At 70.9% G+C, this 48,828-nt stretch carries 29 protein-coding genes; 14 read left to right on the forward strand and 15 right to left on the reverse strand.

Features of this window, described 5'->3' with window-relative positions; all coding sequences use genetic code 11:
• Window positions 1-1,315 precede the first annotated feature (1,315 nt).
• The gene (locus tag KUM32_RS18135) at window positions 1,316-2,062 is read right to left on the reverse strand and encodes an alpha/beta fold hydrolase (protein WP_217142962.1); all 747 of its coding nucleotides are present in this window, start codon (window positions 2,060-2,062) and stop codon (window positions 1,316-1,318) included.
• Between the two features lie 179 nt (window positions 2,063-2,241).
• Window positions 2,242-3,300: an RICIN domain-containing protein gene (locus KUM32_RS18140; protein ID WP_217142963.1), complete on the reverse strand. Its 1,059-nt coding sequence runs from the start codon at window positions 3,298-3,300 to the stop codon at window positions 2,242-2,244.
• 1,087 nt (window positions 3,301-4,387) lie between these two features.
• On the opposite strand from KUM32_RS18140, the gene KUM32_RS18145 reads away from it, so the two are divergent.
• The 3 genes from KUM32_RS18145 (at window position 4,388) to KUM32_RS18155 (ending at window position 18,562) form a co-directional block, all read left to right on the forward strand.
• Window positions 4,388-8,332, forward strand: coding sequence for a non-ribosomal peptide synthetase (locus tag KUM32_RS18145; RefSeq protein ID WP_217142989.1), 3,945 nt, complete (start codon window positions 4,388-4,390; stop codon window positions 8,330-8,332).
• Complete coding sequence (locus tag KUM32_RS18150; protein ID WP_217142964.1) at window positions 8,329-17,508, forward strand: non-ribosomal peptide synthetase; 9,180 nt, start codon at window positions 8,329-8,331, stop codon at window positions 17,506-17,508. Before KUM32_RS18145 ends, KUM32_RS18150 begins: the two co-directional genes overlap by 4 nt.
• A 175-nt stretch (window positions 17,509-17,683) precedes the next feature.
• Window positions 17,684-18,562 (forward strand): TauD/TfdA family dioxygenase, encoded by an 879-nt coding sequence (locus KUM32_RS18155; protein ID WP_217142965.1) that lies wholly within the window; start codon window positions 17,684-17,686, stop codon window positions 18,560-18,562.
• A gap of 812 nt (window positions 18,563-19,374) precedes the next feature.
• Here the strand turns inward: KUM32_RS18155 and KUM32_RS18160 are convergent.
• From KUM32_RS18160 to KUM32_RS18210, 11 genes are all read right to left on the reverse strand, one after another.
• Window positions 19,375-19,704 (reverse strand): WhiB family transcriptional regulator, encoded by a 330-nt coding sequence (locus tag KUM32_RS18160; protein WP_217142966.1) that lies wholly within the window; start codon window positions 19,702-19,704, stop codon window positions 19,375-19,377.
• Between the two features lie 475 nt (window positions 19,705-20,179).
• A complete protein-coding gene (locus KUM32_RS18165) occupies window positions 20,180-21,181 on the reverse strand; it encodes a YdcF family protein (protein ID WP_254405756.1) in 1,002 nt (333 codons plus the stop codon).
• Window positions 21,182-21,468: 287 nt separating this feature from the next.
• Window positions 21,469-22,203, reverse strand: coding sequence for a response regulator transcription factor (locus KUM32_RS18170; RefSeq protein WP_217142968.1), 735 nt, complete (start codon window positions 22,201-22,203; stop codon window positions 21,469-21,471).
• 11 nt (window positions 22,204-22,214) lie between these two features.
• Window positions 22,215-22,877 carry a carboxymuconolactone decarboxylase family protein gene (locus tag KUM32_RS18175; RefSeq protein ID WP_217142969.1) on the reverse strand — a complete coding sequence of 221 codons (663 nt, stop codon included), beginning with the start codon at window positions 22,875-22,877 and terminating at the stop codon, window positions 22,215-22,217.
• Window positions 22,878-23,053: 176 nt separating this feature from the next.
• Window positions 23,054-23,803, reverse strand: a complete 750-nt coding sequence (locus KUM32_RS18180; RefSeq protein ID WP_217142970.1) for an alpha/beta fold hydrolase — start codon at window positions 23,801-23,803, stop codon at window positions 23,054-23,056.
• 267 nt (window positions 23,804-24,070) lie between these two features.
• Window positions 24,071-24,958, reverse strand: a complete 888-nt coding sequence (locus KUM32_RS18185; RefSeq protein WP_217142971.1) for an SGNH/GDSL hydrolase family protein — start codon at window positions 24,956-24,958, stop codon at window positions 24,071-24,073.
• Between the two features lie 109 nt (window positions 24,959-25,067).
• Window positions 25,068-25,466, reverse strand: a complete 399-nt coding sequence (locus KUM32_RS18190) for a hypothetical protein (RefSeq protein ID WP_217142972.1) — start codon at window positions 25,464-25,466, stop codon at window positions 25,068-25,070.
• A 133-nt stretch (window positions 25,467-25,599) separates the two neighbouring features.
• Window positions 25,600-25,860, reverse strand: coding sequence for a hypothetical protein (locus KUM32_RS18195; RefSeq protein WP_217142973.1), 261 nt, complete (start codon window positions 25,858-25,860; stop codon window positions 25,600-25,602).
• Between the two features lie 185 nt (window positions 25,861-26,045).
• Window positions 26,046-26,651, reverse strand: a complete 606-nt coding sequence (locus KUM32_RS18200; protein WP_217142974.1) for a hypothetical protein — start codon at window positions 26,649-26,651, stop codon at window positions 26,046-26,048.
• Window positions 26,652-26,738: 87 nt separating this feature from the next.
• Entirely contained in the window at window positions 26,739-28,766 is a 2,028-nt protein-coding gene (locus tag KUM32_RS18205) for a S8 family serine peptidase (protein ID WP_217142975.1), read from the reverse strand.
• A gap of 120 nt (window positions 28,767-28,886) precedes the next feature.
• On the reverse strand, window positions 28,887-29,351 hold the full coding sequence (locus KUM32_RS18210; RefSeq protein ID WP_217142976.1) for a ricin-type beta-trefoil lectin domain protein: 465 nt from the start codon (window positions 29,349-29,351) through the stop codon (window positions 28,887-28,889).
• A 555-nt stretch (window positions 29,352-29,906) separates the two neighbouring features.
• Between KUM32_RS18210 and KUM32_RS18215 the strand changes: the two genes are divergently transcribed.
• The gene (locus KUM32_RS18215; protein ID WP_217142977.1) at window positions 29,907-31,205 is read left to right on the forward strand and encodes an RICIN domain-containing protein; all 1,299 of its coding nucleotides are present in this window, start codon (window positions 29,907-29,909) and stop codon (window positions 31,203-31,205) included.
• 125 nt (window positions 31,206-31,330) lie between these two features.
• Here KUM32_RS18215 and KUM32_RS18220 read toward each other — a convergent pair whose 3' ends face one another.
• The gene (locus KUM32_RS18220; protein ID WP_217142978.1) at window positions 31,331-32,536 is read right to left on the reverse strand and encodes a beta-1,3-glucanase family protein; all 1,206 of its coding nucleotides are present in this window, start codon (window positions 32,534-32,536) and stop codon (window positions 31,331-31,333) included.
• A gap of 549 nt (window positions 32,537-33,085) precedes the next feature.
• On the opposite strand from KUM32_RS18220, the gene KUM32_RS18225 reads away from it, so the two are divergent.
• Window positions 33,086-34,279: a S8 family serine peptidase gene (locus tag KUM32_RS18225; protein WP_217142979.1), complete on the forward strand. Its 1,194-nt coding sequence runs from the start codon at window positions 33,086-33,088 to the stop codon at window positions 34,277-34,279.
• Window positions 34,280-34,470: 191 nt separating this feature from the next.
• Here the strand turns inward: KUM32_RS18225 and eccCa are convergent, their stop codons facing one another.
• Window positions 34,471-38,451, reverse strand: a complete 3,981-nt coding sequence (gene eccCa, locus KUM32_RS18230; protein WP_217142990.1) for a type VII secretion protein EccCa — start codon at window positions 38,449-38,451, stop codon at window positions 34,471-34,473.
• 297 nt (window positions 38,452-38,748) lie between these two features.
• Between eccCa and eccD the strand changes: the two genes are divergently transcribed.
• The 9 genes from eccD to KUM32_RS18275 form a co-directional block, all read left to right on the forward strand.
• Window positions 38,749-40,152 carry a type VII secretion integral membrane protein EccD gene (gene eccD, locus KUM32_RS18235; protein WP_217142980.1) on the forward strand — a complete coding sequence of 468 codons (1,404 nt, stop codon included), beginning with the start codon at window positions 38,749-38,751 and terminating at the stop codon, window positions 40,150-40,152.
• An 18-nt stretch (window positions 40,153-40,170) separates the two neighbouring features.
• Window positions 40,171-41,691: a type VII secretion protein EccB gene (gene eccB, locus KUM32_RS18240; RefSeq protein WP_217142981.1), complete on the forward strand. Its 1,521-nt coding sequence runs from the start codon at window positions 40,171-40,173 to the stop codon at window positions 41,689-41,691.
• A gap of 101 nt (window positions 41,692-41,792) precedes the next feature.
• Window positions 41,793-42,134 (forward strand): WXG100 family type VII secretion target, encoded by a 342-nt coding sequence (locus KUM32_RS18245; RefSeq protein WP_217142982.1) that lies wholly within the window; start codon window positions 41,793-41,795, stop codon window positions 42,132-42,134.
• A 101-nt stretch (window positions 42,135-42,235) separates the two neighbouring features.
• Window positions 42,236-42,553, forward strand: a complete 318-nt coding sequence (locus KUM32_RS18250; RefSeq protein WP_217142983.1) for a WXG100 family type VII secretion target — start codon at window positions 42,236-42,238, stop codon at window positions 42,551-42,553.
• Between the two features lie 110 nt (window positions 42,554-42,663).
• Window positions 42,664-43,128, forward strand: a complete 465-nt coding sequence (locus tag KUM32_RS18255) for a type VII secretion system-associated protein (RefSeq protein ID WP_217142984.1) — start codon at window positions 42,664-42,666, stop codon at window positions 43,126-43,128.
• A 42-nt stretch (window positions 43,129-43,170) separates the two neighbouring features.
• Window positions 43,171-46,464, forward strand: a complete 3,294-nt coding sequence (locus KUM32_RS44725; protein ID WP_217142985.1) for an AAWKG family protein — start codon at window positions 43,171-43,173, stop codon at window positions 46,462-46,464.
• Window positions 46,465-46,576: 112 nt separating this feature from the next.
• Window positions 46,577-46,996: a YbaB/EbfC family nucleoid-associated protein gene (locus KUM32_RS18265; RefSeq protein WP_217142986.1), complete on the forward strand. Its 420-nt coding sequence runs from the start codon at window positions 46,577-46,579 to the stop codon at window positions 46,994-46,996.
• Between the two features lie 81 nt (window positions 46,997-47,077).
• A complete protein-coding gene (locus KUM32_RS18270) occupies window positions 47,078-47,425 on the forward strand; it encodes a hypothetical protein (RefSeq protein ID WP_217142987.1) in 348 nt (115 codons plus the stop codon).
• A 221-nt stretch (window positions 47,426-47,646) separates the two neighbouring features.
• Window positions 47,647-48,828 (forward strand): hypothetical protein (locus KUM32_RS18275; RefSeq protein ID WP_217142988.1); only part of this gene is annotated, 1,182 nt, incomplete at its 3' end.

A 48,828-nucleotide genomic window follows, 5' to 3' on the forward strand; every position in this document is an offset into this window, starting at 1 on the left:
TCGCCCCGCCCGGTCTCCGCGACCACCTCATCGATCAGTTGCGGCGGAAACGCCCGCGTCAGCACCCCAATCGCAATCCGGTCCGACAACCGCTCACCCGCAGGCGACTTGACCTGCCCCACCCTCGCCACACCACAACCAACGAGAGCAGGCCAACTAAGTCACCGGCATTGGGGCTAGTCCCCGCTGCGCCGCCGACAGTGGACGGAGCCACCGACGGGACCGTCGACTGCTCCGGCAGCCACAGCTGCCACCCCGGAGGAGGCGCGGGCCAGGACGGGTCCGGCTGCCAGCCCGGTGGAGGCGTCCAACCTGGAGCGGGAGTCGGCCAGCCGGGCGGGGTGTTGAAGCGGTAGGTCATACGGATCTGCTCCCCGATGCGCGACACCCGGGAAAGAGCGCTGGAGTGACAGGATCCCCGGGGCCGCTGATGGTTGTGAGCAGTACGACTTCAGCAAGGGCGGTGTGGTTGTACACATCGCTCGCCATCACACCATCGGGTCGTCTTCCGCCAAACCCGATGCACCAACCGAAAACCGGCCCAACGCCCCCGCCTCCAGGTAGTCACTCAGCGTTCGGTACGGCCCGAAAGGACCACACCGCAGATCCGCGCAACCGTCCGCTGTCCTCTGCCATCGAAGAGGGATCGTCTGCCACTGAAGTCGGACTGGTCAGGCAGTCGTGGCGAGTCGTGGTTCCTAGAGGGGTTACGCAGCGCGTCACAACCGCGTGACTGCGCAGCACATGGGTCCGCCGTCTGATGGCACCGCGCCGAGGTACGACCGCAGGAGGAGCCCGCTACCTCCTGCGGTCGCAAAGCAGCCGTTCACCTGACGTGCTCGATTGCGACTTACTCGCCCGTGCGGGATCAGTAACGCTCTGCAACTCAAGAGCCGACAGGCAGCCAAGCGCCGAATCCTGCCACAACTTCATGATGACCCCGAAGACGTCGCCCTCGACTTGCCAGACCACACCGACATCGCCGAGGACGTGCAGGCCCGCTACGAGAGGGCCGGCCCGCCTCTCTTCCCCGCTGGGGAGGTGGGCCCCAGAGCACGTACGCGGCAAGTCGCGGTGACGCGCCGCCGCCCTGACGACCCGCAGGCCACCGCAATCCCAGCCGAGTCCTCCACGACACCCCACCTGGGCGCTGCGCACCCCTACCACGCTCGAAGCCGACGTGGTCCGCGGGCTCGGTCCATTCACCTGCCAGCCGGCCGCCGCCGAGGAAGTGATCATCAAGCCCGGTCTCGTACAGCTGATCACCGCGCTCCCGGCGGCGGAGCGAGGGTAGTTCACACCACCGCCCCGCCGCTCAGTCCAGGGAGTCCCAGAACGTGGTCAGCTCCCAGGCGCTGTGATCGGGGTCCTCCAGCATCCACCAGTGCCCGAGATAGGGGAGTTCGACGTAACGAGCGCCGAGGATATCGGCCGTCTGCTGCGACATCTCCGGGTCCTCGACGTGGTCCTTCTTCGGGATCAGTACCAGACCAGGGCTCTCCGGAGTTCCGGTCGTCGTCCCCCAGTCGGCATAGACGTTCGGGGCTGCGGAGCGGTAGAGCGACAGAATCGCATCGCACATCCTCCGGTCGATCCGCCCACTCATGGCCAGCGCGTGCTCCTCGGGCACCCTCCAGCCGCGCATCGCCGACGCGGTGCTGTCGGGACGCTCCGGCGGGGTGGTCAGCGCGTGCGCCATGAATGCCTCACCCGCCTCGGGCGTCTGCCAAGTCTGGGCCATGTCGTGCCAGACATAGGACGGGTGGTAGATGCACGCCACGTCCATCACCCAGCTGCGCAGCTGCACCGACCTCGTCGTGGCGACCCGCGCGGTCAGCAGCGCGCCCCAGTCGTGGCCGACGAGATCGATCGGGCCTTCCAGTTCCTTAAGTGCACCGATCAGCCAGTCGGCGTAGAACTCCTTCGTCGGGGCGACTCCCTCCGGCAGCGGGGTGCCGAATCCGGGCAGGGACAGCGCGACGCTGTCGCGGCCGAGCAACGGACGCAGCTCGTCCCAGACCTCGGGGGTCTCGGGGACGCCGTGAACCAGGACGACGGGCATGGGCAGTCTCCGCTTCGCTTCAAACACCGATGCGCGCGCCATATGCCGCACCGACGGACTCATCACTGACTACGTCCTGGGGACCGGGCCGGTTCGACCCGGAATGAGGGACGTGAACGACGGATGCCAGCCCCAGGGAAGAACACGGCGGCCCATGGACGATGGCCTCGTCCGGCCCGTCAGCAGCCGTCGAACAGCGAGGGCGCCCGCCACATGGTGCCCGACGATGACGCCGCCACGCCCGTGTCGCCCGCTGCGCTCACGCGTGTTCCGAACGGCACGCTGAGGATGGTGACGCCGCAGCCGTCCGCCGCCGTCAGACGCCACACCTGACCGCTGTCCGCGGTGGTGCAGTCGGAGAGGTACAGCTTGCTCCCGTCGGTGTCCAGACAGCGGTTGGCACCGATGTGCTTGAGCAAGTACGTGTCGGCGCCCATACCGTGGCGGCTCCAGCGGTCCGGTCCGCACGCACCCTGACCGACGGCCCGGGCGTCCTGTCGGACCAGGCACCTGCTGGTCCCCTCAGCCGCCAGCACATGGCTCGCTCCCTCCCACTGCCCCCTGCCTACGGGAATCATGTACGGGTCGGGGTCGTCGGCCGGCGGCCGACTGTCCGCTTCTGATTCTGCTTCGTCACCGGAGCCGGACGCATCGTCGCCTGCGGTGGGGTGGGAGTCCGCACCGTCGCCGGCTGGGCGCTCCTTGCCGGCGGGGCCGTCGCCCCCAGCAGCGGCGTCGTTCTTCGTTCCGGTCCTGCCGTCCTCGCTCGGACCGTCGCCGGACGCGGATGGTCGTCCGCTCACATCCGGCAGCGCCGACGGCATGTCGCCGAGCAGGTCGGAGGTCGAGTCGTTCCCGCCCGATGACTCGGCCGTCACACGGTCGGAGTCACCTCCCTCTCGGGCCAGCAGTACGGGGACGGCGACGCTGAGAGCAACCGTGAGGGCGGTGGCAGCCAGTACCGGTGTACGGTGTCGGCCCACCCACTGCTTCAGCCCGCCACGCCCGTGCTCGTTCCCGTCCTGACCGAACCGTTCCTCGTCCCGCTCGGGTGTAGGCCGCAGGGAGTCACGCGAGCCGAAGGGCTGGAACATCTGGAGCTCGTCCTCGCGCTCCTCGTCCTGGTGCCCCGCGGGTGCAGGAGCTTGGCGCCCGAACGCACGCAGACGACGGATCACGCCCCCGCGCGGGCGGCGGCCGGCGGGCGGTCCCAGTTCGTCGTCGAGGTCGTCCGCCACCGTGGGCGACCCCACCTCACGGCGTACCAGCCAGTCTTCGCCAACCGGTTCCGGCGCGTGCTCGTCCTCCGTACGGCGCGGCTGTCGGTCACCGGGCTGCCAACCGGGGGGCGTCAATGTGGTCTCCATTCGTATCGTCGTCCGTCGGAGCCGAAGGCCGTCCGCTGCGCGGTGCTGTCCGACCGTGGCTCTCGAGACAGAACTACGACCGCACAGCGTTTCGGTTCAGTGGCATGTCACCGGTGCGGGCTCCAGCGGCCGGGGTCTGTGCGGCGACATCAGCTACTCCGCTCCCGCCGAGACGCCTAACGGGACGTCAGCACCTCGGCCGCCGGCTCCTCCGCCCTGGTCCCTTCCTGGCCGGGCACGTGCCCGAGGACGGGCCAGGTCGACCACCCGGCCCTCTCCAACGCCTGCCGGATGAACCGGTCGAGTGCCATCTCGCGCGGGACGAGGTGTCGGTCGGCGTCTCCGGGCGGGAGAGCATCGCGAAACGGGTGCCCGGGTCCCCACCGTCGGGCCCGCGACCGGAAGGGCGACCTTCCCGTCCGGGCCGCCGGGTGCCCACACCTCCCACTTTTCCTCCGCAGGGAGCTGCGGGTTCGGTCCGGAGGGGGAGCGACCCAAGGACACCTTCGACCAGATGGCCGCCACAGCCCGGTCTCACCACGGAGGCGCCCGCCTCGAACCCGATCAGCTGCACTAGGCCCACATCACCATCCGTTTCGGCCTATCGACATATCCGGTATCTGAGGTCTTTTGGGCCATTCTCCACTCCCCCCACCCTCGGCGGGGTGCTGCACCTGCACCCATCAGGCCCCGGAAGTCAAGTGTTGACATCACTTCGGCACCTGATTGATGATCACCGTTGTCTCACGGATATCCATGAGACTTCCGGCCAGCCAGCACACTGGCTTGGTCATCCGGTCGACTGGCACGTTTCTGGTAATTACATTTCCTCTACCCGAGGCGACTTCCGTCCTGCCTCAGAATTCCTTTCTCGATATCGCTCTCCGTCACGCCAGCACTTTCAGAGCGCTGGAATACTCTGCGGCGCCGTTTCGACAGGAAGGCAAGACCCTTGCCCGTGCAGCACACGCTTCCCACGGTCCGTCCCGCCTCTTTTGCTCAGCAACGCCTGTGGTTCCTGTCGCAATTGCCGGGCGCCAAGGCCGCATACAACGAGAGCATCGCCTACGCCCTGACCGGCCCTCTCGACCGTGGCACACTGACGCGGTCCTTCGACGCGCTGACTGACCGCCACGAAACCCTGCGCACCAGGCTGGTGGCCGAGGCGGGCGGCGTGCAACAGCACATCGATCCGCCGGAAACGGGCTTCGCCCTCACCTACGAAGACCTCACCGACGCCGACGATCCCGCCGCCCGCCTGGCCGCACGCCAGCGGGACGAGTGCACCGATCCGTTCGATCTCGCGTCCGGACCCCTCGGCCGCGGCCGGCTACTCCACCTGGGCGCCGAGCACCACGTCCTCCTCCTGACGTTCCATCACTGCATCTACGACGGCGCCTCGATGAACGTGATGATGCGTGAAGTCGGTCTCGTCTACCGGGCGCTGCTCGACGGCACGCCCGTTCCCTTGCCCGTACTGGCGACGCAGTACACCGATCACGTCGAGGCCCAACAGCGAGCCTTGCTCGACGGGTCGCTCACGGACCAGGAGGAGTACTGGAAGAAGGCGCTGCGTGACGCGCCGCCCGTACTCGAATTGCCCTACGACGGCCTGCGGCCGGCCGAACAGGACTACGACGGGGGCCGCGTCGAGTTCCGCCTGGACGCCGATACGACCGCAGCTCTGCGGCGCCTCGCCCGCGAGCACCGCGCCACCCTGTTCGTAGCGGCCCTGACCGGCTGGGCCATGCTGCTGTCACGACTGTCCGGCCAGACAGACATCGTTGTCGGAACGCCCGTCGCCGGCCGGCGCGGGCCCGGATCCGCCGATGCCATCGGCTTCTTCGTCAACTCGCTGCCGATCCGTATCGATCTTTCCGGAGCTCCCACCGGGACACAAGCTCTCGCCCGCACCCGCACCGCCGTCCGCGAAGCGCTGGCCCACCAGGACGTGCCCCTCGAACGCATCGTCGAACTGGTCAACCCCCCACGCAGCGCATCCCACACCCCTTTGTTCCAGACCATGCTGGCCTGGGCGCCGGACCGCGTCGACCTGCTGCACATACCCGGGGTCGAGGCCCGTCCTCTCCCGATCACCACGGCCCCGGCCAAGTTCGACCTCACCCTGTCCGCCACCGAGTCGCAGGGAATGCTCACCGCGCAATTCGACTACGCGACCGCCCTCATTGGCCAGACAACCGCCCGGCGCTGGGCGGACCACCTGAAGCATCTGCTGACCGACCTCGCCCGGCACCCGGACCGGGACATACGCGACCTGGACATCATGACGCCCGACGAACGAGCCCAGCTCTTCCGTTCGGGCGACGCCACGGCCGCCGTACCGTCCGACGCGACGGCCGCCTCCCTGCGCGCGGCTGACGATCTCGCCTCCCTCTTCGAGCTCCAGGCCCGCCTGCATCCCACCCGCACCGCGGTCGCCGACCGGGACGGCGCTCTTGACTACGCCACCCTCGAGGACCGCGCCAACCGGCTCGCGCACGCCCTGACCGCCCGCGGTGTGCGTCCCGGCGACGCGGTGGGGCTGCACGCACACCGCACCTGCCGACTGGTCACCGGCATTCTGGGCATCCTCAAAGCAGGCGCCGTCTACGTCCCGTTCGACCCGCAGCAGCCACCGGACCGCCTCACTGGCATGGCCCAGGACGCCGCCTGCTCCGTGATCCTGAGTGACCACGGCCCACACGACCGGCCCGCCGACTGGCTCGACCTCCACGCCGTCGAGACCGAGTCGTCCACGGGGCAGCATCCGCCGCCCGACACCGGCCGCGTCGCCGACCGAACCGCCTACGTGATCTTCACCTCCGGGTCCACCGGACGGCCCAAAGGCGTCGCGGTCCAGCACCGCAGTGTCCTCAACCTCTTCGCTGCCTGGCACGAGCGGATGGGCACTGCCCCGGGTGACATCGGCTCCGCCTGGTCCAGCATCGGATTCGACGCCTCCATCCACGAACTGCTGCTGCCCCTGACCACCGGCGGCGCCGTACACATCGTTCCCGAGGAACTGCGCGGCGACCCGGCCGCCCTGCTCACCTGGATGCGCGAGCGCCAGGTCAGTCAGGCCTTCCTCCCACCCGCCTACGTCAAGTGGATCGACGAGGACCCCGCCGCCCGGCTGCGCGACCTGCCTCTGCGCACCCTGCTGACCGGTGTCGAGTCCCTCACCGAGGCCGCCCTGCACCGCATGACACAGCACCTGCCCGGTCTGCGGATCTGTTTCGGGTACGGTCCCACCGAAGCGACCCTGTACAGCACCGCCTACTACACCCCCCGCCCGCTGGAGCGGCCCTGCCCCATCGGCCGGCCGCTGCCCGGCACCCGCCTGTACATCCTCGACGGCCGCATGCGCCCCGTACCGCCCGGTGTCATCGGCGAGATCTACCTGGGCGGCGCCTCCCTGGCCCGCGGCTACCTCGGCCGATCCGATCTCACCGAGGAACGCTTCCTGCCGGACCCCTTCGTGCCCGGCGAGCGCGTCTACCGCACCGGGGATCTCGGCCGCTGGGACCAAGACGGCCAGGCCCACTACGCGGGTCGCGCCGACGACCAGGTCAAGCTGCGCGGCTTCCGGGTCGAACCCGCCGAGATCGAGGCCGCGCTCATGGCCCTGCCCGGCGTCCGAGAAGCCGTCGTCCTCACGGACCTCGACCCCGCCGGGCAACCCCGTCTGGTCGCCGCCGTCGGCAAAACCGGCACCTCGGATTCCGGCGACGACCTGCGCGCCGCGCTCGCCCGCCGGCTGCCCGAGTACATGATCCCAGCCACCGTCCTCGGTCTCGAGTCCCTCCCGCTCAACCGCAGCGGCAAGGCGGACCGGGCCGAAGTGCTGCGGCTCGTGCACGAGCACACCACCGCCCGGGTCAACACCGCCAGCCCACGTGACCACGTCGAACACACCCTGTACCGGATTTGGCACCGCATACTGCTCCACCCCGACATCGGTGTCAGCGACAACTTCTTCGACGTCGGCGGTACCTCCCTGTCAGCCATCAAGATGGCCCACGAGGTCACCGAGGCCTTCGGCCGGCACCTGCCCGTCGCCGAGGTCATGGTGCGGCCCACGATCGAGGCGCTCGGCACCCTCCTGCGCGAGGACGGCCGCCATCACACCTCCGGCAGCGTCATCGAATTCCGCACGGGCACCGGCCCGCGGGTGGTGTGCGTCCACCCCGCCGGCGGCACCGCCTTCTGCTACCTGCCCCTGGCCTCCTTCCTGCCCGAACACGTCGCACTCCACGGCATCCAGTCACCGGGAGTGAACCCCGGCGAGGACGTCCTGCCCACCGTCGAGGCCATGGCGGAAACCTATCTGCGCATGCTCGAGCCCCTCGGCGACGGCCCCGTCGTCCTGACCGGCCTCTCCTACGGAGGTGTCGTCGCCCACGAGATGGGACGGCTGCTCGGCCGGTCCGGACGCCAGGACGTGAGCGTCGTCCTCCTCGACACACAAGCCAGCGACGACCCCTCCGCCCGCGAAGGGATCACCGAGGTCGACGCGGCCGAGTTCCGCGACAAACTCGTGAGGTTCAACGGGATGTACCCCGGGATAGACGACGCCCAGGTCGACCGCTACTTCCGGATCTACAACCACAACCGGCTCACCGCACGCGACCACGTCCCGGCGCCCTCCCCGGTCCGGCTGGTACTCGCCCAGGCCGTGCCCGACGGCACCGACACCCCCCTCCACGCCGAGATCCGCGACTTCTGGCGGCGTCGCGCCCAGGGCGCGTTCCACGTCGAGACGATGAAGTGCGATCACTGGGAGATCCTGGAAGGCGATTCGGCAGCCCGCGTCGGCGCGCTGATCACCGCCGAACTGGCTCGTCTCTCGGCGGAGTCCGGCGTGACCCCCGCTCCGGCTGACTCCGTGCGGGAGGGAGAATGACACCGCCCACCCCCTCCGCCGCACCGAGTGCGCTCGCCGACGCCGTCCTCGCCCAGGCCCGCCGCACCCCGCGCGCCACGGCCGTCGAGGACGGCACCCGCACCCTCGACTACGCCGAGCTGGACATGCTCAGTGCCCGGGTGGCCGAACGGCTGCGCGCCCGCGGAGTGCGGCCCGGACACACCGTCGCCGTCGCGCTGCCCCGCTCCTGGCAGCTGATCTGCGTCATGCTGGGCATCCGCCGTGCCGGAGCCGCCGTCGTTCCCCTGGACCGGCTCAGCCCGCCCGACCGACAGCACCACATCCTCACCGACTGTGACGCCGTCACGGTGATCCGCGACGACGACGGCACACCCGCCGGCCTGCGCCCCGGCCCGCTGCTCGATCCCCCGCAGCCGGCCGACGCGCCCGCCCCGGCCGACGGCCCCTCCACAGCCGCCACCCCGAGCAACGACACCGGCACCGGCTTCGTCTTCTACACCTCCGGCAGCACCGGGCGCCCCAAGGGAGTCGAGGTCACCGACGCGGGTGTCCTGCGGCTGGCCCACCCCGGCTACATCCGGCTGTGGCCCGGCGCCCGCTACGCCTGCCTGTCCAACCCCGCATTCGACGCGATCAGCTTCGAGGTCTGGACCCCCCTGCTCACCGGCGGCACCTGCGTCGTCCTCGACGACACCGACGTCCACAGCCCGGACCGGCTCGCCCGGAAGCTACGCACCAACCGCGTCGACACCCTGTTCATCACCGTCGCCCTGTTCAACGCGGTCATCGACAAGGTCCCCGGGTGCTTCTCCGACGCGGCCCAGGTCCTCATCGGCGGCGACCGGCTCAACGCTCCCCTGATACGCCGCTGGTACGACGCCAACCCCGCCTCGTCCACCATCCTGCACAACGCCTACGGACCGACCGAGGCAACCACCTTCGCCCTGTGCCACCCCATACCGCGGGACTTCCGCGGCGACACGATCCCCATCGGCACCGTCCTGCCCGGCACCGGCATGCTCCTGCGCGCCGAGAACGGGTCGCGAGCCGAGCCGGGCGCGGTCGCCGAACTTCTCCTTTCCGGAGAGGCGCTGGCCCGCGGCTACCTCAATCTGCCCGCACAGACCGAGCGGAGCTTCGTCGAACTGCACGACGAGCACCACCGCCTCCGCCGCTGGTACCGCACCGGCGACCTGGTCCGGCAGGACACCGAAGGCCTGGTCACCTACGTCGGCCGGGCCGACCGGCAGGTCAAGGTGCGCGGGTTCCGCATCGAACCCGGCGAGGTCGAACGGCAGCTCCTGACCCATCCCGCCGTCCGCCAGACCCATGTCTGCCCCCTCCGTGACCCCTCGGACCGCAACGAACTGCTGGCCTTCCTCGTCCTGGGCGACGACCTGGACTTCGACGCCTACGAGTCCCATCTCGCCGCCACCCTGCCCGCGTACATGCGCCCGCACCGCACCCACCTCGTGTCCGCACTCCCGCTGACCGCCAACGGCAAGGTCGACCAGGCCGCCCTGCTGCGCAGCGCCGGACCGGCGTGGACCCGCACCCGCAAGAGCGAAGCCCCCGTCAGCAGCCGCCACCAACCCGTCCTGGAACTCGCGCAGGAGATCCTCGGGACCACCGGCCTGCGCCCCGACGACCGCTGGATCGCGCATGGCGGAGACTCGTTGAAGGCCCTGCAGTTCCGCTTCGAGATCCTGAAACGCCACGGCGTCGACCTGCCGCAGCACCTCGTGCTGCGCTCCGACTTCGCCACCCTCGCCGACGCGGTCCACGCCCCGGACGCCGGCGCAGGCGACCACCCGCCGGTGGCGGCCGCCTCCGGTGTCACGGACGCGCCGGCCACCGGTGAGCAGGAACGCCTCTGGCTCCTCCACCAGCGAGACCCGGACGACCGCTCCTACGAGGTCCCCCTCGTCCTCGACATCAAGGGCGGCGTCGATGTCCGAGCCCTGCACCGTGCGGCCCGCGAACTCGTCGAACGGCACCCGGCCCTGCGCACCCGGCTGGTGCCCACCCCGGACGGCCTGCGGCAGCGCACCGAGGAACCGTACGACCCCTGGCACGAGACGGACGTACGGGCGGGGGAAGACTGGCAGGAGACCGCCGGCCGCTTCCTCGCCCGGCGATTCGATCTGACCGACCACCGCATGCTCCGGGTGGCCTGGGCGCAGCGTCCGGACGGCGGTCTGCTTCTGCTCCACCTGCACCACGTGGCCGTGGACGGCTGGTCCCTCAATCTCCTCTTCCGCGACCTGAGCGACGCCTGCGCCGGACGGGACGGCCGTCCGGCACCCGCCGTCACCCCGCTCGACTTCGCCCGCTGGCAGCGGGCCTGGCACGCCACGCCGGCCTACGGACAGCGCCGCGCCGACCTGCGCGCCCACTACGGCCGCGCCCCCGAAGCGTCACCTGTCCTGCCCGCTCCCGCAGGCCCGGCCCGGCAGCGGGCGCGGCTGCTGCGCACCTCCGTGGACCTGGCCGGGCGCGAGGCCGTGGACCGCCGGGCGGCGGAACTCGGCCTGACCAGGTTCCAGTTCCTGGTGTCCGCGTTCACCGCGAGCCTGTACGGCGTGACCGGGCAGAGCCGTCCCCTGATCGCCACCCCCGTGGCCAACCGGCCCCGGCCGGAGTTCGCCGAGACCGTCGGCATGTTCGCCAACACCGTCCTCCTCGGCCTCGTCGCGCGCCCGGAGGATTCGCTGGGCGCCCACCTCGCCGCGCACGCCGAGACCGTGCGAACCGTCCTGGAGAGTCAGGAGGTCGCGCTCGCCGACCTGCTGACCGAACCGGCGCTGCGCGAACGCGCCCCGCTGTTCGACTACCTCTTCGTCCTGGAGAACACCCGTTTCGAAACGGTCCGTCTGGACGCGTGCAAGGTCAGGCCGAGATGGCCCGAACCCCTGGGCGCCAAGTGCGCCCTGGTGCTGTCCGTCGTCGAGCACGAAGGCGGCTTCGACTGCCTGTGGGAGTACCGCGACGACATCGGCGCCGACCGCGCCGACGCCGCAGCCCGGCTCTTCGGCCAGACCCTGGACCATCTGACCAAGAACCCCGGCATCCCCCTCAGGGACCTCGTCGCCCCCTACCGCCTGTCCGTGCACGGCACCGGCCGCGGCTCCGCCCAGGATCCCGATTTCCCGACCGTCGCCGAAGGCTTCGCCCGGCAGGTGGCCCGCACCCCCGATGCCCCGGCCGTCACCGACGGCCGGGGCCGTCTGACCTACGCCGAACTCGACGCGCACGCCAACGAGCTGGCCGCCGTCCTGAGCGCCCGCGTCCCCGCCGACCCCGCCGCGCCGGCGTCCGTCGCGCTCTACCTGCGGCCCTCCGTCGAGCACGTCGTGGCGGTCCTCGCCGCCGCCCGCCTCAACCTGACCGTCGTCCCCCTCGACCCCACCTACCCGCCGTCGCTGCTGCGCCACGTCCTCGCACAGGCGGATCCGCTGTGCGTACTGGCCGCCCCCGAGCACCTCGGGGACCTCGACGCCCTGGCCCCGCCCGACCTGCCCCGGCACCCCCTGACCCTCGCCGACTCCCCACAGGCCGCTCTGGTGCCCCACCGCCCGGCGGTGCGGCCGCTGTACACCTTGTTCACCTCCGGCTCGACCGGCACTCCCAAGGGCGTCCAGGTCCCCGACCGGACCCTGTGCAATCTCCTCACCTGGCAGCGCACCGAGGGCGGCCTCGCCCTGCCCGCTGTCACCCAGCAGTTCTCCATGCTGTCCTTCGACGTCTCCTTCCAGGAGATACTCACCACCTTGTGCGCGGGAGGCCTGCTGCGTCTGGTCGACCCCGCATGGCGGCACGACGTCCCGACGCTGCTGGACCAGTTGGAGAGCGGCGGGGCAGAGCGGATCTTCCTGCCGTACGTGGCTCTGCAGCTCCTTGCCGAGCACGGCGTGCGCACCGGGCGGTTCCCGTCCCGGCTGCGCGAGGTGGTGACGGCGGGCGAGCAGCTGGTGTGCACCGATGTGATCCGGCGCTGGTTCGCCGGCCTGCCCGGCGCTCGTCTGTTCAACCACTACGGTCCCACGGAGACGCATGTCGTCAGCGCCCTGTGCCTGGAGGGCGACCCCGCCGGCTGGCCCGACCGGCCCGCCATCGGGCGGCCGGTGTCGCACGCCGTGCTGCGGGTGGTCGACGAGGGCGGGCTACCCGTCCCGCCCGACGTCACCGGCGAGCTGCTGATCGGCGGGCAGATGGCCGGACGCTGCTACCTGGGCGACCCGGCCGCCCATCACGACCGGTTCGTCGAGGATCCGGTACTCGGAACCCTCTACCGCACCGGCGACCTGGCCCGCTTCGACCAGGAGGGCCTGCTGCACTGTGCGGGCCGCGACGACGGCCAGGTGAAGCTCGGCGGTCACCGACTCGAGCTGGGGCAGGTCGAGGCCGCGTTGCTGACATTCCCCGGGGTCACGGGCGCGGCCGCCTCCGTCACCGACGGCCGGCTCTCGGCGTCCCTGGAATGCCGGGGCGACGATCCCGACCCGGCCGCGCTCGCCGCCCACCTCTCCGGCCTGCTGCCCGCCCACGTGCGCGTCGCCCGCTTCCGGCGTATCAGCGAGCTGCCGCGCACCCCGAGCGGAAAACTGGACCGCAGAGCGGCCCTCACCGCCCCGGGCCACGAACTGAAGGCCGCCGGAGACGCCGAGAGTGCCCTCAGCCCTCTCGAGCGAAGACTGACCGATCTGTTCGAGGCCGTCACCGGCAAGGCGGTCGCCGCCGACCAGAGATTCTTCGAGGCGGGCGCCACCAGTCTGGACCTGATGCGCTTCCAGTTGAGGTGCTCAGGTGAGGGTGATCTCCCGTTCGGCGTCCCCGACCTGTTCGAACACGTCACCCCGCGCGCGCTGGCCCGGCTCCTGGACGGCCGTACGGCAACCACCCCCGGCCCCGGCCCCGGGACAGAACCCGTCCGGCCCGAGGAACCCGTCGCCGTCATCGGCATGGCCGTACGGCTGCCGGGCGCGCCCGACCTCGCCGCCTTCTGGGACCTGGTCACCTCCGGACGGCGCGGCATCGAGCACTTTCCCGCACCGGACGGGACGGTCGGGGCCCGCAGCCAGATGGCGGGTCTTCTCGCCTTCGACCCGGACCGCTTCACGATCAGCCCGCAAGAAGCGCGGCTGATGGACCCCCAGCAACGCCACCTGCTCATGAACTGCGTCGAGGCGCTCGCCCACGCCGGTCTCGCCGACCCCGGCAGCCGGCGCGTGGGCCTGGTCGCCTCCTGCGGCGAGAACACCTACTTCCAGAGGATGCTGCGCGAGGGCGACCCGGACGCGCTGCCCGACGCCTTCCGGCTGGCGCTGCACCAGGAGAAGGACTTCCTCGCCACCAAGGCCGCCTACCATCTGGGGCTCACCGGGCCGGCGTTCACCCTCCAGTCCGCCTGCTCCAGCTCGCTCGCCGCCGTGCACGTGGCCGCGGGCATGCTGCGGCAGGGCGACGCCGACGTCATGCTCGTCGGCGGCGTCCTGGTCGACACCGAACTCACCGGCGGATACACCTACCGGCCTCAGCACATCTTCTCCCCGGACGGGCACTGCCGGCCCTTCAGCGCGGACGCCCGGGGGACCGTCGGCGGCAGCGGCGCGGGCATGGTCGTCCTCAAGCCGCTGTCCGCGGCCCGCCGGGACGGCGACACCGTGTACGCCGTCATCACCGGTTCCGGCCTCAACAACGACGGTCACGACAAGCTCGGTTACAGCGCTCCGTCGGTGGCCGGGCAGCGGGCCGTGATCCGTGCCGCGCTGCTCCGCAGCGGCCGCGACGCCACCGCCCTCGGGTACGTCGAGGCGCACGGCACCGGCACCCGGCTCGGCGACCCCGTGGAGGCGGCGGCGCTGCGCCAGGCGTACGGCCTCGCGGACGACGCCCGGGTGGCGCTGTCCTCCGTAAAGAGCCAGATCGGCCACCTGGGCGCGGCGGCGGGTGTCGTCGGCCTGGTGCGTGCGGTGCTCGCCGTGCACCACGGGATCGTCCCGCCGACGGCCGACTTCGACCGGCTCAACCCGGAGATCGACGACGGCCCCTTCCGTGTCCCGGTCACCGCCGAGCCCTGGCCGACCGGCCGGCCGCGCCTGGCCGCCGTGAGCAGCTTCGGCATCGGCGGCACCAACGCGCATCTGCTGCTGGAACAGCCGGCCCCGGCCCCGTCGCCGACCCCGCCGGAGCCGCTGCCCTGCCTGCCGCTGTCCGGCAGTTCCCCGGCCTCGGTACGCTCAGACGCACGCCGTGTCGCCGCCTATCTCACCGCGCACCCCGAGACCTATCCTCAGGTCCTGCGCCACCTCCAGGCCGGACGGCCCGCGCTCGCGCACCGCGCCGGGGCGGTCTGCCCGGACGCCGCCTCGGCCGTAGCGTGGCTCGGCTCGGCTTTCGAGATCACGGCGCCGGACCCGCACGACCCGATACCCGCCCGGGGCAAGGACCCCCACGCACTCACCGAGGCCTGGACGGACGGCCACACCCTCGACTGGTCCCACGGGCCCGCCCCCGCCCCCTGGGACTTCCCGCCGCCCGCTTTCGACACCACCGACCACGACTTCCCCCGCGCGTCCACCACGACCGGCGCGGTCCTCACCGACCACACCTCGCGCCCTGACCGGCTGCCCGCCGACCAGTGGCTGCACCAGCCCCTGTGGACCCGGCTGCGCCGCGCCCGCACCGGCGCCCACGAGCCGCTGCGCACCGCCGTGGTGGTCACCGACGCGGACGCGGCCACCGGACAGTGGCGGTTCCTGAAGGACCACTACGCTCGGCTGGTCGTCGTGCGGGCCACCCGCGCCCACGCCCTCACCCGCGTCGGTGAGGACTGTTACGAGGCCGACCCCGCCGACCCCGCACAGCTGGCCGCTCTGCTGGACATGCCGGCGGTGCGGTCCGCCGACGGAGTCGACTGGCTGCACACCCTGCCACTGGCCCTGGGCGACGTCCTCGACGCACACGTCCTGGAGTCGGCCCAGTGGGCGTGTCTGGACACGGTCGCCGCACTCACCCGCGCCCTGGCAGACATCCCCGGCATCCGGCGCCCCCGGGTCCGGCTGCTGTCCCACGGAGCCCAGCCGGTGACCGGTACCGTCCGCACCCCGGCCGCCGGCCTGCTCGCCGCCGCCCTGGAGGTACCCCGGCAGGAATTGGGCATCCCTCTGCGCTGGACCGACCTGCCCACCCCTCGCCCGGCCGACTGGGCGGCGTATCTGCCCGACCTGCTGCTCGACGAGACCCTCACCGCGTCGCAGAGCGCCCTGCGCGACGGCTTCTGGTGGCACCGCGTCCTGCACCCCGTGGCCGCGAACTCGCCGGCCCCGCGCACGCACGCCTCCCCCTCCCCCGGAACGCATCTGGTGCTCGGTGGCAGCGGCGGCATCGGCAGCACCCTGGCCGCCCGCCTGCTGCATGATCCCGGAAACCGGGTCGTCCTCGTCGCGCGCGGCGCCGGGACACCACCCGTGCTCCGTCCTCACCAGGACCGCCTCACCCTCGTACGGGCCGACCTGGCCTCGGACGACCTGACCCGGGTCGCGGCCCGGCTCGCCCCGCACCTGGCGCAGCTCACCGGGATCGTGCACGCCATCGGCACGGCCGCCGGCGTCCTCCTCGCCCGCCGCGACCCGGCCGCCGCCCGACTCACCACGGCGGCCAAGCTGCGTGGTGCCCTGCTCGTCGAACGGCTCATCGCCGAACACACACCGGACTACGCCGTCTACTGCTCGTCGATGGCGTCCCGGTTCGGCGGGGTCGGCCAGTTCGACTACGCGGCGGCCAACGCCTGCCTGGACGCCTGCGCCCACTACACGCCTCCCGGCAAGGCCGGTACCACCGCGCGCATCAGCATCGGCTGGGACGCCTGGCGCGAGGTCGGAATGGCGCAGCACGCGCGGCTCACCGACGCCCGCCACCACGATCACCTGGCGGTCGCACTGACCCCCGAGGACGGAGCGGACGTGTTCCAGCATGCCCTGGACCTGCGCCTGCCCCATCTCATGGTCAGCACCACACCCCTTGCCCAGGCACACCACTTCTACGAACCGGAGCCAGCACCGACGTTCCGTGCGGGCGCAGTAGATCCCACGCGCTCGTCCGGCACGACACGGGCAGCACCCCGCGGGCCGTACGCCGCGAAGGCGGCATGGGGCACCTCGCCGGCCTCCGCGACCACGGCCACGCCCGCCCCCGCCGCCGAGCTGACCGAGATCGTGCGCCGCCTGCTCGGCGTGGACGCGATCGACCCGGAAGCCGCGCTCTACGACCTGGGCACCGACTCACTCACCCTGCTGGATCTCCTGGAAGAGATCAAACGCCGATACGGCACCGACATAGACCTGTCCCAGCTCAGCCACCGCGTGAGCATCACGGAGATCGCCGGGCATCTGCGCACCGCCGCGTCCGGCCCGGCCACCGTGGAAGTGGAAGTGTGGCAGCGCGGAACGGGACGCGACACGCTGTGCCTGGTCCACCCGGTCGGCGGTGACATCCAGGCCTACCGGCCCCTGGCCGCCGCCCTGCCCGCAGACCTGACCCTGTGTCTGATCCCCGACCCCAGGCTGCGCGATCCGGACCTGCCCGCCCAATCCGTGACCGACCGCGCCGCCCAGTACCTGGAGGCCGTACGAGCGGCGGTCCCCCGCGCCGACCGTCGGCTGTTCCTCGCGGGCTGGTCCTTCGGAGCCTGGATCGCGCTGTCCATGAGCGCCCTGGCCGAGCGGACCGGCCACCCCGTCGACTCCCTCCACCTCCTCGACCCGCCCCCGCCGGGCACCGGCGACCTGTATGCCGCCTACGACGAGGAGCGGGTGGCGGCCGTGTTCACCCGCGAGCTGAGCGGCAACGGCGCCGACCGGCTGACGGCCGCCGGCCGGGCCTACGCGGAACGTCTCGCGCGCTGCTGCCGGGCCAACCTCACCGCGATGGCCGGTCACCCCCTGCCTCGGCTCACCCGCACCCCCACCACGCTGTGGCTGGCTCAGCGCCCCGTCCCGGAGCGCCTCCTGGCACCCGCCCAGACCGCCCCGGACGCCTGGGACGCGCATCTGGCCGCGCCGTACGCCGTGCACCGCGTCAACACCGACCACTACGGACTCTTCACACGCCCTCATGTGGAGTCCCTCGCCGCCGCACTGGCCGCGGCTCCGGACTCCCCGCGTGCCGCCCCGTACCGCGTCGCCGGAAGCTGAAGAGGCCGCCGCGTCCCACCCCTACACCCGCCTGCCCGCACGATCCTTCCGGCGCACCGCCGTCGCCGCACCAGACCCCGCGGACATCACCGACGTGTGTCGTGTGGACACGGAGGTTCACTCCCGCCCCTCCCCCAGCCCACCCCGACCCGACCGACCTGACCAGGAGGCACTCATGGAGAACTACGCCCTGCAAGCCGTGGAACAGCTCACCACGCGCTCCCCCGAACCCTACGAGACTCTCTCCCTCACACCCCTCACCCCGGTACTGGGCGCTGAGGTCACCGGCCTCGACCTCTCCCGCGAACTGACCACCCAGCAGGAAAAGGAACTGAAGCACGCCTTCCACACCCACCACGTCCTCGTCTTCCGCGACCAGGACCTGACCCCCGAGGAACACAAACGGTTCGCGGGCCTCTTCGGCGAACTGCACCCCGTGGCCCTGCCCATCGAGGGATCCGACCCGCACATCCTGGAGATCAAGGCGGACAGGGACTCCAAGGCCGTCGCCGGCAACGGATGGCACTCCGACGGCACCGCAGACGCCGAACCCTCCCTCGGATCCGCGCTGTACATCACCACGATTCCCGAAGGCGGCAGCGGCGGCGACACCCTGTTCGCCAACATGCACCTCGCCTACGACATGCTCTCGCCCGCCCTGCGCGGCTTCCTGGACGGTCTGACCGCACTCCACGACGGCGCCAAGCCCTGGACGGACGCCGGCCTGACCCCGCCCGCCGAATACGACGTGCCGCGCACCGAACAGCCCCTCGTCGTCCGGCACCCGGAGAACGGCCGCAAGCTGCTCTTCGTCAACGCCCCCTACACCTCGCACATCACCCAACTGTCGCGCACTGAGAGCGACGCCCTGCTGGCGATGCTGTACACACACATCGCCCGGACCCCGCTTCTGCAGTGCCGCGTCCGCTGGCAGGAGCGCACCCTCGTGCTCTGGGACAACCGCAGCGTCCAACACCACGCCGTATGGGACTACTTCCCGCACACCCGTGCAGGACGCCGCGTCGCCATCGAGGGCAGCCGTCTCCAGAGGTGACCTGGACTTCCGACGAATGGGAGGGCGTCCCGTGATCACGACCACCGACTGGTCCGCGCGGGGCACCCAGGCCATCGACCCGCCGGAGCCGGCCACCGTGGGCGGAGCGGCCCCGCCCGGATGAGGTGGCACCCCGCGACCGCCCTTCACGACCTGCTGCCCAACGGGGTATCGGAGTTCGGGCGTCTGGCTGCTCGCGGTTCTGGCCCAACCGCCTCTGCCTCCGATCCTGTATGCCGTCCACCGCTGCCAGACCCACACGGTCCTGCCGCTGACCGTCCGCACGAGCCACGCTCGGACCACCGCCGCCGTCCTCGCTGGCCGACCTCCACAGGTCGGCGGCGCGAGGCGCGCCCGCAGGCCGAAACGAGTGGTGAACCGCGCTCACCTCCGTCCGCCTGCACCTTCACCACGCGGCCTGCGACCGCACGACCGCGCACACCCAGTCCCCCGCGGACGCCCGGATCTTCGCCCAGCCCACCGGCTTCCTCGCAACCGGCCGAGCAGGGGCGGGAGCCGCCCGCGCGACGCGAGGAGACAGCAAAGGGCAGGCCCGTCCCCTGCTGCGGGGTCCTTTCCCCACTCGTATCGACCGGACGGTCGTGGCGTCAGGCAAAGACGCGTCGGCAGTCGGTCGTCCCGGTACGGCGCGCGGGGGTCATTCGGCAAGACGGTGACTTCGAGTGCCGCAGGCTTGCTGAGGAGGTTTCACGCGCCTGCAACGGACGAGAAGCCTCCTCCGTCCGGCCCAGAGCCTCCGGGTGTGCACGCGACCGCATCAACGCTGAGACGGTGTGCGGACCGGGACGGACTCAGCCCACCTCGCGACGGCGTCCAGTACCGTTCGAGTCCCTTCCGCCTTGTTGCTCGTGTTCCGCTCGTGCGGCTTCGAGCAGCTCACGCCAGGACGTAACGGTCGGCCGTCTCCGCAGGAGGCTGCGCCTCTCACGTGCAGTCATCCCTCCCCAGATGCCGTGCTCGATCTCCTGGTCCAGAGCATGAGCAAGGCACTCCGTACGCACCGGGCAGTTGCTGCAGACCGCCTTGGCACGGTTCTGGGCCGCGCCCTCGACGAAGAGTTCGTCGGGATCGGTGGTGCGGCACGCCGCCCATGCGGTCCAGTCATCCTCGCCGGCACTCAAGCCACGACACCGTCCTCCCCAGTTCTCACACCCGGCCCTCGAGCCGGACGCTGCACTGACCGTACGCCAAGCGCACAGCAGCTCGACGTCCGACCGTGACAGTAACCCTGAGGGGCGACAGCCCAGTTGACAGACGCAGAGCGGTGGTCCGCTGCCTGTGAACTCCCAGCTGTCAAGGGCGGAGCACAGGCGTCAGCCAGTCCCGTGGCCGCAGGTCCACCTGTGCCCCTGCCTGGCCCCCCGGGGGGGATGGGACCGTCCTCACATGCGGCTCTCGTTGAGCGAGGTGTTGCAGGGCCCCGCCCCGAACCATCCAGTGATCTTCCGTGACTGCCGGGACGGGCATGGCGTGCGGGCTGGCCGCGATGGCCATCGGTCACGCCGCTGACCCACCGGACCCGGGACTGTTCACTCCAGCAGTAATGCGACGCCGCCGCGGGGACAGGGCGAAGTGCGCCCGCAGCGGCGCGTGGTGTCACCAGATGACGACCCAGCACTGCTGGGCAAGCAGTACGCACGCGGCGCCGTTGACGAACTTGCGTGCCCAGACCACCGCTGTGAACTCTCGCAGTGTCGCGCTGGGCAGGAAGTAGCGGGCGGTGGGTGACCCCAGTGCCTGGCCCGGGACACCCGTCTCCCGGGCGAGCAGGGCGGCGCGGAAGGCGTGGTAGTTGTTGGTGACGACCAAACACCGGTAGCCGGGCGTGGCCTTGTCCATCATGGCTTTGCTGTACAGCAGATTCTGCTCTGTGGTGCGGGAGTTGTCCTCGCGCCAGATGTTTTCGGACGGCACGCCCTTGTCGATGAGGTACTGGGCCATGGCGTGGGATTCGGGCAAATCCTCGTCGGGTCCCTGACCTCCGGAGGTGATGAGCACCGGCGCCCTGCCGTGGATCTGGTTCTGCCGTTGCCAGACGGCTCGGCCTTGGTCCAGGCGGCTGGCGAGCAGGGGCGGTACTCGGTTGCCGCCGATCAGCCCGGACCCCAGGACGACGATGTAGTCCAGGGGCTTGCGCACCCCCATGCGGCCGTAGAGGTAGCCGTAGCCGACGTAGCAGGCGAACAGGAAACCGAAGTAGCACAGCACGATGAAGGTGATGCCGCTGGCGATGGACAGTGGACGCACTTGCACGTTGATGGAGACCAGCAGGAGCAGGCCTGCGGCCAGGATGCCCAGACCCGCCGCGAGCGACAGCAGGTTGCCGAGGCTGCGGCCTTCTTTCCTCAACATCTGCATACCGTTGAACAGCAGGTACCCGGTGAGGAGCAGCACGGCGGCGACGCTGGCCGCCACCAGGCTGTACATCAGCCAGTACGTCGCTGTGTGCGGTGTTGCCTTGAGCACGTCACCGATGACTCCGATGGCCAGCAGGAGGACGGTCAGGCCGAGGCAGACGGCGTTGCTGAAGCGGCGCAGGTCGTTCAGTGTGCCGAGGAGGAGGAGCAGTGCGGTGGCACTGGCGATTGCGTAGATCAAAGCGGAGACTTTCCCAGTCTGTGGACCGTGCGAGGGATGACTCATCCGGCGGCGCGTCGCCCGCCGACCTGATCGAGAACGGATGTGGCGGTGTCGCCCGGGTACGGGCCCGCCGGCCGGACGGCCGGATCGGTCCGGCCAGCCGGTGCACTGGTGCGTGGCATTCCGTTGAACGGCTGGGCAGCCGGGCAGCCGAAGGCCCCGGTGTCTGCGGTGTCCGCCACAGCGGGCCGCCGGACCGGCCGGGCAGTGGCGACCCGGGCCGGGTATCGAAGCGGGACGCCCACTCAGATGTACCCCTCACGCCATGCGTAAGCCACCGCATGCGTACGGTTGTGCAGGCCCAGCCGTGCCGACATACCGCGCAGAACGGTCTTCACCGTACGTTCGGAGATTTCCAGCTGACCGGCGATCTCGGCGGTGTTCAGGCCCTCGGCGACCAAGCCGACCACATCGGCCTCTCGTGACGAGAGCCCAGCCCGCACTCCCGGTTGACCGGTATCCGTGCCCCGCAACCGGGCCACCTGGGCCATCAGTCGGGCAAGCAGGTCCGGGGGCATTCCGCCCTCCCCGTGCGCCGCTGCCAGGACGGACCTGCACAGGTGCTGCTCGGTCGCGTCCTGCCGCCAGATGACCGTGTTGATGCCGCACTCGACGATGGTCAGGAGGCCGGCATCCCGCACCGGACTGGTGACGAGGACCTTCGGTGCCCGCTCACGGCGCGCCAGCATGAGCAGTCGCCGCAAGGCGGTTGTGCCGACGGCATCCGACACGATCACGGAGACATCCACGGTGGTCGGCGACTGGTCGCTGATGGTGATTGCCGGATGCCGGAGCAGGCTGCGTACACCGGCGTCCAGCAGGGGATCAGCGGCATGAACAGCGACGGAGATACGAGAACGACTCGGCACGGACCTGTCGGGCAGGGGATGTCCGGCCGAGAGACTGGAAACGCGCTGCCTCCCTCCTGACTCCACCCTCTGGATCGGTGGCACGATCACACCTGTCTCGGCGCGGTCCATCCATCACCTCTCTAAACTGAGGTCGCTCGAATAGCTTCGAGAGCGACACTCCGCACCCCCACGGACGTCGTACCGAGGTGCCGCACTGCCCGGGCCGCAGGATCCGTGGCGTTGCAGCCTCCCAGGTACTGGCTACGAGAGCGACGGCACATCGGTTCGAACTCCAGCGAAGCAAGGAAGCGAGGGATGCGAAGGGGGGCAGCGAGCAAGGCCGACGGGCGCTCGGTCAGGTCAGACGTCGGGAACAGGGGGAAGTCCACCTCGGTGCCGGCCCAGCGGTTCAAGGTGCTCGTGTAGGTGTGCAGAGCCACGTGCAGAGGCAGCTCGGCCAGCTGCGCCTCGCTCCAGCCTGCCGCCTGTGCCGCCTGTGCCGCCTTCCAGGCCACGTCAGTGACGACGCCGACGTTGCTGACCATCTGGCGCACGACCCTCAGCAGCGCTCGGAGTGCGGGGTCGAAGGCGGTGTCTCCTCGGCGGATGCTGAGGATGTCCTCACTGTCGAGGCCCGCCCGGCTTGCCGCCGTCGTGTGGGCGGCCTCGTCGCAGCCGCACCCGTTCTCGTTCGAGACGGCCAGGGCGATCGCTTCCTGGACGCACGTGTCGAGCGTCGCGTACTGGTCGACGGCCGCGCGCAGGGCGAGGTACCCGTGCAGCACGCCGGGCGACGCGGCCATGTGCCCGTAGGTGTTCAGTACCCACCGTCCGGCTGAGCCAGGGCGGACAGCGCTTGGCGGCACGGCTCAGGAGCGTCTGCGGGGCTGTGCAAGGCGATGCGGTACACGGGAGACTCCTGGTGATGCGGCGCGGTGCGCGGACGGGACCATGGGGAGGCGGGCCGGAGCCCGCAGGTTCAGTGAGTGGTCTGCCAGAACGTCTTCAGGACCGTGGCGGCCTGCTCGGAGTCCTCCAGCATCCACCAGTGCCCCAGACCGATCAATGACGCGGTCCGGGCACCCAGCCGGTCGGCGACGTCTTCGCCGGCAGGAGTGTCGAAGGGGTCCTCGGTCGGCCTGAGGACCAGGCCGGGCGCCTTGGTCGGGGACGTCCACTCGGTACCCCAGGCGGCGTACGGGTTGGGCAGCGCCGAGCGGTAGAGATCGAGGATGCAGGTGCCCATCGTCTCGTCGAAGACCTCGGCCGCCTCGGCGGCGTCCGTCGGCGGCATGCCCGCCTGCACGAGCTGCGTCGTCGGATTCAGCGGGCTGTCCTGACCAGCCGCTTCGAGCGTGCCGGTCAGCCATGCCTCGCCGACCTGTTCCTTCTGCCAGGTCTGGGCGAGGACGTGCCACTCGTAGTCCGGGTGGCAGATTCCCGCCACGTCGATGGCCCAGCTGCGCAGCGGCACGGCGCCGCGGCCGGCGACACGGGCGACCAGCACGGCTCCCCAGTCGTGTCCGACCAGATGGACCGGTTCCTTCATGGCCAGCAGTTCGTCCTCCAGCCACGCCACGTACTCGTCCTTCGTGGCGGTGAAACCGTCCGGGCGGGGGGTGCCGAATCCGGGGAGGCTCAGCGCGACGGAGTCACCCGGGATGTGTGTCCTGAGACGGTCCCAGAGACTTGCGGATTCGGGTACTCCGTGGACGAAGACGACAGTCATGACGTTCCTTCGGGCAGTCGCAAAGCGCCCATGTCGGCGCTTCTCACGTCACTGGGAACGTGCGTTTGCCCGCTTTGGTTCAGTGATGGCACCGCACCGGGCGACGACGGACAGCCGCGTCCTTGCCGGGGCGGAGCGGTAGCCACGGCTCCGACCTTCCCCCGCGGGTGACACAGGGCCGTCCCCTGCCCCCCTCCTTGCGGACGGGGGCAGAGGACGGCGTCTGCGGCATGCCATGCCGGGGTCACCGCCCCGACGCGAGCGGGGTCAGAACCAGAGGTTGAGGTAGGTGTCCTCCGCCATCACCTTGTGCCCGGCGGCGTTGGGGTGAACGCTGCCGGAGTCCGTGGAGACGGGGTTGATGTACCGCTTGTCCAGCGTCTGGCACATGTCGTGACCCTTGAAGCGGGTGTACATGTCGACGAACTCGCCGCCCGCGGCGCGCGTCTGCTGCGCGATCTGCCGGTTGAGTTCGACGTTGACGCCGTCGAGGTAGGACATCTCAGCCCTGGACAGCGGGTAGCTGGAGGAACACGTGTGGCTCTCGTTCGAGCTCGGGAAGAGCTTCGGGTAGCCGACCACCATGACCTTCGCCTTGGGGCTGTGCCGCTTGATGTCGGTGACCATCGACTTGATGCGCGGCGCCAGCTTGTTGATGCGGTCCTTGAGCTGGTCGGTGCCGCCGCTCTTGTAGATGTTCTGGCAGTCGTTGGTCAGCGCGCAGGTGATCATCACCTCGGCGAAACCCACGTCGTTGCCGCCGAGGGTCACCGTGACCAGGTCGGTGTCCTTGCTCAGCGCGTTGATCTGCGGAGGCTGGGAGCCTTCCGTGTTCCACAGCGAGCGGGTGGTCGCCCCCGAGCAGGTGACGTTCTTGAAGGACGTCGTGTTGGCGAGCTCCTTCAGTTTCACGGGGTAGGCGCGCGAGGAGCGGTTGCAGTCGGCGTTCGTGGGACTGCCGAGGCCCATACCGGAGGCGTAGGAGTCTCCGAGGGCGACGTAGTTCAGGCTGCTGCGCTCGGCACGCGGGGTGCTCTCGACCGCCGAGCCGGTGACCGCGCCGGCGGTCAGCAGCGAGGCCGAGGCCGCAGTGACCGCCGCCGCCTTCAGCGTCGTACGCCGGGACAGTGCCAAGCGTCGTCGCGAACGGTTCATGAAGATCCTCAAAGAATGGTGGGGTGATTCATGCATGACAGGTACAAGGCCGACGGCATCACGCGTAGGCACGAGGGTCGGCCTCACCAGCCCTACGAGCAGCAGCGGTTCACGGTTCACGGCGCGCGCGACAAGCCGTCGGCAGAACGGAGCGACGGACGCGGCCCCGCCGACCCTGCCGGCCCGTCAGCACGGCGTCGAAGCGGACATCGTCCATCAGATGCCGACGGAAGAAGACGCTCGTGCACGCGAGGGCGACCCGTCGCCGCTCCGGCACCGTCCGCTGACGCGCGCCGCGGTGGTCACCGGTCGCGCACTGACGCTGCGCGGGGCGGCCCCACGTCCGGGCGTCGTCGGTGGCGTTCGCCCAGCCGCTGCGCGGTGACCACTGAATGCTGAACAGGATGCCGGAGCCACCGACGTTGTACACGGGTGCCAGGGGCAGCACCGCCCGCACCGTGACGCCTTCGGGCCACTGTGCGCGGTTGCTGTCGGCCGCATGCTCCATCACGGCTAGCCCGCCGCGGAGGTGGAAGACCGCGTCCCCGGGATCGTACGAGGCGCAGCGACGAGCTGTGCGGTACGGCGGCCTCTGCCCGTGCGCATGCCCGGCGCAGTGCCAGGCTCGTGTCAGGAAGATGTCAGCGCCGGACCTTCTCGGACTCCGTGGCACCGATGCCCGTGCGGCGGTGGTACAGCGGACTGATCAGGGTGGTGAGGAGCATGCCGCAGGCGACGGGAAAGGCATACGTGAGCAGTCCCGACTCGCCGGTGGCTCGCACCGTCAGGAACCCGACCGGCCAGCCCAGGACGGCGCCCACCAGGATCAGCCACGGGGGTCCGGTCCATCGCCCCCTGGCGAAGCCGACGACAGCGACCGCGCCGATGACCAAGGCGCTCATCCAGTGGGAATGGTCTATGGGCAAGATGGCTGTCCTCACACGAGGCGGAACTCCCGCGGGAGCGATGTCACCGCTGCCAACGGTCTGCCGCCCGAACCGGTTCACATACGGCTCCACCCTCCTACGCGGCGATGGGCGGACCCGGCCACCGACCGTCCGGCCCGCGTGCCCCGGCAGGGGCGGGCTCAGCGTTCCTGCAGAGCGTCCAGGGCCACGGCCTGGGCGATGGCGAGCCTGCGGTCGAGCGCGGGGGACTCGATGTCCAGGACGTAGCTGTCGCGCACCCCGAAGTTCTTGTCGACGCGCATCGCACGCTCACCGCCGTCGGAACTGAAGTCAAAGTGGTAGGGCCATGCGAACGGCAGCACTTCCACGAACGGCACCGCGCTCCACACACGCCTGAGCAGCGCGACGAAGACGCTGCGCTCCCGGCCGGTCAGCGGCGGCGCGCCGTCCTCCTGCGTGACCCCCCACGTCGAGCGCAGCAGCGAGGCGGCGAACTTCTTGTTGAACGTGCCGATGGGCTTGCCCGCTTCGTCCAGGACGTCGTAGGTGCCTGCGACGTCCAGCACGGAGCGCGCCTTGAATGTGAACAGGACCTGCGACTTGGTGCGGTCGGTGAAGAAGGTGACCTGCTCCTTGAAGGATCTCCAGTTCTGTTCGGCGTAGGCGACGACGTCGGCATCGCCGCCGTCGCCGCCCTCCCGTGTCACCTCGTACCGGTTGACCATGACGGTCAGGTCCTGCTTGATGCGAAAGAGCTTGTGCTCCTGTAGTCGAGACCTGTCCATAATCCACTCCTCAGCCTGTGCCCCAGATCAACGGACGGGTGAGGAAAGCGGTTCAGGACAGGCCACCGGCTACTCCTCCGGCGCCGCTCAGCGCGCCGTGAGATAGGCCCTTTCGATGGTCTGCACGACGCTGTTGCCGTCGGCGTCGGTCAAGTGGACCCGCAGCGAGACCGACCCCTCCTTCTCCGGGTGGGTGAGGGACAGGTGGCCACCGTCCCCGGCCGGGACGGACTGCCAGGTGGCGCCCTCGTCGTAGGAGACGTCGAAGGTCAACGCCCGCGGCGCACGGTCGGACGCCGCGCCCTCGATGACGTAGGGCACGCTGAACCGCGCGCCGGCCGGCGCCGCGCCGGACGCGCCCAGCTCCGGCGTGAAGCGGACGGTGGACAGCGGCAGCACGCTCCACCGGTCCTCGGGCGTCTCGGCCGAACGGAACGTCCACCGGGCCGACACCCGGGTGCTGACCGGGAAGTACGCCGGGTCCCGGGTGCTGTCCAGGGCCAGCTCGTAGGTACCGGCCTCGGCGGGGACCTCGTAGTCGGTGCCCTCGGACGCGGGCACGCCGTAGAGGTCCTTGATCTCCTTGCCGTCGACGTGAAGGGTGCTGCTGACCGAGTGCTGGCTTTGTCCGTGGTGTCCTGCGCCATCCTTGTACAGCGGCAGATAGGCCCGCACGAAGTTGCCTCTGCGCGTGGCCCCGGCCCAAAGCAGCCCCATCAGGTCCTCCGGCGCCTCCGAAAGGCCCGGGCCGAAGACGGCGCCGTTGAAACGTTCGACGTAGGTGTGTCCCGCCTTCCACGTCCGGGGGTACATCAGCAGACTGCTCTCGGACGCGGGGTCCGCGGCACTGTCCCTCACGGCGCCCGTGACGAGCCAGCGGATGCCACTGTCGAGGACGTAGTCCGTGGTTTGCGTCGGCAGGGCGAATTCGGTGGAGCGGCCGAACCTCAGGCCGTCGCCGATCGCCTCCGGCATAACCGCGCGCTGCATGCGCTGGCCGCTGGTGACGGCGGGGGCGGAGAAAATGACCCTGGCCAACTGGTCCCGTCGCACCTCGGTGGTGAAGCCGGCGAGGTCGCCGGTGCGGTCGTACGCCAGGTGGTAGGAGACCGGTTTACCCCAGCTGTCGGTACGCGTCCACTCGCCGGCGTACCGCAGCAGCGCCTCGTCCTCGTGCAGCCGGGGTCCGAGCTGTCCGACGGTGACACCGTCGAAGTCGGACATCGACACGTGCTGCCAGCCCTTGGACCGCCCTGTGGCGGGGTCGGGCATCAGCGTGAGGCTGGCCGACCTGGCGGCCGTGTCGGCGTCCGGCAGGGAGATGCGGACCGGGCGGGCGGCGCGGGCATCGACGTCGACGACGGTGTCGGCGCCGAGCCGCAGTCTGGGCTGGACGATGAACGCGTTGGTGTCGCCGCCGGGGTGGATCACTCCAGCGAGTGAATAGTCGCCCGCCGGGAGCCGGACCGTGCTCTCGCCGTCCGTCTCATCGGCCAGCTCTGCGCCGAGTGGGCGATCGTGTCGCGCGACGGAGGTGACACCGTCACCCGTGGGACGGCCGTTCTCGTCGACATGGCGGACGGTCAGGTCGTAGGCCTCCTTCTCGCGTTCGACACCGACAGCGGTGCGCACACGCACCGAGCCGTCGGCGGACGCGGCGGCGACGGAGCCTCCGAACGCGCCGTCCGTGGTGCCCAGGCGCGTGTCCGCGGTCACTTCGGCTGTCGCCGTGCCACCCGCCGGTACGGTCAGCCGCGCCGGTGACACCGTGAACATGCCCTCGGGTGTGGACGTGCCGTCGACAGCGCGGGCGTCCACGGAGAGGGCGAGGTCGACGGGCCGCGTGCCGGTGTTGCGGTAGGTCAGCTCCTTGGTCACCCGCTCGTCGTCGTGGTGCGGCCACTGTTGCAGGCCGAAGTTGAGCCGTGCCTGGTCGGCGATGACGCTCTGGGCCATCGCACGGTTCACGTCGACGCGGCCGGTGCCCTGATGAAACGAGCTGTAGGGGCCGGGTTCGGCGGAGGTGGTCAGGGCGGACCTGATGCGCTCGCCGTCCCAGTCGGGGTGGCGCTGGGCCAGCAGCGCGGCGGCGCCGGCGACGTGCGGGGTCGCCATGGTCCGTGCTGGACACGTTGCCGCGTAGGGCCGATGCCGCGGTGCACGTCCACACCGCTTGTTCGGCGCGAGTGCCCGCTCCCCGCGGACGCTTGTGCCGCAACCGGGCCACCAGGTGCGTCAGGACAGCAGACCCCACTTGCCCTTTTCGAAGTTGTCCATCTCCTCCAGGTCGGCCACGGTCACCGGACCGGCGTTCCACGCGGTGAGGAACTCGCCGTTGAAGGCGCGCCAGCGGGCCCCGCGCTCCATCTGGTCCCACTTCTGCCCGGGGTCGGCAGCGCTGCAGGTGGACACGTAGACCTTGGTGCCATCGGTGTCGAGGCACTTGTCGGTGTACACGTGCCGCACGCGCTGGTTGGTCCCGGACTCCACGTCGATCATCCATCGGTTGAGCACGGTCGCCGGCCCGTCGCCGCACGGGGCCTGATAGACCTGCCGGTTCGTGGTAGCGGCCAGGCACTGGTAGGTGGCGACGTTCTGGAGGCGGTGCGGCCACCGGTCCGCCGCCTGCGCGGGCTGGGCCACGACCGTGGTCGCCGCCAGCCCACCGCACACGGCCAGGGCCGAGAGAATCCTGCGCACGTAGATCTTCCTCACTCGCTCGTTCGGAATCGAATGTCCGTAGCAGGAACGTCGTGCAGGTTGAAGCGGTTCACGGCAGCCTGTCCAGGACAGCCGACTCCCCCCAAAAAACAGACGGAGTTGGGGGCACGGCGTGCGCTCACGCGCCACCGCACCTCCGGAGGTTTCCCCTCGGTCGGCCCGCACCGGTCGGCCCACCTCAGTCTCAGAGTCGCTCTGGTCGCTGAGGACACGCATGGGAAAGCCGGGGGGCACCACGCCGGTCATGGCCGAGGCGACAAGTCACCCCGGATGCGGGGGCGGGTTGCCGGTGGGCGAAGCTCACGGCACCCGCAGTGAACCGGATCCACCTCATCTCGTAGTGAGAAGGACGGCCATACGGGCCGTCTCGACCACTGAGGAGGAAGTGTGGGGGACGAATCATCCACCGGACACTCCCGGCAGGGTTATTCACGACGCACCAGTTCCGCCCCGGGCCCGGCCGGCGCTGCGGACACCGAGGGGCGGCAGCGCCCCGGACGGATGTCCGTACGGCAAGCGGCGACCCTGCCCGCCGTGACGGGTGACCCGGGCACGGCGCTGGACTCGCTGGTCGCCCGCCGCGGGCGTACCGAAGCGGCCGGCGCGGCCGGCGCGGCGGAGGAGCCGCAGCGGGCCGAGGAGGAGCGGACCCAGGAACCCTCGACCCGTCAGCGCGGCTGGCGCCGGCCGACGCTGTCGCGGGAGGCGGCCGAGCGGCACAGTGCCGGGAGCCGGGCGGAGAACCGGGCCGAAGGCCGCCCCGGTAGCCGAACGGAAGCCGACGACACAGCCGCCGGCGCTGCGTCCGAGACGAGGGGCGGCGCGGAAACCCGTACCACGGCACGCCGAGAGGCCGCCGCGGAGCCAGAGGCCGATGTGGCGGTCGCCCCGGCCACGGCCGCGTCGGGCGTGGCCGAGCCGCCCGACGCGGCCGGCCGGACGCTGGCCGGGTTCGGCCGGCCTCGCAAGCCGATGCTGGCGGCGGCGGCACTGGTCGGAGCGGTACTGCTGGGCGTGCCGCTGCTTTTCGCGGGCGGTGACGACGATCAGCGTGGTACGTCCGCCGAGGCGGGCCAGGACACGCTGCTGACGGGCATCGACGGGAGGGAGGACGGCAGCGGCTTCGCCGCGGCCCCGCCCACCGTCGAGCCCGATGCCAAGGACAAGGAGAAGGAGCAGAACAAGGACAAGGACTGGACGGGGACAAAGCCGGTCCTGGCAGGCGTCCCCGGGGCCAAGCCTGTCGCCACCGGGGGCGACGGCACCGACGAAGGGGCCAAGGATCGTGACACGGACACCGTCACCGACGCCCATACCAGCACCGCCACCGACACCGGCACCGGCGGTGTGGAGGAAGCCAAGAACACCACGAAGCAAGAGCCCGCGGAAAGCTACACCGAGTCCGAGACGACCTCACCTCCCCGTCCCGCCCAGGGTGAATGGCTGCCCGGCACGCACCGAATGACCAACGCACACACCGGGAAGTGCCTGGTCAAGCTGTCCACCCGGGTGGTGGGCCAGGGCTCCTGCGGTGCTTCGCCCTGGCAGCGTTACGAGGTGGGCGACGGCACGTACCTGCTCAAGGACACCGCGGCCAACCGCTGCCTGGACACCGACGGCACCCAGCTGTACGTCTCCAGTTGCACCGTGAAGGACACCGGTCAGAAGTGGACCGTCTCCCGGTCCGGCTGTGCCGTCACGCTGGTCAGCAAGCCCTTCGGCGAGTACGTCACGGGCTGGAACGACGGCACCGTCAGTGCCTCGGCCCGCTCCTCCGTGGACAAGCCGGCCAAGTACCAGTGGCGGGCGCCGTCACTGGCGGGCTCCTGCTGACGGACGCCTGCTGAGGGACCCCGCGGTCGCGGGAGTGGGCCTGCTGTGGACGCGGGCCGCTCCGGTGCGTACGGCCCGGTCCGAGGGGCAGCCCTCGGACCGGGTCGGCGGCAGGGCGGGCGGGGTCAGCTGAACGGGTCGAGCGTGAGGTAGGCCCTCCTCGGGTCGGCGTCGTGCACCAAGGGCTCCTGGTGGCCGACGTCGTCGAAGGCGAAGGCGTAGGCCTTGCCGTCGGCCATGTGGGCGTGGAGGTTGCGCGCGTAGAGGTTCGTGCCGGTCTCGGCGGTGGCGGCCGACGGCGAGTCGGGCTCGACGTTTCCGTCGAGCAGCGTGCCGCGGTTGTAACCGGCGCACAGGGTCCGCGAGATCGGGCCGCGCACCGGGTCGTTGGGGGCGTCGAGGTGCTTGTGGCAGTTGAAGACGGAGTCGGCGTCGGGCTTCTTGAACGCCGTCACGAACTGCCCGGAGTCATCGGTGAAGTTCATGGTGTCACCGGAGACCCGGCCGTGGTACTTCACCTGTGGACGGTCGGAGAAGGGCGCCACGGTGAGCGTGGAACCGGTGTACTTCTCCCATACGCGGTTCACGTAGTCGTCCGTGATGTCGGCGGGCAACGCGCCCGAGGTGACGCCGTGACCGGGTGACAGGGCCCGCAGCACGGTGCCGTCGGAACGCGTCTGCACCAGACCACGCCAGCCGCCCGGGCGGCTGCGCAGGTCCTCGAAGAAGGCGTGATAACCGCCGGGCTCGAGGCGGCCGGTGCGTACGACGCTGCCGTCGGAGCGCATCAGGCCGACGGCGTAGGGGGCGGAGACCATGTCGACCTGGGTGCTGTTGAGCCACAGCCCGGAGTCGTTGAGCGTGTACTCGGCCCAGTTGAACAGCGTGTCCCGGTTCGGGTCGGAAGGGTTCTGGGGCGCGGGCTGCACCAACCCGTCGCCGGTGAGCCGGAAGTCCAGCTTGCGGCCGTAGGAGAAGTACACCCGACCGGACAGCTTGGGCAGCTTCAGCATCAGGCTGTGGCCGTGCCCGGGGCCGGCGATCGCCACATCGGGTGCGGGGACGGGGGTGGCCCCGGCAGCAGGCCAGGGGTGAAAGACGCCCTTCGCGTCGGCGTAGCCCTGACGGCCCGTGCTAAGCGAGGTACCCAGGACGTACACGTAGACCCGCTCGCCGAGCCCTGAGCGGTTCTTGAGCAGCAGCGGGACGGTGTCCGGCGCGCTCGCCGCGGCCTGCACCGGCGGGGAGGCGAGCAGGTGCGCCCCGGCAGCGCTGCCGGCCAGGATCGCGGTGACCGCCAGTGCCGTCATCGCCTTCTGTCTGACTTTCATTGCTGCCCTCCAACGGAGAAGTGCGCGGCCACCTGGGCCAGACCCGGCCCGGTTCTGCCCCAACCGGTCGCCGCGGGGCGGTCGGTACGCCCCCACGCACAACGCGGGTCCGCAGGGGCCGGTTCACCTCCCGGGCCATGCAGGAGCGCAGTCGGCGCGAGGTGACGCGAAGCCCTCGGGGAACCGGGACGATCGGGTCGGAGCCCGGGGGGCCGCCCTCACGTCCTCACCCGAACGGCGGGGGCCGCACCGGGAACCGCGCGCCGAAGCGGAGGCGCCTGGACACGGCGGGCCCGCCGACCCCCCGGACCGGCTGCGGGCGGACCGGCCCTGACCTGCTCGGCGTGCCGGACCGGACCGGCGCCGCAGCGGTGCCTGCGCCCACGGCGGCGGAACCGGTGAACACCCCGCCGTGCCGGTGGGGAGGGTGCGCCCCGACCACGCCCGACCCGTGTCCGCCCGCAGTGAACCTCCCGCCCCGCACCGGACGTTGTGCAGGGCGTGTCCACATCGCCCCGCCTCCGCCTGATCTCCAGGGTGGCCGTGTCCATGGTCGCGCCCGCCGTGGCGCTGAGCACCGTCCTCGCCCCCTCCGCCGGCGCGCGAGCGCCCGCCGCCCCGCCTGCCTCGTCCGGCAGCGACCCTGTCGTGAGCCTGCCCCGCATTCCCTCGGCTTTGAAGGACGGCCGGCCATGCACGGGCGCGTCGGAGGTGACCACCGACCGGGTGCCCTGGTCCCGCCGGTCACTCGGCCTCGACCGGCTGTGGGATCTCTCCCAGGGACAGGGCATCACCGTGGCCGTCGTGGACACCGGCGTCGACGCGGACGTCAGAGCGCTGGCCGGCCGGGTCACCGCGCTCGGCGACGCGGCCCGTGACTGTGTCGGGCACGGCACCTTCGCGGCCGGGCTCGTCGCCGCGGCCCGCACCGAGGGCGTCGGAGTGGCCGGCCTGGCACCTCAGGTGCGTCTGCTGGCCGTACGCGGCACCGACGAGCGCGGGACGCCGTCGGCGGAGCGGGTGGCCCAAGGTATCCGCTCCGCAGCCGACCAGGGTGCCGGTGTGATCTATGTCGGGAGCGCCCTGGCCGACGGCCGGCAGCAGCTGACCGAGGCCGTCGCCCACGCCGCGAGCCGCGACGCACTGGTGATCGCACCGGCCGCGCCCGACACGCCGCCCGAGCAAGACGGCGCCCGGCCGCGCCCGTACTGGCCCGCTTTCGCCCCCCGGGTGCTCTCCGTCGTCGACCACGGACCCGGCGGCACCCGGCCCGAGGACGCGGTGCCGGTGTTCTCCGCCGACCTGGCGGCCCCGGGCGGACTGGTGGTCAGCACGGGTCCGCGCGGAGGCCACTTCATCGGCTCGGGCCCCTCGTTCGCGGCGGCCCACGTGGCGGGGTCCGCGGCCCTGCTGCGCGCCTACCATCCAGAGCTGAGCGCGGTCGAGGTCTCCCGGCGTCTGGTGGCCTACGGCTATCCCGCCGACATTCCGCTCCTGGACCCGTACGCGGCGCTGGCCGCCATCGACCCGGCCGCGCCGGCCGGGGCACCCGCCGTCCCGCCGGTGAAGGTGACCGCCCCGCCCTCCGAGACGCCCCGGAACCGGTCACTGACGGTGGCGGCCGCGGTGAGCGGGTTGCTGGTGCTGGTGGCGGGGGCAGCGGTCGTCATACCCCGGGGGCGGGCCCGGGGCTGGCGCCCCGGCGGGCCGGACGGCGCGGGCCGGCCGCAGGCGACTACCTGAGGGGGCCGGCCCCCGGCGGGCCGCAGCCGTCCCACAGCGTGGCAGTCCCCCCGGCCGGCCCCGGCCGCACGTTCACGCCCGCTACCGGCCGGGGCGGGCCGGGCGTGACGGGCCGGGGCGAGGAGGACGGGGCCGGACCGGGGCAGGGCGGTCCCGGCGGGGCCGGGACCGCTGCGGATGCCGGGGCGGGGTCATGACCCGGCGTCGCCGGCCGGCTCCTCGACCAGTCCGGTCTGCATCTGCACGGTCTTGCGGCGGGCGATGTGGAAGGCGCGCCCCGGGGCCAGTATGCGGCCCTTGAGTCCGCTGAACACGTAGCCCTCCGAAGGCGGGCAGGACAGTTGCAGGGCGGGCGTGTTGATCTCCATCAGCCGTCGCATGACCATCTCCCCCATGCCGCGGGCGGCCCCACTGGCGGCGCGGGTCACGACCAGGTGCACGCCGACCTCCCAGCCCATGGCCAGGTGGTCGACGATCGGCGCCAGGGGCTGGCTGGACGGCCCGCCGCCGACCATGTCGTAGTCGTCGACGAGGATGAACAGCCGGGGCCCCTGCCACCAGTCGCACCGTTTCATCCGGGCCGGGGCGATGTCTGGCCCGGGTGTCCTCGCGCGCACCGCCCGGTCCACGCCCACGATGAGTTCCCTCAGTCCGTCCGTGGCCACCGCGTGGCCCAGGCGGTACTCCTCGGGGACGGCCTCCACCAGGGTCCTGCGGTAGTCCACGACCATGATGCGGGCCTCGTCGGGCGTGTAGCGCTCGGTGATGGCCCGGGTGAGCAGCCGCAGGAGGTTGGTCTTGCCGCTCTCGGTGTCACCGATCACGACCAGGTGCGGGGTTTCGGAGAAGTCGTGCCATACCGTGTCGAGCCGTTCCTCCTCCAGTCCCAGCGCGACCTTGAAGTCACCGGTGGGCGCGTCCAGGTCCGCGACCGGCAGGACGGCGGGCAGCATCCGCAGCGGCGGGGCGGGCGGGCCGGTCCAGCTTTCGGCGACCGCGGCTACCAGGGAGGCGACCCCCTCGGAGAGGTCGTCGGTGCCGTCCGCGCCGTCGATGCGGGGCAGCGCGGCGAGGTAGTGCAGCTGGTCCTGGGTCAGGCCACGGCCGGGACTGCGGGGAACGGCCGCGGCCCGCCGCGAGGTGAACTGGGAGTCCATCGGGTCTCCCATGCGCAGCTCGAGGTGGGTGGCGGCCTGGTCGCGCACCGCGGAGGTCAGTTCCACCCAGCGTGCGGTGGTGGTGATCAGATGGATGCCGTAGTTCAGACCGCGGGTGGCCAGTGCGTTGAAGGCGGGGATGTGCTGGTCGAAGTCCTGGCGGACGGTCGACCAGCCGTCGATGACCAGGAAGACGTCCCCGTGGGGCTCGTCGGCGAACTCTCCGGCCGCCCGGCGACGGCGGTAGCTGGGCATGGAGTCGATGCCGTGGGCGAGGAAGAACTTCTCCCGGTGTTCCAGGAGTGTGTTGACCTCGGCGACGGTGCGGCCCACGCGCTCGGCGTCCAGCCGGGGCGCGACCCCGGCCACGTGCGGCAGCCCGGCCAGACCGGCCAGGGTGCCGCCGCCGAAGTCCAGGCAGTAGAACTGCACCTCGCGCGGGGTGTGGGTCAGGGCGAGGGCCGTGACCAGCGTCCGGACCAGGGTGCTCTTGCCGCTCTGCGGGCCTCCCGCGACGGCGACGTGTCCGCCGGCCCCCGACAGGTCCACCGTCAGCAGCTCGCGCAGCTGCTCGAAGGGCTTGTCGACGATGCCGACGGGTACGGTCAACCGGCCCCTCAGCGGCGAGTCGACGATGCTCAGTCCGTAGCGCGGGTCGGGGACGAGTGGCGGCAGCAACTGATCCAGGGACGGAGACTCCTCCAGCGGCGGCAGCCACACCTGGTGCGCCGGCGGTCCGGCGTGGCGCAGTCGGTCCACCGCCACCGACAGCAGCGTCTCGCCGCTCTCCGCCTCCGGGGCCCCCTGCGGGTCGGGCGCGGGCTCTCCCTCCTCCTGGTCCGGCAGGGCCCGGGGCACCACCCAGTCGGTGCTCCAGGGCACCACCTGGCTGGCCACCCGCGCCCGGTGGCCGCTGTCCGAGCTGCGGCGGTGGGCGCCGGAGACGTAGGCGGCGCGGAATCGGGTCAGCGCCTCCACGCCGCTCTTGAGGTAGCCGCTGCCGGGCTGCGGGGGCAACTGGTAGGCGTCGGGCACGCCGAGGACACCGCGGCTCTCCATGGCGGAGAAGGTCCGCAGGCCGATCCGGTAGGACAGGTGGCTCTCCAACTGGTGGATGCGGCCCTCGTCCAGGCGCTGCGAGGCCAGCAGCAGGTGGACGCCCAGTGAACGGCCGAGACGGCCGATCATGACGAACAGTTCCATGAACTCGCGGTGCGCCGCGAGCAGTTCGCTGAACTCGTCGACGACCACGAACAGGCTGGGCAGCGGTTCCAGAGGGGTGCCCGCGGCGCGGGCCTTCTCGTACTCCAGGGCGGAGGTGTAGTTGCCGGCGGCGCGCAGCAGTTCCTGACGACGGATCAGTTCGCCGTGCAGGGCGTCCTGCATGCGGGCGACCAGGGCGACCTCGTCGGCCAGGTTGGTGATCACCGCCGAGGTGTGGGGCAACTCGTCCAGGCCCAGGAAGGTGGCGCCGCCCTTGAAGTCGACGAGGACGAAGTTGAGGGTCTCGGAGGAGTTGGTCAGGGCGAGTGCCAGAACCAGGGTGCGCAGCAGTTCGCTCTTGCCGGAGCCGGTGGCGCCGATGAGCATGCCGTGCGGGCCGGTGCCGCCCTGCGCCGACTCCTTGATGTCCAGCTCCACCGGGCGGCCCTCGGTGTCGACGGCTATGGGCACCCGCAGCCGGGAGCTGCCCGTGTGCTGTTCCCACAGCGTCACGGGGTCGTGGCGGTGCAGGTCGACGATGCCCAGCAGCCGGGTCAGCTCCACGTCCTTGGCCATGGGCTGTGCCGACTCAGCGCCCAGGCTCAGCCGGTAGGGCGCCAGGGCCTTGCCCAGCGCGCGGGCGGCGACCGGACCGAGGGCGTCGGGGCGCCCGAGCAGGGTGCGCTGCTCCTTGCGGTCGCGGTCGGTGCGCACCAGGCTGACGCCGTTCGGGGCGACCTCCAGCCGCAGGGTGGTGCGGCCCGGCCGCCAGGTCAGCGACTGGTCCAGATCCAGGACGACCGCGTTGCGGAAGCCGTGCCCGTCCAGCCGGTGCCCGGAGGGGACGCTGACGCCGTCCAGGACGATGACAGTGAGGGGCTCCTCGGGCCCCGGTACGGTGTCGGGCTCGAACGGGGGCCGTTCGGCGAACTCGGCACCCAGCAGGTTTTCCAGCTCCCCCAGTGCCGAGACGACCATCCGGGCGGGGCCGGCCCCGTCCTCCTGCTCACGGTGCAGCACGTGCGGCAGCCACTTGGTCCACTCCCACTCCCGGCGCCGTTCGTCGGACACGCACAGCGCGATCCACAGATCGTCCGGGGAGTGGAAGACCGCTAGCTGCGCCAGCATCGCGCGGACCAGGTGACGGACGTCGTCCTCCTCGCCGCGCAGCAGGATGCGGGCCCAGGTGCGCAGATACAGGGCGATGGGCTGGCCGGGCACGGTGGAGTACGCCCGGATGAAACTGCGCAGGGCGTGCGCGCTCAGCGGCTCCAGGTCCTCCACCGGACTGGTCGACAACGGTGCCAGCCGCAGGCCCAGTTTCTGCTCGCCGACCGCCAGCCGTACCTCGCCGAAGTCCTCGTCGGTGACTCGGCGTTCCCACAGCCGTGAGGTGCCGACCGTGGTGATGAGCGCGACGGGTTCAGGATGCCGCCAGGCCAGGGCCCGCTGCTGGTCGGCGACGGCCCCGCGCACCTTGCGCCTGATCTGGCCCAGGTAGCGCAGGTAGTCGCGGCGTTCGCCCTTCAGCTTCTGCTTGCGCTCACCGGCGCGCCGCATGACCTGACCGAGCATCATGGCGGCCGCCGAGAGGACCATCATGCCGATGGCCAGGTACATGAAGCCGCCGACCGCGCCCGGCCTGATGAACATCAACATCATCGACACCGACATCAGCGCCATCGGCAGGTAGTTCCACACCGCCGACGAATCGGGCACCAGCTCCGGCAGTGTGGGCGGTTCCTGGAGGCTGAGTTCACCCTCGGGCATGTCGGGCCCGCGGCGGCGGGCGGGTCTACGGAAGAGGACCACGCTCAACGGGACGACTCCTTCACGGACGTGGTGAGCGTCCGGGCGCGGGTGCACGGCCCGGACTGCGGCGGGGGCGCGGGGGTGAAAAGGCGGGCGGGCGCCCGTCGGCGGTTGACGGGAACTTCCGCAAAACCGGCTGCCTTTGCTCGAACCGGAGCTGCGGCCTCCACGTAGAAGCGGTGACGAACACCGGACGTCGCCGATAGCAGAAGCCGACGACACCGTCAGATAGTACGCATAAACCTCAAAAGCAACACAACACTCGATCAGTCACAAGGAAGGCGTGGACCGGGTCACATGAGCGACAGTCAGGCGGCGGCACTGTGCCACCTCACCGTGTGCGCTCCCACCAGGAGCATCGACCTCGCGGTACCCGCCGACACCCCCGTGGCCGACCTCCTGCCCGCCCTGCTGGGCTACTGCGGGCAGGAGACGGCGGAAGCCGGCGCCGACCACGGCGGGTGGGTGCTCCAGCGCTTGGGCGAGCGGCCCCTCGACGAGGAATCGACACTCAGGAGCCTGGACGTACGCGACGGAGCCACCCTCCATCTGCGCCCCCGCGCCGAGACCCTGCCCGACATCCACCTGGACGACCTCGTGGACGGCATCGCCACCACCATGCGGGAGCACCGGTACGGATGGTCCTCCGGAGCCAGTCGCAGGATGCTGCTGGGCCTGGCGGTGTCCGCGCTCGCAGCCGGCACGGTGGTCCTCGCCCTGCCCGGTGGCGGCTCGGCGTCCATACGGGCGCTGGCCGCCACCGTGGTCGGCCTGTTGCTGGTCGCGGGAGCCGGATCGGCCAGCCGCGCGGTGGGCGACGCGGGCGCGGGCGCGGCCCTGGGAACCATGGCCGTGCCCTGTCTGGTCCTCGCGGGCTGGCTGCTGCCCGGCGGCACGATCGAGGGCGACCAGGCGTGGGAGGTGGCCGGAGCCAGGCTGCTGGCCGCCTCGGCCGCCGCCGCAGGCGCCGCCGTCCTGGCCCTGGCAGCGGTGGCCGCCTACCCGGCGCTCTTCCTGGGCGTCTGCGTGGTGGCCGCCAGCGGCGCCCTCACCGGGGCACTCATGCTCCTGGCGGACCTGTCGCCCGCGCACTGCGCGGGCATCATGGCGCTGGTGGCGGTGGTCTTCGGCGCCTTCGTCCCCTCCCTGGCATTCCGGCTGGCCGGACTGCGCATGCCTCCCCTGCCCACCAACGCCGCACAGCTGCAGGAGAACATCGAGCCGCACGCCAGCGAGGAGGTCGCCGCCCGCGCGGTGCTGGCCGACAGCTGGATGACCGCCCTGTACGCGGCGGTCGGAGCCATCTGTGCGGCCTGCCTGACGGGTCTGCTGCTGCAGCCCGACCTGGCGATGACCCTCACGGCGGTGACGCTGTCCCTGCTCCTGCTGCTGCACGCCCGCGTCCTGGGCAACGTCTGGCAGCGGCTGTCCCTGACGGTGCCCGGCGCCGGCGGCGTGGTGCTGCTGGCACTCGGCTCGGCCTGGGACTCCGCCTCCGGCGGCCGGCTGCTGCTGGTCGCCGGACTAGTGGCGGGGGCCGCCGGCCTCGCCATCGCCTCATGGACAGTGCCCGGACGCCGACTGGTGCCCTACTGGGGGCGCGCCGCCGAACTGCTGCATTCCCTGGCGGCCATCAGCCTGCTGCCCCTGGCCATGTGGGTGCTCGGCGTCTACGGCGTGCTGCGCTCGATCAAGGGATGACCGGGGGACCACACGACGATGCAGACCAAACGCGACCAGGTCCAGGCTCATCTCTTCGTGATGGGGCGACTGACCTCCAGCATGCTCCGAGCCGATCCCGACGCCCCCGAGAGCCCGCAGGGCCGCACCAACCGCGGCACGGCCATCGGTGTGGTGGTGACGGTGCTCATCTGCGCCGGCGCCTTCGTCTTCGGACTGATCAAACCCGGTGTCAAGGACTCCTGGCGCGCCGCGGGAACCCTGGTCGTCGACCGGGACATCGGTTCGCGCTACCTCTACCTGGACGGACGGCTCCGGCCGGTACGCAACCACGCCTCCGCCCGCCTGCTGCTCGGCGCCGAGATGAAGACCACCGCGGTCGGCAGCGGCTCCCTGCGCGACACCCCCCACGGGCCGCCCGTGGGAATCCCCGGTGCCCCCGACGCCCTCCCGAAACCCGACGACCTGTCGACCGACCCGTGGCTGGTGTGCTCACGCCCCACCGTCACACCGGCCGGCACCAGCGACAAGCAGGAGACCACGACCACGCTCGCGGTCGCCTCCGACGCCGCCGGCCAGGACGTCGGCGGCGGACGCGCCCTGCTGGTCGAGGCCCCCGACGGCACCGCGTACCTGGTGTGGCGGGGCAGCCGGCTGCGGCTCGACGCCGGCTCACGCGCCGCCGCCTCGCTGGGCTACGGCTCCGTCGCCCCCCTGCGGGTGTCGGCCGCCTTCCTGTCCGCGCTCCCGGCCGGCCCCGATCTGACGCCCGTCGCGGTACCCGGCCGGGGCGAACGCGGACCGGACCTCAGCGGCCAACGGACAAGAGTCGGACAGCTCTTCCGGATCACCGTGCCCGGCGCGGCCCCCCAGATGCACCTGCTGCGCCGCGACGGCCTGGTACCGCTGACCGACACGGCCGCCGCCCTCCTGCTCGGCGATCCCGCCACCCGTGACAAGGCCTACGACGGCGGCACCGTCGTGGTGCGGCAGCTCAGAGCGGACGCCATCGGCGGCCACGTCGTACCGGGCAAGTCCGCTCCCGGGCCGGGCGCCGGGCTGCCCGCCTCACCGCCGCGGCCGGCCACGGTGGCCGCGGACCGGACACCGTGCGTCCAGGTCCGTCCCGGCCGGGACGGCACCCGGGTGCGCGTGTCCCTGGTGCGGGAGGACTCCCTCGGGCCGGTCACGCAGCCACCCGCGGAGCACGTGGCCGCGGCCTGCCTGCCGGTGGACCGTGTCACCGTCCCGGCGGGCGGCGGCGCACTGGTGCGGGTGCTGGGCGCCGCAGGCGTCGACGTGGGCAACACCACCTATCTGGTGACGGACAGCGGCCTGAAGTACCGGGTGCCCGACGAGAAGGCATTGCAGGCGCTGGGGCACGCGTCGGCCTCGGCGACCGCGCTGCCCTCCCTGCTGCTGTCGATGCTGCCCACCGGTCCCGACCTGACCGAGACCGACGCCGCCGCGGGCCGCGCCACGCTCACCGCCCCACGCTGCGCCGAACCCGGCGCCGCCCGCGGCGGCAAGACCACCGCACAGGACCCGGGGAGCGGTTGAGGCCCCGGCGCCAGAAGCGGGCGGCCGACCGTCAGGTGACCGCCCGGCGACCCGGACAAGGCCGGGCCGCCGCGCAACGTCCAGGATGAAAGGAACCGTTCATGTCCAGCAACGGAATGCAGGCATCGAGGGCACAGGACCTCAGGGCGGGCATCTCCGCCCTCAACATGGCGGACAGCGGCATCAGCCGCATCGTCGCGGACGTCCAGGGGTCGAAGTACGACCTCGGCCCGCACTGGGCGGGCGACGACGCCCAGGCGTTCCAGCAGCTCGTCGACAAGTGGCTGGGCCACGCGGCACGCATCCAGAGCGCCCTGCGCGCCCTGGAGGACCAGATGACCATCGCCCTCGGTGAGAAGGCCAAGGGACAGGCGACCAACGTGGAACGGATCCAGGAGCGCTCCCAGCAGAGCGACTACATCACCACCGCGCTCAACCCCTGACGGCACCGGCCGTCCCAGCCGCGCCGTACCCGGCCGGGCACCGTGTCCGGCACCTCCGGTCCCGGAGAGGAACGGGCCGCACCCACAAGAAGGAGAGGCACATGTCCGATCAGACCGACGGCATCATCCACATCGAGTACAACCACGTCCAGAACGCCGCCGACAACATCATGGCCCAGACCGTGGCGCTGGAGACCGTGCTCGACAACCTGGAGATGGAACTCACCGCGCTGAGCAGGTCCTGGGTCGGTGACGACAACATCCAGTACGCCGCCAAGCAGGCGGAGTGGGACGAGTCCGTGCGGGCGATGAAGCGGGAGCTGGACTCCTACAGCCATCTGCTCGTCGACATCTCCGACGACTACCGGCGCAACGAGCAGCGGCTGGCCGAGGCGTTCCAGGACGTCTGGGCCCGCTGACCGAGCCGGCGGGGCCGGTCGCCCTGCGCGTACGGCCCCGCCGCACCCCTGAGGTCCGGCCTCCCGTCCCGGTTCGCCGGGGCCAGAGAAGAACGAGACAGGAGTTTCCCGTGCCCGACGACAAGAACACCGTGCGCCTGGACCGGAAATGGCTGGAGAGCTTCCTCACCGAGGAGGTCGGGCCGTTCCGGAAGCAACTCGAAGGCCTGCTGGAGAACGAGCCGGGCACGGGTGTGCCGTCCATGTGGGTACTGCTCGGAGGAACCGTCGACACCCTCACCCTGGACCAGGTCAAACCGCTGAACATCGGCAGGCTGGCCAACGACGACTCCTTCTCCGGCAAGCACCTGAACGACAGTGTGCGCACGTCGGCCGAGTCGATCGACGCCACGGTCAGGGAACAGATCGACCTGTTCAAGTCGATCGAGGAAAACCTGCGGGACGCCATGGACGTCCTGTTCAAAACCCAGGGCCAGTCGCTGGAGAAGATCGAAGGACGCCAGTTCCTGGAGCACTTGGAGGACGTCAGTGACGTCCTCGGCGGGCCTGGCAGCGCCGACGACACCGAGAGGTGACCACCTGCCGCCCGCCCGTTCCGACGCCGGAAAGGACACGTCGTGAGTACTCCCACCGGGAGCATGCCGGACCCGTGGAGGGAAACGGTCTCAGCCATCACCGGCTATCCCGCCCCGGACCGCAGCGAAATCTTCGAGTCGCTGAAGGGCACCGACGACATGAAGATGCTGAAGGTGGAGATCACCCGCATCAGCGAGAGCGACTTCCAGTCGGCGAACCACGGCTGGCAGGTGGACAACACCGACTACGTCATCCCCTTCGCCCGGCGTGAGGGCAGCGGCCTCGGTTACCACGCGGCCCGCCTGTCCTTCCTGGGCACCGTCACGCACGTCGACCCCGCGACCGGCCAGAAGATCACCTCCGTCCCCACCGGCCCGGGGGTACGGGAGGGCGGCACCTTCCAGAGCCACCTGGAGAACCACGCCGGGATGACCGGCCGCCCCACCTGGGACAGCACCAAGCTCTTCCAGTACATCCACGGCACCGGCCTGGCCCTGCACCGACTGCTGTACCAGGAGGGCGGGACGCGGGGCTTCGCGTGGAGCGGGGCCGCGGTCCTCCCGGCCGACCAGGTCGACCTCGCCACGTTCGACCGGGCCAGTGACGCCTTCGACCGGGTGGCACGCTTCTTCCACCAGGGTGCCGCCCAGCTCGACCGCTGGGAAGGCTCCCTCGGCAAGGAGCACTCGGCCTGGCTCGGCCAGGCGGCCGGCGTCTTCCACGACCTGGTCCGCCGCCTGAACCGCAACTACGAGAAGTTCTCCGAGTCCCTGCGGGTCACCTCCGGCCGTTCGGTGCAGGCGAAGAAGCTCCAGGCGGCCAAGGAGGAACTGCGCGCCGCCGCCACCGAGATGTACAACGCGTGGAGCCTCTGGTATCCGGATCACGGACATCCGCTGGTGTCACTGAAGCAACTGATCGACGAGGTCGACCACCACGTCACGTTCAACAACCGGCTGGCCATCGGCTTCAGTGTCGAGCAGAAATTGGAACAAACGCCCGGCGGCGCGCTCATCACCCAGTACGACGTCGTGTCGCACAGCATGGGGCACTTCTCCGACCATGCCGTCGACCGCTCCGGACGCTCCTACGGGCCCTTGTTCGAGCTGAGCACCTGGAAGGCCATCACCAACCAGGCTGTCGCCAACTGGGAACGGGACATGGACCAGAGCCTGGGCGAGACCGCCCGCAGGGCCAAGGCAGCGGTGTTCAACACCTGGAACAACATCGGCGAGTTCCCCGTGATCAAGACGGGGAGTTACGACCTCTACCAGGAGTACACCAAGGACAAGCAGGAGCGGACCGAGAAGGACAACAAGAAGGAACAGGAGGAGCAGAAGGCCCAGTACGAGAAGGACAGGGCGGAGCAGAAAGAGCAGCACGAGAAGGACAAGGCGGAACAGAGGAAGCAGTACGAGGAACAGAAGGCCGACCAGGAACGCAGGGAGAAGGAGCAGGAAGCTCGCTACGAGCAGGAGAAGAAGGAGCGCGATCAGAAGGAGAAGGAACAGGAGCAGAAAGCCGCCGCCCGGGAGGCCCAGGCCAAGCGGGAAGCCGAGGAGTTGCGCGCCGAGCAGGAACGCAAACAGGCCGAGGCACAGGCCCAGGCCGAGCGCCGGGCCGAGGAACAGCGCGCCGAGGAACAACGGCGCTACGAACACCAGCAGGCCGAACAGAACCGCCGCGAAGCCGAGGCCAACGCCCGCTACGAGGAGGAGAAGGAGGAAGCCGCCCGCAAGGAGGCCGAGGCCAAGGCCGAAGCCGACCGCCGCGAACAGGAGGCCAAAGCCGAGGCGGCACGCCGCGAGAAGGAAGCCAAGGCCGAAGCTGAACGCCAGGAACGCGAGGCCAAGGAGCAGGCGGCCCGTCAGGAGGCACTGGCACTGCGTCAGGCGGAGGAGAACCGGGCCCGCTACGAAAGGGAACGCAAGGAGCAGGAGCAGAAGGAGAAGGAGCAGCAGGCGCGCTACGAGCAGGAGAAGGCGGAGCGCGAGCAGAAGGAGAAGGAGCAGCAGGAGAAGGCCGACGCCAAGGAGGCCGAGGCCGAACGCAAGGCCGACCAGCTGCGCGAGGAGCAGGAACGCGAGCAGGCCGAAGCCGAACGCAAGGCCGACCAGCTGCGCGAGGAGCAGGAACGCAAGGCGGAGCACCAGCGCGCCGAGCAGGAACGCAAACAGGCCGAGGCACAGGCCCAGGCCGAGCGCCGGGCCGAGGAACAGCGCGCCGAGGAACAACGGCGCTACGAACACCAGCAGGCCGAACAGAACCGCCGCGAAGCCGAGGCCAACGCCCGCTACGAGGAGGAGAAGAAGGAAGCCGCCCGCAAGGAGGCCGAGGCCAAGGCCGAAGCCGACCGCCGCGAACAGGAGGCCAAAGCCGAGGCGGAACGCCGCGAGAAGGAAGCCAAGGCCGAAGCCGAACGCCAGGAACGCCTGGCCAAGGAACGGGCCGACCAGGCGCTCGGGGAACTCGGCCGCGGCGGCATCGACCTGCCCTCCCGCCCGCCCCTCGTCTCCGACACGCCGCAACTGCCGGGCGGCCTCGGCGAGGGCGTTCCCCGCGGCAACGCGGACGGCACCGTCACCGTCACCTACCCGGACGGCACGTCCACCACCATCGACCCCGACGCCGGCACGGTGACCACCCGGGGCCCCGAGGGCAGGACGGACACCGATCCGCTGGGCAAGGGCGACCTGGTCCACAACCCCGACGGCAGCGTCTCCTCGATCGACGAGGACGGTTCGGTGGTCACCGACTACCCCGACGGCAGGTCGACGATCGTCGACCCCGACACGGGCAAGGTGACCACGGTCCACCCGGACGGGTCCACCACCACCGCCCCCCTCAGTCCGTCGTTCGACAGCACGCCCAGCCGCACCGGCTGGAGCACGTCGTACGGCGATCCCTACGAGGAGGAGCTGTACGACGCCTACAGCGCCCTGCCGTCCAGCCCCACCTCCCCGGCGCTCGACGCCGTCGGGCCGGGTGGCCAGCCGCACGGCAGCTCCCCGATGACCCCGGGCATGATGTCCCCGCCCCGGACGGGCGACGACTCGACCGGTGAACGCAGCAGGTCGGTGCTCAACAGCGACGTCGTCACCGGCCGCGGCGGCCAGCGGAGCGGGAACACGGTGTACCAGGACGAGCTCACCGCCCCCCAGCGCTACGGAACCACCGGGTCCGCGATGCCTCCGATGATGCCCCCCATGGGCGGCGCTCCCGCGCAGCAGAACGGCAACGAGAACAGCGACCGCCAGCGCACGGCCTGGGTGCCGGAGGACGAGGACGTGTGGGGCATCGACGAGGGCGGCGCCCCCACCGTGATCGGCCGGTGACGACCCCGGCCGTGGGACACCCCCCGGCCGCCGCGGGCCGGCGACACGGACAGGCCCCCGGCACAGACAAGCCCAGCAACAGCAGAACCAGGAGGACACGGTGCAGGAATCGATGGAAGAACGGATCGCACAGGCCGAGGCCCAGTTGAGAGCCACTCAGGCCACCGCGGCACGCATCGAGCAGCAGCTGTCCGGCGCGGTGGAGACGGTCGTCTCCCGCGACCGGTCGGTCGAGGTGACCGTGGGCGCCCAGGGCAACCTGACCGGACTGACGTTCCTGGACGGCAAGTACCGCACCATGAAGGCCACCGAACTGGCCTCCACCGTGGTGGAGACGGCGGAGAAGGCACGTGAGCGGATGGCCCGGCGGGTCATGGAGGCGTTCACGCCACTGACGACGGGCGGGGCGGGAGGGCCGGCACTGGAGGGGTTCGACGCGACCCTGGAGAAACTCCTGGGCACCTCGGGCGGCCGTCCCTCCGCCGGGGGCAGGAAGTCCGCGCCCCTGCACGACGAGATAGACGAAGACTGACAGCCGCGGACAACGACGCACAAGCCGACGCCGCGGGCGCGCGACAACGCGCCCCGGCACGACGACAGCCAGGAGGAAACCATGAGCGAAGGTGAGTACCACAGCGATCTGCAGGCGCAGCGGCTGGCCCAGAACAAGATCGAAGACGCGGTCCGGCACGGTGAGTGGACCCTGGAGGAGTTCCTGCGCCGGTACGAGCAGGTTGCCGAGTGCTTCGGCCTCAAGGACCCATACGCCAACCAGATGAAGAGGGCCCGCATCCCAGAGGGGGTGACCGCCGCAATGGAGCAGGTGTTCGGAGGTCTGAGAGCTGCCTGGTGGCGGGCCCAGCAGCTCAGCGTGGAGGTGCAGCGGCCCCGTGACCAGGCCCTGGCGGATATCCGCCGCCTCCCCGGCCACGGCATCACGCCGGACACCCGTAAGGGCTGACAGCCGCGACACTCTCCGCGCACGGAGGTGAACCGGAGCCCGTCCCGGTTCGTAGGACACGGTGGATGTTTTCGGAGTCGAGGGAGACTGCGGTGGCGGCGGACCAGCTCGGCGGTGTGATGGGGCACGGCCCGGTCTGCCGCTGCCTTCGTGTGCCGCGATGGCGCTGTGTCACTTTGTGCTGTCCCGCTGGGTGTGGCGGGCGCGGGGGGGTGTGCTAGGTGGCCTATATTCCCCCTGAGTACGCGGACTTGATGTTCGTCCTGCTCGGTGAGCGTCCTCTGGAAGCCAACAGTGACCTGACGTTGCAGTTCTCCGAGCTGCTGCACTGGAGCGCCGACCGGGTGCGGGAGATGAAGATTCTCCTGTTGGAGGCGCAGCACCATCAGCTGCAGGATGCTCTGCCGCATGAGGTGGCCGAGCGCTTCGGTCAGGTGCTGGGTGAGTACACCGGTATCGGCGGTTCTGGTTACCTCGATGTGTTCACCGAGGAACTGGACCGGCTGGGTATGCAGGTGGCGGGTCTGTCCCGGGACATCGAGGAGGCGCACCGCGAGATCATCGCCGAGTTGTTCCTGCTGGCCTCCACGCTGGCCTCGCTGTCCGCTCTGGGTTTTTTCACCGGTGGTTTCTCCTTCAGCCAGATGGCCTTGGCGAGGTCGCTGGCCCGTCTGAACATCATGCGCCGCATCTCCAGCCTGGTCATGCTCGGTGCTCTCGTCGAGGGGGTCTATCAAGGGCTTGAGGAGGCCCTGACCCAGCTCGCGGTGCAGCTGTCCATGATGATTCCCGCGCCCTTCAACCCCGAGGGCCGCCGCCGCACGGAGCTGGACTGGAAGAAGGTCGGCGAGGACCTGTTCATCGGTTCCCTGATGGGCGTGTTCACCCACGGCTTCGACCGCTTCCTGAAGCCGGTGGTGGACATCTTCAAGGACTCCGCCCTGTGGAAACGCACCTTCGTCGACGAGTCGGGCAACTTCCTCACCACGGGCGGGGGTGAGTCCCTGGCCGAACTGGTCGGTCTGGGCATCCTGAACGGGACCTGGGAGTTCAACCTCGACACCTTCCTCGGGGCCGGCCTGTCCTCCGTCGTCACCGGCAACATCGGCAAGGGCCTGTTCCTGTCCTTCAAGCACGGCAGCGACCTGATGGGCGGCCCCGACAACCCCTACAAGAACCCCGCCGACTTCCACAAACAGCCGTCCCACACGCCCGTCGTCGACCTGAACGACGACACCGTCGCACCCCCGCCCTACAGTTCCGCCGCGCCGGACCTCCCCGGCCCTCTCGGTGTCACCCCGCCGCCCGTCCCCCTCAACACCCTGGACAGCGGCACACCACAGCCGGGCGGCTCCCCAGGCCCGGACTACACGGACGACTACACGCACTACACGGGCACCCCC

The organism is Streptomyces sp. AC627_RSS907 (assembly GCF_019049165.1).

What these genes read in the sequence shown, in the direction of transcription:
- KUM32_RS18225 (WP_217142979.1), top strand. Translation starts at nt 33,086, where the DNA reads ATGGTCGCGCCCGCCGTGGCGCTGAGCACCGTCCTCGCCCCCTCCGCC.
- KUM32_RS18175 (WP_217142969.1), bottom strand. Translation starts at nt 22,877, where the DNA reads ATGGCCGCGTCGCCCGGCGTGCTGCACGGGTACCTCGCCCTGCGCGCG.
- KUM32_RS18155 (WP_217142965.1), top strand. Translation starts at nt 17,684, where the DNA reads ATGGAGAACTACGCCCTGCAAGCCGTGGAACAGCTCACCACGCGCTCC.
- eccB (WP_217142981.1), top strand. Translation starts at nt 40,171, where the DNA reads ATGCAGACCAAACGCGACCAGGTCCAGGCTCATCTCTTCGTGATGGGG.
- KUM32_RS18135 (WP_217142962.1), bottom strand. Translation starts at nt 2,062, where the DNA reads ATGCCCGTCGTCCTGGTTCACGGCGTCCCCGAGACCCCCGAGGTCTGG.
- KUM32_RS18200 (WP_217142974.1), bottom strand. Translation starts at nt 26,651, where the DNA reads ATGGACAGGTCTCGACTACAGGAGCACAAGCTCTTTCGCATCAAGCAG.
- KUM32_RS18180 (WP_217142970.1), bottom strand. Translation starts at nt 23,803, where the DNA reads ATGACTGTCGTCTTCGTCCACGGAGTACCCGAATCCGCAAGTCTCTGG.
- KUM32_RS18245 (WP_217142982.1), top strand. Translation starts at nt 41,793, where the DNA reads ATGTCCAGCAACGGAATGCAGGCATCGAGGGCACAGGACCTCAGGGCG.
- KUM32_RS18220 (WP_217142978.1), bottom strand. Translation starts at nt 32,536, where the DNA reads ATGAAAGTCAGACAGAAGGCGATGACGGCACTGGCGGTCACCGCGATC.
- KUM32_RS18205 (WP_217142975.1), bottom strand. Translation starts at nt 28,766, where the DNA reads ATGGCGACCCCGCACGTCGCCGGCGCCGCCGCGCTGCTGGCCCAGCGC.
- KUM32_RS18270 (WP_217142987.1), top strand. Translation starts at nt 47,078, where the DNA reads ATGAGCGAAGGTGAGTACCACAGCGATCTGCAGGCGCAGCGGCTGGCC.
- KUM32_RS18150 (WP_217142964.1), top strand. Translation starts at nt 8,329, where the DNA reads ATGACACCGCCCACCCCCTCCGCCGCACCGAGTGCGCTCGCCGACGCC.
- KUM32_RS18190 (WP_217142972.1), bottom strand. Translation starts at nt 25,466, where the DNA reads ATGGAGCATGCGGCCGACAGCAACCGCGCACAGTGGCCCGAAGGCGTC.
- eccD (WP_217142980.1), top strand. Translation starts at nt 38,749, where the DNA reads ATGAGCGACAGTCAGGCGGCGGCACTGTGCCACCTCACCGTGTGCGCT.
- KUM32_RS18185 (WP_217142971.1), bottom strand. Translation starts at nt 24,958, where the DNA reads ATGAACCGTTCGCGACGACGCTTGGCACTGTCCCGGCGTACGACGCTG.
- KUM32_RS18170 (WP_217142968.1), bottom strand. Translation starts at nt 22,203, where the DNA reads ATGGACCGCGCCGAGACAGGTGTGATCGTGCCACCGATCCAGAGGGTG.
- KUM32_RS18250 (WP_217142983.1), top strand. Translation starts at nt 42,236, where the DNA reads ATGTCCGATCAGACCGACGGCATCATCCACATCGAGTACAACCACGTC.
- KUM32_RS18195 (WP_217142973.1), bottom strand. Translation starts at nt 25,860, where the DNA reads ATGAGCGCCTTGGTCATCGGCGCGGTCGCTGTCGTCGGCTTCGCCAGG.
- KUM32_RS18265 (WP_217142986.1), top strand. Translation starts at nt 46,577, where the DNA reads ATGGAAGAACGGATCGCACAGGCCGAGGCCCAGTTGAGAGCCACTCAG.